Source organism: Pseudoduganella sp. R-34 (genome assembly GCF_049904655.1).
Taxonomy (GTDB): Bacteria; Pseudomonadota; Gammaproteobacteria; order Burkholderiales; family Burkholderiaceae_D; genus Rugamonas.
Map to the genome: position 1 here is coordinate 2,648,613 of NZ_CP184572.1, position 54,466 is coordinate 2,703,078.

The 54,466-nt window shown below is 63.2% G+C and carries 55 protein-coding genes and 1 pseudogene (2 of these 56 only partly in view); 35 read left to right on the top strand and 21 right to left on the bottom strand.

What is annotated here, in order from left to right; all coding sequences use genetic code 11:
• The 4 genes from ACN9MW_RS12245 to ACN9MW_RS12260 all read left to right on the top strand — a co-directional run.
• Nucleotides 1-1,434, top strand: partial view of a GMC family oxidoreductase N-terminal domain-containing protein gene (locus tag ACN9MW_RS12245; RefSeq protein WP_426171033.1) — the 3' portion only. The gene continues 174 nt to the left of window position 1, outside the view; only the last 1,434 of its 1,608 coding nucleotides appear in the window; its start codon lies off the left edge, out of view; it ends in the stop codon at nucleotides 1,432-1,434.
• A gap of 3 nt (nucleotides 1,435-1,437) precedes the next feature.
• Nucleotides 1,438-2,325: an esterase/lipase family protein gene (locus ACN9MW_RS12250; RefSeq protein ID WP_426171034.1), complete on the top strand. Its 888-nt coding sequence runs from the start codon at nucleotides 1,438-1,440 to the stop codon at nucleotides 2,323-2,325.
• A gap of 69 nt (nucleotides 2,326-2,394) precedes the next feature.
• A complete protein-coding gene (locus ACN9MW_RS12255; protein ID WP_426171036.1) occupies nucleotides 2,395-3,363 on the top strand; it encodes a PAS domain-containing sensor histidine kinase in 969 nt (322 codons plus the stop codon).
• A gap of 35 nt (nucleotides 3,364-3,398) precedes the next feature.
• Nucleotides 3,399-7,022 (top strand): EAL domain-containing protein, encoded by a 3,624-nt coding sequence (locus tag ACN9MW_RS12260; protein ID WP_426171038.1) that lies wholly within the window; start codon nucleotides 3,399-3,401, stop codon nucleotides 7,020-7,022.
• Here ACN9MW_RS12260 and ACN9MW_RS12265 read toward each other — a convergent pair.
• Nucleotides 7,019-8,374: a SagB/ThcOx family dehydrogenase gene (locus ACN9MW_RS12265; RefSeq protein ID WP_426172181.1), complete on the bottom strand. Its 1,356-nt coding sequence runs from the start codon at nucleotides 8,372-8,374 to the stop codon at nucleotides 7,019-7,021. The genes ACN9MW_RS12260 and ACN9MW_RS12265 overlap by 4 nt on opposite strands.
• 606 nt (nucleotides 8,375-8,980) lie before the next feature.
• Between ACN9MW_RS12265 and ACN9MW_RS12270 the strand changes: the two genes are divergently transcribed.
• Genes ACN9MW_RS12270 through ACN9MW_RS12280 form a run of 3 tightly spaced genes read left to right on the top strand, consistent with a single transcriptional unit; the run spans nucleotide 8,981 to nucleotide 10,587 of the window.
• Nucleotides 8,981-9,328 carry a phasin family protein gene (locus tag ACN9MW_RS12270; protein WP_426171040.1) on the top strand — a complete coding sequence of 116 codons (348 nt, stop codon included), beginning with the start codon at nucleotides 8,981-8,983 and terminating at the stop codon, nucleotides 9,326-9,328.
• A gap of 60 nt (nucleotides 9,329-9,388) precedes the next feature.
• Nucleotides 9,389-10,054, top strand: a complete 666-nt coding sequence (locus tag ACN9MW_RS12275) for a TetR/AcrR family transcriptional regulator (RefSeq protein WP_055934831.1) — start codon at nucleotides 9,389-9,391, stop codon at nucleotides 10,052-10,054.
• Nucleotides 10,051-10,587, top strand: coding sequence for a TIGR00730 family Rossman fold protein (locus ACN9MW_RS12280; protein ID WP_426171042.1), 537 nt, complete (start codon nucleotides 10,051-10,053; stop codon nucleotides 10,585-10,587). Before ACN9MW_RS12275 ends, ACN9MW_RS12280 begins: the two co-directional genes overlap by 4 nt.
• Here ACN9MW_RS12280 and ACN9MW_RS12285 read toward each other — a convergent pair.
• Nucleotides 10,584-11,084: a YgjP-like metallopeptidase domain-containing protein gene (locus ACN9MW_RS12285; protein ID WP_426171044.1), complete on the bottom strand. Its 501-nt coding sequence runs from the start codon at nucleotides 11,082-11,084 to the stop codon at nucleotides 10,584-10,586. The two genes, ACN9MW_RS12280 and ACN9MW_RS12285, sit on opposite strands and share 4 nt — an antisense overlap.
• Nucleotides 11,085-11,110: 26 nt before the next feature.
• Between ACN9MW_RS12285 and ACN9MW_RS12290 the strand changes: the two genes are divergently transcribed.
• Genes ACN9MW_RS12290 through ACN9MW_RS12300 form a run of 3 tightly spaced genes read left to right on the top strand, consistent with a single transcriptional unit; the run spans nucleotide 11,111 to nucleotide 12,173 of the window.
• Nucleotides 11,111-11,608 (top strand): hypothetical protein, encoded by a 498-nt coding sequence (locus ACN9MW_RS12290; RefSeq protein WP_426171045.1) that lies wholly within the window; start codon nucleotides 11,111-11,113, stop codon nucleotides 11,606-11,608.
• A complete protein-coding gene (locus ACN9MW_RS12295; protein WP_426171047.1) occupies nucleotides 11,592-11,957 on the top strand; it encodes a hypothetical protein in 366 nt (121 codons plus the stop codon). Before ACN9MW_RS12290 ends, ACN9MW_RS12295 begins: the two co-directional genes overlap by 17 nt.
• On the top strand, nucleotides 11,958-12,173 hold the full coding sequence (locus tag ACN9MW_RS12300) for a DUF7661 family protein (RefSeq protein ID WP_426171049.1): 216 nt from the start codon (nucleotides 11,958-11,960) through the stop codon (nucleotides 12,171-12,173).
• Here the strand turns inward: ACN9MW_RS12300 and ACN9MW_RS12305 are convergent.
• From ACN9MW_RS12305 to ACN9MW_RS12330, 6 genes are all read right to left on the bottom strand, one after another.
• On the bottom strand, nucleotides 12,160-13,041 hold the full coding sequence (locus ACN9MW_RS12305; protein ID WP_426171051.1) for a PhzF family phenazine biosynthesis protein: 882 nt from the start codon (nucleotides 13,039-13,041) through the stop codon (nucleotides 12,160-12,162). The two genes, ACN9MW_RS12300 and ACN9MW_RS12305, sit on opposite strands and share 14 nt — an antisense overlap.
• An 84-nt stretch (nucleotides 13,042-13,125) precedes the next feature.
• Entirely contained in the window at nucleotides 13,126-13,278 is a 153-nt protein-coding gene (gene cydX, locus ACN9MW_RS12310; protein ID WP_426171053.1) for a cytochrome bd-I oxidase subunit CydX, read from the bottom strand.
• A 12-nt stretch (nucleotides 13,279-13,290) separates the two neighbouring features.
• Nucleotides 13,291-14,433, bottom strand: a complete 1,143-nt coding sequence (gene cydB / locus ACN9MW_RS12315) for a cytochrome d ubiquinol oxidase subunit II (protein ID WP_426171056.1) — start codon at nucleotides 14,431-14,433, stop codon at nucleotides 13,291-13,293.
• Complete coding sequence (locus tag ACN9MW_RS12320) at nucleotides 14,430-15,986, bottom strand: cytochrome ubiquinol oxidase subunit I (protein ID WP_426171058.1); 1,557 nt, start codon at nucleotides 15,984-15,986, stop codon at nucleotides 14,430-14,432. The genes cydB and ACN9MW_RS12320 overlap by 4 nt, the downstream gene beginning before the upstream one ends.
• A complete protein-coding gene (gene cydP, locus ACN9MW_RS12325; RefSeq protein WP_426171059.1) occupies nucleotides 15,970-16,179 on the bottom strand; it encodes a cytochrome oxidase putative small subunit CydP in 210 nt (69 codons plus the stop codon). The genes ACN9MW_RS12320 and cydP overlap by 17 nt, the downstream gene beginning before the upstream one ends.
• Nucleotides 16,176-16,760, bottom strand: a complete 585-nt coding sequence (locus tag ACN9MW_RS12330; RefSeq protein WP_426171061.1) for a GbsR/MarR family transcriptional regulator — start codon at nucleotides 16,758-16,760, stop codon at nucleotides 16,176-16,178. The genes cydP and ACN9MW_RS12330 overlap by 4 nt, the downstream gene beginning before the upstream one ends.
• 116 nt (nucleotides 16,761-16,876) lie before the next feature.
• Here ACN9MW_RS12330 and modA point away from each other — a divergent pair, with 116 nt between their 5' ends.
• The 7 genes from modA (at nucleotide 16,877) to ACN9MW_RS12365 (ending at nucleotide 23,423) form a co-directional block, all read left to right on the top strand.
• Complete coding sequence (gene modA, locus ACN9MW_RS12335) at nucleotides 16,877-17,611, top strand: molybdate ABC transporter substrate-binding protein (protein ID WP_426171063.1); 735 nt, start codon at nucleotides 16,877-16,879, stop codon at nucleotides 17,609-17,611.
• A 3-nt stretch (nucleotides 17,612-17,614) separates the two neighbouring features.
• Nucleotides 17,615-18,289 carry a molybdate ABC transporter permease subunit gene (modB, locus tag ACN9MW_RS12340; protein WP_426171065.1) on the top strand — a complete coding sequence of 225 codons (675 nt, stop codon included), beginning with the start codon at nucleotides 17,615-17,617 and terminating at the stop codon, nucleotides 18,287-18,289.
• Entirely contained in the window at nucleotides 18,286-18,966 is a 681-nt protein-coding gene (locus ACN9MW_RS12345) for an ATP-binding cassette domain-containing protein (protein WP_426171067.1), read from the top strand. The genes modB and ACN9MW_RS12345 overlap by 4 nt, the downstream gene beginning before the upstream one ends.
• On the top strand, nucleotides 18,959-19,759 hold the full coding sequence (locus ACN9MW_RS12350; protein ID WP_426171068.1) for a TOBE domain-containing protein: 801 nt from the start codon (nucleotides 18,959-18,961) through the stop codon (nucleotides 19,757-19,759). The genes ACN9MW_RS12345 and ACN9MW_RS12350 overlap by 8 nt, the downstream gene beginning before the upstream one ends.
• 77 nt (nucleotides 19,760-19,836) lie before the next feature.
• Nucleotides 19,837-20,199: a DUF805 domain-containing protein gene (locus ACN9MW_RS12355; protein WP_426171070.1), complete on the top strand. Its 363-nt coding sequence runs from the start codon at nucleotides 19,837-19,839 to the stop codon at nucleotides 20,197-20,199.
• 4 nt (nucleotides 20,200-20,203) lie between these two features.
• The gene (locus ACN9MW_RS12360; RefSeq protein ID WP_426171071.1) at nucleotides 20,204-22,402 is read left to right on the top strand and encodes an FAD-binding protein; all 2,199 of its coding nucleotides are present in this window, start codon (nucleotides 20,204-20,206) and stop codon (nucleotides 22,400-22,402) included.
• 1 nt (nucleotide 22,403) lies between these two features.
• Nucleotides 22,404-23,423: a hypothetical protein gene (locus tag ACN9MW_RS12365; RefSeq protein ID WP_426171072.1), complete on the top strand. Its 1,020-nt coding sequence runs from the start codon at nucleotides 22,404-22,406 to the stop codon at nucleotides 23,421-23,423.
• Nucleotides 23,424-23,456: 33 nt separating this feature from the next.
• Here the strand turns inward: ACN9MW_RS12365 and ACN9MW_RS12370 are convergent, their stop codons facing one another.
• The 3 genes from ACN9MW_RS12370 to ACN9MW_RS12380 form a co-directional block, all read right to left on the bottom strand.
• The gene (locus ACN9MW_RS12370) at nucleotides 23,457-23,744 is read right to left on the bottom strand and encodes a KGG domain-containing protein (protein WP_426171074.1); all 288 of its coding nucleotides are present in this window, start codon (nucleotides 23,742-23,744) and stop codon (nucleotides 23,457-23,459) included.
• 120 nt (nucleotides 23,745-23,864) lie between these two features.
• Nucleotides 23,865-24,410 carry a hemerythrin domain-containing protein gene (locus tag ACN9MW_RS12375; protein WP_426171075.1) on the bottom strand — a complete coding sequence of 182 codons (546 nt, stop codon included), beginning with the start codon at nucleotides 24,408-24,410 and terminating at the stop codon, nucleotides 23,865-23,867.
• A gap of 57 nt (nucleotides 24,411-24,467) precedes the next feature.
• Nucleotides 24,468-25,478, bottom strand: a complete 1,011-nt coding sequence (locus ACN9MW_RS12380) for an NADP-dependent oxidoreductase (protein ID WP_426171077.1) — start codon at nucleotides 25,476-25,478, stop codon at nucleotides 24,468-24,470.
• A gap of 104 nt (nucleotides 25,479-25,582) precedes the next feature.
• On the opposite strand from ACN9MW_RS12380, the gene purU reads away from it, so the two are divergent.
• From purU to ACN9MW_RS12415, 7 genes are read left to right on the top strand one after another with little or no spacing between them, the layout of a single operon-like run.
• Nucleotides 25,583-26,452, top strand: a complete 870-nt coding sequence (gene purU / locus ACN9MW_RS12385; RefSeq protein ID WP_426171079.1) for a formyltetrahydrofolate deformylase — start codon at nucleotides 25,583-25,585, stop codon at nucleotides 26,450-26,452.
• A 6-nt stretch (nucleotides 26,453-26,458) separates the two neighbouring features.
• Nucleotides 26,459-26,995: a YaeQ family protein gene (locus tag ACN9MW_RS12390; protein ID WP_426171081.1), complete on the top strand. Its 537-nt coding sequence runs from the start codon at nucleotides 26,459-26,461 to the stop codon at nucleotides 26,993-26,995.
• Nucleotides 26,996-27,026: 31 nt separating this feature from the next.
• On the top strand, nucleotides 27,027-27,746 hold the full coding sequence (locus tag ACN9MW_RS12395; RefSeq protein ID WP_426171083.1) for a M48 family metalloprotease: 720 nt from the start codon (nucleotides 27,027-27,029) through the stop codon (nucleotides 27,744-27,746).
• 21 nt (nucleotides 27,747-27,767) lie between these two features.
• Complete coding sequence (locus tag ACN9MW_RS12400) at nucleotides 27,768-28,181, top strand: DUF2946 domain-containing protein (protein WP_426171084.1); 414 nt, start codon at nucleotides 27,768-27,770, stop codon at nucleotides 28,179-28,181.
• 35 nt (nucleotides 28,182-28,216) lie between these two features.
• Complete coding sequence (locus ACN9MW_RS12405) at nucleotides 28,217-28,663, top strand: copper chaperone PCu(A)C (RefSeq protein WP_426171086.1); 447 nt, start codon at nucleotides 28,217-28,219, stop codon at nucleotides 28,661-28,663.
• Nucleotides 28,664-28,673: 10 nt separating this feature from the next.
• Nucleotides 28,674-29,060, top strand: a complete 387-nt coding sequence (locus ACN9MW_RS12410) for a YcnI family protein (RefSeq protein ID WP_426171088.1) — start codon at nucleotides 28,674-28,676, stop codon at nucleotides 29,058-29,060.
• A 9-nt stretch (nucleotides 29,061-29,069) separates the two neighbouring features.
• The gene (locus tag ACN9MW_RS12415; RefSeq protein WP_426171089.1) at nucleotides 29,070-31,304 is read left to right on the top strand and encodes a TonB-dependent receptor; all 2,235 of its coding nucleotides are present in this window, start codon (nucleotides 29,070-29,072) and stop codon (nucleotides 31,302-31,304) included.
• A 141-nt stretch (nucleotides 31,305-31,445) separates the two neighbouring features.
• Here the strand turns inward: ACN9MW_RS12415 and ACN9MW_RS12420 are convergent, their stop codons facing one another.
• A complete protein-coding gene (locus ACN9MW_RS12420; RefSeq protein WP_426171091.1) occupies nucleotides 31,446-32,216 on the bottom strand; it encodes a head GIN domain-containing protein in 771 nt (256 codons plus the stop codon).
• Nucleotides 32,217-32,355: 139 nt separating this feature from the next.
• On the opposite strand from ACN9MW_RS12420, the gene ACN9MW_RS12425 reads away from it, so the two are divergent.
• Entirely contained in the window at nucleotides 32,356-32,991 is a 636-nt protein-coding gene (locus tag ACN9MW_RS12425) for an SAM-dependent methyltransferase (protein WP_426171093.1), read from the top strand.
• A gap of 78 nt (nucleotides 32,992-33,069) precedes the next feature.
• On the top strand, nucleotides 33,070-34,182 hold the full coding sequence (locus tag ACN9MW_RS12430; RefSeq protein WP_426171094.1) for a type IV pilus twitching motility protein PilT: 1,113 nt from the start codon (nucleotides 33,070-33,072) through the stop codon (nucleotides 34,180-34,182).
• A gap of 126 nt (nucleotides 34,183-34,308) precedes the next feature.
• On the opposite strand, the gene ACN9MW_RS12435 is transcribed toward ACN9MW_RS12430, so the two are convergent.
• Nucleotides 34,309-35,592: a c-type cytochrome gene (locus tag ACN9MW_RS12435; protein WP_426171096.1), complete on the bottom strand. Its 1,284-nt coding sequence runs from the start codon at nucleotides 35,590-35,592 to the stop codon at nucleotides 34,309-34,311.
• 12 nt (nucleotides 35,593-35,604) lie between these two features.
• On the bottom strand, nucleotides 35,605-36,288 hold the full coding sequence (locus tag ACN9MW_RS12440) for a c-type cytochrome (RefSeq protein WP_426171099.1): 684 nt from the start codon (nucleotides 36,286-36,288) through the stop codon (nucleotides 35,605-35,607).
• A gap of 91 nt (nucleotides 36,289-36,379) precedes the next feature.
• Between ACN9MW_RS12440 and ACN9MW_RS12445 the strand changes: the two are divergent.
• Nucleotides 36,380-37,811 (top strand): annotated as a pseudogene (locus tag ACN9MW_RS12445) (PLP-dependent aminotransferase family protein).
• Here ACN9MW_RS12445 and ACN9MW_RS12450 read toward each other — a convergent pair.
• Together ACN9MW_RS12450 and ACN9MW_RS12455 are read right to left on the bottom strand one after the other, a co-directional pair.
• Complete coding sequence (locus ACN9MW_RS12450; protein WP_426171100.1) at nucleotides 37,794-38,450, bottom strand: 3'-5' exonuclease; 657 nt, start codon at nucleotides 38,448-38,450, stop codon at nucleotides 37,794-37,796. The pseudogene ACN9MW_RS12445 and the gene ACN9MW_RS12450 sit on opposite strands and share 18 nt — an antisense overlap.
• Entirely contained in the window at nucleotides 38,450-38,926 is a 477-nt protein-coding gene (locus ACN9MW_RS12455; protein WP_426171102.1) for a ProQ/FINO family protein, read from the bottom strand. Before ACN9MW_RS12455 ends, ACN9MW_RS12450 begins: the two co-directional genes overlap by 1 nt.
• A 350-nt stretch (nucleotides 38,927-39,276) precedes the next feature.
• On the opposite strand from ACN9MW_RS12455, the gene rpoD reads away from it, so the two are divergent.
• The gene (gene rpoD / locus ACN9MW_RS12460) at nucleotides 39,277-41,739 is read left to right on the top strand and encodes an RNA polymerase sigma factor RpoD (RefSeq protein WP_426171103.1); all 2,463 of its coding nucleotides are present in this window, start codon (nucleotides 39,277-39,279) and stop codon (nucleotides 41,737-41,739) included.
• Between the two features lie 110 nt (nucleotides 41,740-41,849).
• Here rpoD and ACN9MW_RS12465 read toward each other — a convergent pair whose 3' ends face one another.
• Together ACN9MW_RS12465 and ACN9MW_RS12470 are read right to left on the bottom strand one after the other, a co-directional pair.
• The gene (locus ACN9MW_RS12465) at nucleotides 41,850-42,962 is read right to left on the bottom strand and encodes an HAF repeat-containing protein (protein ID WP_426171105.1); all 1,113 of its coding nucleotides are present in this window, start codon (nucleotides 42,960-42,962) and stop codon (nucleotides 41,850-41,852) included.
• 72 nt (nucleotides 42,963-43,034) lie between these two features.
• Nucleotides 43,035-43,376, bottom strand: a complete 342-nt coding sequence (locus ACN9MW_RS12470) for a zinc ribbon domain-containing protein YjdM (RefSeq protein WP_426171107.1) — start codon at nucleotides 43,374-43,376, stop codon at nucleotides 43,035-43,037.
• A 10-nt stretch (nucleotides 43,377-43,386) separates the two neighbouring features.
• On the opposite strand from ACN9MW_RS12470, the gene ACN9MW_RS12475 reads away from it, so the two are divergent.
• Nucleotides 43,387-44,058 carry a GNAT family N-acetyltransferase gene (locus tag ACN9MW_RS12475; protein ID WP_426171109.1) on the top strand — a complete coding sequence of 224 codons (672 nt, stop codon included), beginning with the start codon at nucleotides 43,387-43,389 and terminating at the stop codon, nucleotides 44,056-44,058.
• Here ACN9MW_RS12475 and ACN9MW_RS12480 read toward each other — a convergent pair.
• Nucleotides 44,042-44,668, bottom strand: a complete 627-nt coding sequence (locus tag ACN9MW_RS12480) for a head GIN domain-containing protein (protein ID WP_426171111.1) — start codon at nucleotides 44,666-44,668, stop codon at nucleotides 44,042-44,044. The two genes, ACN9MW_RS12475 and ACN9MW_RS12480, sit on opposite strands and share 17 nt — an antisense overlap.
• Nucleotides 44,669-44,763: 95 nt before the next feature.
• The gene (gene ppc / locus ACN9MW_RS12485; protein ID WP_426171113.1) at nucleotides 44,764-47,586 is read right to left on the bottom strand and encodes a phosphoenolpyruvate carboxylase; all 2,823 of its coding nucleotides are present in this window, start codon (nucleotides 47,584-47,586) and stop codon (nucleotides 44,764-44,766) included.
• A 166-nt stretch (nucleotides 47,587-47,752) separates the two neighbouring features.
• Between ppc and hemC the strand changes: the two genes are divergently transcribed.
• From hemC to ACN9MW_RS12515, 6 genes are all read left to right on the top strand, one after another.
• Nucleotides 47,753-48,736, top strand: coding sequence for a hydroxymethylbilane synthase (gene hemC, locus ACN9MW_RS12490; RefSeq protein ID WP_426172183.1), 984 nt, complete (start codon nucleotides 47,753-47,755; stop codon nucleotides 48,734-48,736).
• A 100-nt stretch (nucleotides 48,737-48,836) separates the two neighbouring features.
• The gene (locus tag ACN9MW_RS12495) at nucleotides 48,837-49,601 is read left to right on the top strand and encodes a uroporphyrinogen-III synthase (protein WP_426171116.1); all 765 of its coding nucleotides are present in this window, start codon (nucleotides 48,837-48,839) and stop codon (nucleotides 49,599-49,601) included.
• Nucleotides 49,598-50,776, top strand: a complete 1,179-nt coding sequence (locus ACN9MW_RS12500; RefSeq protein WP_426171117.1) for a uroporphyrinogen-III C-methyltransferase — start codon at nucleotides 49,598-49,600, stop codon at nucleotides 50,774-50,776. Before ACN9MW_RS12495 ends, ACN9MW_RS12500 begins: the two co-directional genes overlap by 4 nt.
• A 29-nt stretch (nucleotides 50,777-50,805) precedes the next feature.
• Nucleotides 50,806-51,972, top strand: a complete 1,167-nt coding sequence (locus ACN9MW_RS12505; protein WP_426172184.1) for a heme biosynthesis protein HemY — start codon at nucleotides 50,806-50,808, stop codon at nucleotides 51,970-51,972.
• 83 nt (nucleotides 51,973-52,055) lie between these two features.
• The gene (gene ppa / locus ACN9MW_RS12510) at nucleotides 52,056-52,595 is read left to right on the top strand and encodes an inorganic diphosphatase (RefSeq protein ID WP_426171119.1); all 540 of its coding nucleotides are present in this window, start codon (nucleotides 52,056-52,058) and stop codon (nucleotides 52,593-52,595) included.
• A gap of 77 nt (nucleotides 52,596-52,672) precedes the next feature.
• A complete protein-coding gene (locus ACN9MW_RS12515) occupies nucleotides 52,673-54,250 on the top strand; it encodes an FAD-dependent oxidoreductase (protein WP_426171120.1) in 1,578 nt (525 codons plus the stop codon).
• On the opposite strand, the gene ACN9MW_RS12520 is transcribed toward ACN9MW_RS12515, so the two are convergent.
• On the bottom strand, nucleotides 54,247-54,466 hold the 3' end of the coding sequence (locus ACN9MW_RS12520) for a GNAT family N-acetyltransferase (RefSeq protein ID WP_426171122.1). It continues 902 nt past the right edge of the window; 220 of the gene's 1,122 nt are visible here — the last part of the coding sequence; its start codon lies off the right edge, out of view; its stop codon occupies nucleotides 54,247-54,249. The two genes, ACN9MW_RS12515 and ACN9MW_RS12520, sit on opposite strands and share 4 nt — an antisense overlap.

The window sequence follows — 54,466 nt, forward strand, 5'->3', positions numbered from 1 at the left end:
CTGATGGTGGAAGAGGGCGCGCTGAAATCGTCGAAGGATTTCAAGATGCGCGAGGCCGATGCCTATCCTTCCCTTTACCAGGATTCCGCCGCCCGCAAGACCGCCGACAAGGCGATCAACATCCTGCAGGGCCGCACCGTCGGCGGCACCACGGTGGTCAACTGGACATCCAGCTTCCGCACGCCGGCCGACACGCTGGGCTGGTGGCAGTCGAAATACGGCCTGCGCGACTATAGTGTGGAAGGCATGGCGCCCTGGTTCCAGAAAATGGAAGAGCGCCTGCACATCAGCGACTGGCCGACCCCGCCGAACGCCAACAATGACTTGCTGCGCACCGGCGCCGACAAGCTGGGCATCAAGACCGCCCTGATCCGGCGCAACGTCAACGGCTGCTGGAACCTGGGCTATTGCGGCATGGGCTGCCCGACCAATGCCAAGCAGTCGATGCTGGTGACGACCATTCCGTCCGCGCTGGAAAAAGGCGCCGTGCTGCTGACGCGTGCCCGCGCCGAGCGCTTCACGCTGGCGGGCGGCCATGCCACCTCGCTCGAGTGCGCGGCGCTGACTGCGGATGGCATGGAACCGACGGGCCGCCGCCTGACGCTCAAGGCGCGCCATTTCGTGGTCGCGGGCGGCGCCATCAACTCGCCGGCGCTGCTGCTGCGCTCCGATGCGCCCGATCCGCAGCAGCTGCTTGGCCAGCGCACCTTCCTGCATCCGGTGGTGGTGTCGATGGGGCTGTACCCGCAAGCGGTGGAAGCCTTCAACGGCGCGCCGCAGACCGTCTATTCCGACCATTTCCTGCATACCCAGGCGCTGGACGGCCCCATGGGCTACAAGCTGGAAGTCGCGCCGCTGCATCCGGTGCTGGGCGCGACCACGCTGGCGGGCTACGGCCCGTCCCATGCCAACCTGATGAAGCGCTTTGCCAACGTGCAGGGCATGCTGGCGCTGCTGCGCGACGGCTTCCATCCGGAAGCGGCCGGCGGCCGCGTGACGCTGCACAGCGACGGCTCGCCGCGCCTGGACTATCCGTTGACGCCTTACTTCTGGGAAGGCGCGCGCCGCGCCTTGCTGACCATGGCGGAAATCCAGTTCGCCGCCGGCGCCGACGGGGTAGGCCCGGTGCACGAACTGGTGCGTCAGCCCTACAAGAACTGGGATGAGGCGCGCCAGGCCATTGCCGTGCTGCCGATGCAAAAGCTGCTGACGCGCGTCGTCTCGGCCCACGTCATGGGCGGTTGCGCGATGACGGGCGATGCCGCCACCGGCGTCGTGGCGCCGGACGGGCTGTATCGCGGCATCGGCAACCTGTCGGTGCACGACGGCTCGCTGTTCCCGACCTCGATCGGCGCCAATCCGCAGCTGTCGATCTATGGCGTCGCGGCCCGGCTGGCAAGCGGCCTGGCCGAGCGCCTGGCAAGGAAGGCCTGACCAATGGTAAAACGCATGCTGCTGATGATCATGGCCACGCAAGTGGCCGTTGCGATCGTCATCGCATGGGCGTTATCGCGCCTGGTGCCGGCCGATGTGGCGCTGCTGCTGGCGGTGATTGTTGTGCTATTGGTACGCCTGGCGATCACGGCCAACAATTTCCGCATGACGCTGCGGCCGCTGCCGGAAGAGGCGCACCTGGGCCTGCTGCAACGCTTGCAACTGTTCTTTCACGAGTATGCGTCCACCATGGCCGTGACGTCTTGGCATATGTTGCGCCACCAGCCGAGCATGCATATTGCAAGGACGCCGCGCGGCTTGCCGGTGCTGCTGGTGCACGGCTATGGCGCCAACGGCGGCTTCTGGGTCCACCTGGCCGAGCAGCTGGAAGAGCGCGGCTACAGTCATGCCACCGTGGATCTGGAACCGGTGTTCGGCGATATCGAAGACTTTGCCGTGCAGCTGGAGCAGGGCGTGCAGGCGCTGCTGGCTGCCAGCGGCAGCGGGAAGGTCATCATCGTGGCGCACAGCATGGGCGGGCTGGTGGCGCGCGCCTGGCTGCGCCGCTTCGGCGCCGCGCATGTGGCGCGCATCATCACGCTGGCTACGCCGCACCACGGCACCGACCTGGCGCACCTTGGGCCGGGCCACAACGCGCGCCAGATGCAGCGCAATGCCGAATGGCTGGCGCAGCTGGATGCCGCCGACCGCAACCGGCGCGGCCTGTTCACCTCCATCTACTCCTGGCACGACAACATCATCGCGCCGCAGGATTCCTGCCACCTGCCCGGCGCCCGCAATATCGCACTGCATGGAATCGGCCATGTCGGCATGGGCCGCCATCCAGCGATCGCAAGCCACATTCTTGCGGAGATTTTGGGTATCACTTAGACTGTCTTGAGGCCAAGCAAGAAACGCTGCAATTTTGACCCTGGTTGGTTTCAATAAGAAAGCGGGACGATGGCGACAGACTACGGCAAGCTCGAAGAAACCCTGGAGGCCGAAGAGTGCTTTGGCAGCCTGCTCGAATCCATGCCGGATGCTATCGTGGTGGCCAACGAATCTGGCCGCATCGTGCTGGCCAACTGCCGCGCGGAAGACCTGTTCGACTACCTGCCGGGGGAAATGCGCGGCATGGCCCTGGAAGCCGTGCTGCCCAAGGGGCCGGAAGCCTGGGGGGCGCGCAAGGGCGGGGACAGGTTCGCGGCCGACGTGCGCAGCAGCCAGCTGGGCGCCGGCGCCAGCAGGCTGCAAGTCCATTCCGTACGTGATATCAGCGAACTGGCAAAGGCCAGCCAGGCCAAGGAGCGCTTCCTGGGCAGCATGTCGCATGAATTGCGCACGCCGCTGAATGCCATCATCGGTTTCACAGGCACGTTGCTGATGCAGCTTCCGGGTCCCTTGAATGCGGATCAGGAGAAGCAGCTGCGTACCGTGCAAGCCAGCGCGCGCCACCTGCTCGCCCTGATCAACGACCTGCTGGACTTTGCCAAGATCGGGTCGGGCAAGGTGGAGTTGAACGCCGAGCCGCTGAACTGCCGTGCCGTTGTCGAAGAGCTGGCGATGGCGTTCCGCCCGCAGGCAAAGCAGAAAGGGCTGGTGCTGCATTTCCGCGCGCCGGCGCAAGCCGTGATGCTGCGCACCGACCGCCGCGCCTTGCAGCAGATCCTGGGCAGCCTGTTGACTAACGCGATCAAATTTACCGAACGTGGCGAAGTCAGTATCGCCCTGGAACGCAGCGTGGCCGGGGGCAAGCCCGTGGTGCAGGTCAGTGTCAGCGACACCGGTACCGGCGTCACGGAAGACATCATGCAACAACTGGGCATTCGCCTGAGCCAGAAACTGGCGGCACTGTTGAACGGCTCGGTCCGGCATTTCGACAAACCTGGCAATGGCAGCATATTTGTGCTCACATTGCCGCTGGAATAGCGGATACTAGAGGCGATACATTGACAGGAGTACCAATGTCAGCACGCATCCTGATTATCGAAGACAACCCTACGAATATGGAGCTGATGGTGTACCTGCTCCGTGCCTTCGGCTATCAGCCGCTCCTGGCCCACAACGGAGAGGAAGGCGTGGAAGTGGCGCGCCGCGAAGTGCCCGACCTGATCATCTGCGATGTGCACCTGCCCAAGCTCGATGGCTACGGCGTGGTGGCGCAACTGAAACAAGACCCGGAACTGAAAGACATTCCCGCGCTGGCCGTGACCGCGCTGGCCATGGTCGGCGACCGCGAAAAGCTGCTCGCTGCCGGCTTTGACGGCTATATCGGCAAGCCGATCGAACCTGACACCTTCGTCTCGCAAATCGAGTCTTTTTTGCCGGGGGAGATGTCGCCCCGGGATGAGAACGACATCGCGACGATCCTGATCGTCGACGATCATGTACTGAACCGCGAATTCCTGATGACGCTGCTGGGCTACAGCGGCCACCGCCTGCTGGAAGCGTCCAGCGGCATGGAAGGCTTGAAGGTGATGGAAGCGGAGCGGCCGGACCTGGTCATTTCCGACATCCTGATGCCGAACATGGATGGCTATGAGTTCGTCAACCGCATCCGCAGCAAGCCGGAACTGGCTGACGTGCCGATCATTTTCTATACCGCGACCTACCGCGAGCGCGAGGCGATGGCGGTGGCGGAAGCGTGCGGCGTGCGCTGGGTGCTGCCCAAGCCGTCCGACCCGGACGTGATCCTGAAGACGGTGCACCAGGCCCTGGGCATGGCGGAGCAGGGCGAGGCGCTGCCGGCATTTGCACCGGAGCCGCCCAGCCAGGGCCGCCTGTTCGATATCGAGCACAAGGTGGCGGAATACATCGACGAACTGGAGTCGAGCAGCCAGGGCATTACGCGCATCGCCAACAACGGCGAGACGCATGAAGGCGAGCCGGAACACCTGAACCAGATGACCGAGCGCCTGTCGCGTTCCCTCTCCAGCCTGCAGGCTGTCAGCTTGCGCCTGACGGCCCTGATCGAGCTGGGGATCGAGCTCGGCGCCGAGCGCGATGCGCAAGGCCTGATTGAAATCGGCGTGCGCGTGGCCCAGAATATTTGCGTGTCGCGCTTCGCCTGCATCGGCGTGCTGGAACAGGATGCGCAGGAGACCAGCTATTTTGCATCCTGCGGCGTAGGCGAACAGGCCCAGGTCGTGGCGGGCCAGCCGCGCGCCGGCATCCTTGACAGCCTGCTGCAGCAACGCCAGCCGGTGCGCATGAGCCGCCTGGGCGGCGATCCGCGTGAGATCGGGCTGCCGGCCGGGCACCCGCAGGTGCATTCCTTCCTTGGCGTGCCGATTGCCTCGCGCGAACGCGTGCACGGCTGGCTTTACCTGGTGGACAAGCTGGGCGCCGACGAATTCAACGAAGTCGATGAACGGGTGGCGGTGACGGTGGCGGCGCAGATTTCAGTCGCCTACGAAAACCTGCTGCTGTACGAGGAAATCAGCCGCCACCACGCCCAGCTCCAGCTGGACATGAACGCGCGCATCCGGCTTGACGAAGACCTGCGCCGCTTCCGGCTTGCCATGGACGCGACGGCCGATGCGATCTTCCTGGTCGACCGCGCCAATTCCTGTTTCATCGACGTCAATGTGACAGCCTGCCGCATGCTGGGTTTCGCGCGCGAGGAATTCCTGAAGGTTGGGCCGGATCGTGAGCTGGTTCCCGGCTTGCAGCCTTTGCAGGACCTGTACGACAAGCTGCTGGCGGGCGACCAGAGCGGGGCGATGGCCGAGTTGCTGCTTGAATGCAAGGATGGTTCGCCGCTGTCCGTGGAAGTGCAGCGCCGCACGCTGCGCTCGGGCCAGAACTGGATCCTGGTGGCCGTTGCGCGCGACATCACGGAGCGCAAGGAGGCGGAGCGCCGCCTGCTCAAGCTGGCCCATTTCGATACCCTGACCGGCCTGCCGAACCGCAGCCAGTTCTACGATTCCCTGACGCTGTCGCTGAAACAGGCGGCCGAGCATAACTGGGCGCTGGCGGTACTGTTCCTCGACATGGACCGCTTCAAGAACATCAACGACACGCTGGGCCACACCATCGGCGACGAGCTGCTGCGGCAGTTCTCCAGCCGACTGGTGGAGTGCCTGCGCGTGCGCGACACCATCGGGCGTTTCGGGGGCGACGAGTTCGCGGCGATCCTGATGCTGCCGGAAGGTGCGCAGAACGCCATCGCGGTAGTCGACAAGATCCGCGAGGCGATGCGCCAGCCCTTCGACCTGAAGGGCCACGAGGTGACGGTCACCGCCAGCATCGGCATTTCCGTTTTCCCGGAAGATGGCAGCGATCCCGATACCTTGATCCAGTACGCCGATACGGCGATGTACCGCGCCAAGGAGGCGGGCCGAGACGCCTTCCGCTTCTTCACCGCGGAGATGAATGCGCAATCGCTGGCGCGGCTGGACATGGAAAATGCGCTGCGGCGCGCCATCGACAACAATGAATTCAGGCTGTACTACCAGCCCAAGGTGCATATTGCCTCTGGCCGCATCAGCGGCGCCGAAGTGCTGCTGCGCTGGGAGCGGCCAGGCCACGGGCTGGTGTCGCCGGCGCTGTTCATCCCGCTGCTGGAGGAAACCGGCCTGATCGTGCGAGTCGGGAGCTGGGTGATGCATGAATCCTGCCGCAAGATTGCCGAGTGGGCGAAAGGAGATGTCGGCCCCGTGCATTTGTCGGTCAACGTATCCGGGATACAGTTCTTCGTCGGCGGCCTGGAAGAAGAGGTGATGCGGGCGATCAAGGAGAACGATATCTCGCCGGAACTGCTGGAGCTGGAGCTGACCGAAAGCTCGCTGATGTCCAATGCCGAGGAAACCATCACGGTCCTGCAAAACCTGAAGGCGCTGGGCGTGAAGATTTCGATCGACGATTTCGGCACCGGCTACTCGTCGCTGGCTTACCTGAAACGCTTCCCGATCGACAAGCTGAAGATCGACATCGCTTTCGTGCGCGAGGTAACCAGCAATCCGGACGATGCGGCGATCGTGCTGGCCATCATCAATATGGCCCACAGCCTGAAATTGAAAGTGATTGCGGAGGGCGTGGAGAAGGATGCGCAACTGTCCTACCTGCGGCGCCACGACTGCGACGAAATGCAGGGCTATTACTTCAGCCGCCCCTTGCCCGAGGCCGACTTCGTGCAGATGCTGCGCGAAGGGCGCCACCTGCAGACGCCAACCGACGAAAGCATCGTCGACCAGCAAACCTTGCTGATTGTCGATGACGATGCCTTCATGCTCGATGTGCTGAGTGACTTCCTGGCACAGGACGGCTACCGGATCCTGACCGCCCAGACCGCGGCGGAAGGCTTCGACGTGCTGGCGCGGCACCGCGTGCAGGTGATCCTGTGCGACCAGTGCATGCCGATGATGACCGGGACCGAGTTCATGGAGCGGGTCAAGAACCTGGCGCCGGATACGTTCCGCATCATGCTGTCGGCCTATGCAGACCTGACGCCGATCATGGCTGCCATCAACCACGGGGCGATTGACCGCTTCTACACCAAGCCGTGGAAGGGGGCGGTGTTGCGCGAGAATATCCGCGAAGGCTTCCGGCTGCATTCGCAAGTCAGGGCGCCGCAATACCTCAATTAATCGGCCGCCTGGCCGAGGGCGGCGAAGTGCAGGACCCAGCGGCCTTTCTCCGCCTTGACCAGCGCCGCCGCCTCGTCGTCGTAGAACGGGCCGACGGGGCAGGCGCCCAGTCCCCTGGCGACGGCCCCCAGCAGCCAGCGCTCGCTCATCAGGCCTGCTTCCAGTAAGGCCATGCGGTAGCCGCGGGCGCCGTTTTCCAGCGCCCGGGCGCTTTCGGCGGAGAGGATGAGGACGACGGCGGCGTCGCCGATGACGTCCTGGTCCAGCGCTGCATTGCGGGCCTGTGCCGCGAAGTCGCCAAGCTGCACTGGCTGCAGCGCATGCCGCGTTGGCAGGTAGCGATAGACGCCGGGCCTTAGTCCAGCTACGCGATTCACCACCAGGTCTGCATGCAAGGCGCCTGACAAGAGCGGTGCCTGCGCCATGTCTGCCAATATCGATGCCAGTTGCTGGAGCTGGACCGGCTGTTCCGAGAAGCGGCGCTGGCTGCGGCGTTGTAGGATTGTCCGGGCCAGGTCCATTGGCGCCGCATCGCCTGGCGGCAGTGCGACCAGTCCGTCCGCACGCAGTTCGCGCGCGGGCGTGCCGCTGTTGGCCGCCGAGGTGGCGGCATGGATTTCGCCGGTCATGCCGAGGCTGGCCCCTGGAGCAGAATCGGCACTGCCGGGAGGCAGCAGTTGGGCCACCGGCCTGCCCGGCGCGGCCGCAGCCGGACGTGAAAAAGCCGCCATCGCAATCACGCCTTCCTGCACGCCATCCAATCCGAACAGCGACGCCAGGGCCGTTTCGTCGAATTGTTCGAGAAGGACTGCGTGCACGCCAACATAATGTCCCGCCAGCCGGGCATTTTCCAGCAGGTGCCCCAGGTCGGCTGCGACATAGCGGTAAGCGCGATCGCGATACTTGTAACCGGTCCTCTGGAAGACAGCCGACACCACCATCAGCAAATCCGCCTCGACTGCAAGCAGCCCGGAACGAAGTCCGCCAAGCCACGCCAGCCGATGCTGGTCGGGATCAAAATGGTAAAGCCCCGGTTGCAAGCCATTGACACGCCTGGCAACCAGGTAAAGCTCGGCAGGGAACAGGGCGCCGGAAGAGGGCGCGGCGCGCAATGCAAGTCCTCCGCGCCTGGCGGTGACGCCTGCAGTCAGGTGCAGTAACTGCCCAACGGCCGCAAGGTCGAGAGCCTGCCCTGGGTGCGGCGCTGCCGGGCCGCGCAGCATGGCGCCCAGACTGCGAGAGTCGGCATCGTCCGGTACGGCGCGAGGCAAGGCGATATGTGGCGAGGCCGGATAGCTTTTGAAGGGAGGCCGTTGTGCGCCCCAATCGACCGCGGGAGCGCGGCGCAACATGCCGCTGCGCGAAGACGATGACGCTTCGTGATAGCGCAGCACCGTCGCAATGGCAGCCGCGAGAGTGTCGCCGCGCGCATCCGTCACGCCAACCGGGGGCGGTACGCCGCGCGCGCCCCAATGCGCACCAAGCGCAAAGGCCAGCACCAAAGCCCCCGCGATACCGGCGATCAGCACGCTGCCGCGCCACGCCCTGGCGCCGGCAGGCCGGTGCGGCGCTGGCGGCGAGCCATGCCGCTGCCGCAGCCAGCGCAGGGCCGTCGGCAAATTGAAGAACAGATGCAGCGACACCAGGAGCAGCGTCGCATAGCCGAACAGGTAATGCCAATCGAACACGGGAAGCTGCTGGTTGGCGACCCAGAACAATCCCAGGCCGGCAGTGCAGAGAAGGTAGGCCATTAGCAGCAGGCTGCTATGCATATTGAGCGCAAGGCGCGACGGTGCTTTCCCGCGCCATGCCAGCGCGAGCAGGGCGGCGTACACCGCCAACGGCAGCAGCACCCACAGGATTTTCGGCCCCATGCGGGCATTGTAGACCGCATTAGAAGCCCCGTTCTAGAGAGCGCGACTTACAATGGCAGCAGAATAAATACAGGAGCCGCCGCCATGGGTAAAAAGACGAAATCGTTTGAGGAAAGCGAAGAACGGCTGACCAAGGCAGTACGCGAATCGGCACAGGAGATCTGGAAGGCGGGGCTGGGGGCCTTCACCGACCTGCAAAAACGTGCCCGAGCCGTCGAAGGCGACCGCGCCGTCCATGTGCGCGAAACCGTCAATTCGCTGGAAAGAGTGTTCGAGGAGCGGGTGACGCGGGCGCTGGACTCGATTGGCGTGCCAATGCGGCAGGACATCAACGCCCTGATCGACCGGATGGATGAACTGAGCCGGCAGGTCGAAGAATTGAAGGCTTTGGTGAAAAAGCCCGTCAAAAAGGCCACAACGAAAAAAGCGTAACTTCTGGAAAACTTCTAATAGTGATATCCTTGCAGGGGAAACAATAGAGCCCCCCCTGTTATGCTACAAAAAGCGCCAAGACGAACCCGCGAACGCATCCTGGAACTCTCGCTGCGCTTGTTTAACGAGTTCGGCGAGCCCAATATCACGACCACCGTCATTGCCGAGGAGATGAATATCTCCCCGGGGAACCTCTATTACCATTTCAGGAACAAGGACGACATCGTCAACTCCATCTTCGTCCAGTTCAAGGCTGAAGCGGAGCGCATGCTGCAGGTGCCTAGCGGCCGCCGCTCAAACGTGGAGGACGTGTGGCTGTACCTGCACTTGATGTTCGAGCTGATCTGGCGTTACCGCTTCTTCTACCGCGACCTGAACGACCTGCTGTCGCGCAACCGCAAGCTGGAGCTGGAGTTCAAGGAACTGCTGGCCCACAAGATCAAGGTGGCGCGCAATCTGTGCCTGGACCTGCGCAGCGAAGGCTCGCTGGAAGCCAGCGACATGGCGATCGACGCGATGTCGGTGAATATGGTGGTAGTGGCGACGTATTGGCTATCCTACGAATACGTGCGCAACCCGCGCAAATACTCCGAACAGCAATCGATGGCGGATGCACTGGCGCGCGGCTGCTACCAGGTGCTGTCCCAGATCGGCCCTTACCTGCGCGGCGAAACCAGCCTGCTGTTCCAGAAACTGTCCGAAGAATACCTGAAGAAGCTCAAATGAAATCGATTTGCGTATATTGCGGCGCCAATGCCGGCGCCTCCCCTCGTTACGCCGAACAGGCGCGTGCGCTGGCCGCAGCCCTGGTGGAGCAGAACCTGGCGCTGGTGTATGGCGGCGGCAATGTGGGCTTGATGGGCGTGATTGCCGACGAAGTGCTGCGCCTTGGCGGCGAAGTGACCGGCGTGATCCCGACCGCCCTGGTCGAGCGCGAAGTAGGCCATAACGGCCTGACGCGCCAGTTCATCGTCAAGGATATGCACGAGCGCAAAGCCATGATGGCGCAGTTGTCGGATGGCTTTATCGCCATGCCGGGCGGCATGGGCACGCTGGAAGAACTGTTCGAGATGCTGACCTGGTCGCAGCTCGGCATCCACAGCAAGCCGGTTGGCCTGCTGAACGTCGATGGTTTCTACGACAAGCTGGTCGGCTTCATCGAGCACGCCCGCGACCAGGGATTCATCAAGCCCCAGCACGCGGCCATGGTGCGTGTGAACGCCTCGCCGACGGCCCTGGTGCAAAGCCTGCGCGGCTAAGGCCAGAGCTTCTTGCCGGACGCATCGAGGTGGGTCAGGTACAGGCGGGTGTCGAACTCGTATTGGTGGTAGTTCGGCTCCATATACGTGCACAGCTTGTAGAACGCCTTGTCGTGTTGCTTTTCTTTTACGTGGGCCAGTTCGTGCACTGCGATCATGCGCAGGAATTCCAGCGGCACTTCCCTGAACATCGTCGCGACGCGGATTTCGTGCTTGGCTTTCAGCTTGCCGCCCTGGACGCGTGACACGGAGGTGTGCAGGCCGAGCGCGTGGTTGATCACGTGGATCTTGCTGTCGAAAGCCACTTTGTCAATCGGGGCCGCATTGCGCAGGAATTCGTTGCGAAGATCCTGGACGTAGTCGTACAGCGCACGGTCATTGCGGATATCGTGGGCTTTCGGATAACGTTGCAGCAGTACTTCGCCAAGGCGGCCCTGGTCCATTACCTGGCGGACCTGCGAAAGTGTCTGTTCTGAGTAAGCGCTGAGGTATTTCATGGCGGGGCGAATGGTATCATGGCCGCATGCGCACCCACGTCAATTCGGTGGGACTGCTGGTGGTCAGCGACCCCGTATTGAACTTCAGCTATCCCGCCCACATCCCCAGAGAATGCATCGATGCCTTGCCGTCGCTGCCGGGTATTTACATCTTTCGCGATGCGGCCGGCAAGCCGGTCTACATCGGCAAGAGCGTCAATATCCGCACACGGGTGCTGTCGCACATGCGAACGACGGAGGAAATGCAGATGCTGGCGCGCGCCGCCACGATCGACTTCGAGCGCACCGGCGGCGAGATTGGCGCTTTGCTGCGCGAATCGGAACTGGTCAAACGGCACCAGCCGGTCTTCAATTCCAAGCTGCGCAGGCTGCGCGAAATGTGCTCGATCAGCATGGGGGGGCGACCATCCCGAGATCGTCTTTGCACGGGAAGTGGACTTTGCGCTGGCCGGCCAGCTATATGGACTGTTTGGCAGCAAAAAGGCGGCCATCGAAACGCTGCGCGACGTGGTTCATGCACGTAGCCTGTGCCCGGTGGCGACGGGGCTTGAGAAGGGCGTTCCGGGGCGGCCGTGTTTTGCGCGGCAGGTGGCGCGCTGCAAGGGCGCTTGCACTGGCGAAGAGCCTGCAGCCGATCACGCGGCACGGGTACGCCAGGCGCTGGAACCGTTGCGCGTGACACGCTGGCCGTTCGCTGGCGCGGTGGCAATCGTCGAAGAATCGGCGGGACTGCGCCAGCGTGCGATCGTCGATCGCTGGTGCTATCTTGGTGTCGACAAGCCGCGCGCGGCCGCTGTGAGCTTCGATATCGATGTGTACAATATCCTCGTGCGCCCGCTGCAGTCGGGCACTTTACGCATCGAGGAGCTTTGAATGTCGTTGAAGTTCAATGTATTCGGCACGCGCATCCATATTGAGCGCCAGGGCGGCCAGTGGGCTGCTTTCTATCCCGGTTCGGACGGCAAGCGGCGCGCGGCCGACTTCGTCATCCCGCACGATGTCGAGGAGGCCGACCTGGCCTTTTACCTCGGCGATCTTTTCCATGAAGAGGCGCGGCCTGCCTACCCTGAAGTGATCAGGGTAGCGTAATGGTTCCGTCAACACAGGTGATGGCGTTGCCGCCGACGCGGATTAGCTTGTCGCCGGTCGACAGTTTCAATATTCCCGCACGTCCGACACGCGCGCCTTGCGACGCAAGGAATTCGCGGCCAAAGGCGTCGGCCTGGCCGGTGTGGCGCAGGTAGGCGGCCAGGCTGCCATTGCCGCTGCCGCAAACTGGATCTTCATTGATGCCATGTGCAGGGGCGAAGGCGCGCACTTCGATATGTGTCGCGGCGCCTGCAGCGTGCGGACCGAAGATCACCACGCCAGTGTGGCGGCCTTTGATGTCTTGCGCCTTCATCCGCGCAAAATCCGGAGCGCATTCCAACACGGCTTCTGCGCTCGGCAACTGCGCGACTACCCAGCGCGCGCCGACCTCGACCAGGTGAGGTGAGGCGCCTTGCGCCAGTGGCGTGTTGAGGATAGCGTGCAATTCATCAGCCTGACCGGCGTCGAGCGCGGTACAGGTCGGGGTGGGCAGGTCAAACGCGATCCATTGGGCGCCGTCCGGGGCGCTTTCCACCGTCAAGCGGACCAGTCCAGCGGCGCACTGCTGGACTAGCGCGCCATCGCGGGCGGTCACCATGCCGGCTTCCAACAAGGCGTGTGCCGTGCCAATGGTTGGATGCCCGGCGAAAGGCAGTTCGCCACCGGGAGTGAAAATCCGCACGTGGTAGTCGGCGCCAAGGGCGGTTACTGGTAACACGAAGGTGGTTTCGGACAGGTTGGTCCAATTCGCGATTTGCTGCATCTGCGCCGTGGACAGGCCAGCGGCGTCAAGCATGACAGCGACCGGGTTGCCCTTGAAGGGCGTGCTGGTGAAGACGTCAACAGTTTTGAGCGGAACGGTTTTCATGGCCTCAAGTGTATTTGCCGCTTGCCGCGGGCTGAAGCGACACTTGAGCAATCCAGGGCCAGTACTGTACTGGCCCTGCGACCGTTACACATCGGCGTCGCGTGCGGATTCGAAGCGGGCGCGCGTCAGTTCTTCCTTGCGCTCTCCGAAGGCGTAGTTCGCCTCCAACCACATCACATTGATGATGGCGGCGAAGACGGCGACGCAGATGCCGAGGATCCAGGTGAAGTACCACATGACTGATTCCTTTCAATAAGCGGTGTGTTCGTTTTCGTGAATATGGGCGCTGGTGACCTTGCCGCGCACCACGCGGTACACCCAGCTTGTGTACATCACGATAATCGGCAGCATGATCACCACGACCCAGAACATCACGGCCAGTGTCTTGTGGCTGGAGGTGGCGTCCCATGCAGTCAGGCTGTGCGAGGGCGCCAGCGAAGACGGCAGGACGAAGGGGAACATGGCGCCGCCAACAGTGAGCAGGATGCCGGCGACGCTCACGCCGCTGGCAAGGAAGGCTGCAACGGTGCGGCGTGCGGCGCTGAGCACGATCACCAGCACGGCGCCGAGGATGGCTGCCGCCGGGAAGGCCAGCGTCAGCGGCCAGTGCGAATAATTGTCCATCCATGCGCCGGCGGCAAGTACCACGGTTTTCGCCGGAGGCATGAAGGCGGTGCCGGCATCGGGCATGGCGGTGATGCGGTAGCCGGGCAGGGACGTGGCGACCCATAGTCCGGCGGCGGCGAACAATACGATGGTCAACGCGGCGGCAACCATCGCCATGCGGCGCGCGCGCTCGGCGATGACGCCCTCCGTCTTCTGGTGCAGGAAGGTGGCGCCGTGCATGGCGAGCATGGCGACAGCCAGCACGCCCGACAGCAGGCCGAATGGGTTGAGCAACTGGAAGAAATTGCCGGTGTATTCGAGCCGCAGCAGGTCGTCGTAGCGGAACGGGACGCCTTGCAGCACGTTGCCCATGCCGACGCCGAAGATCAGCGGTGGCACGAAGCCGCCGATGAACAGTCCCCAGTCCCAGCTGTTGCGCCAGCGCGGGTCGGCGATCTTGCTGCGGTAGTCGAAGCCCACCGGCCGGAAGAACAGGGCGAAGAGGGCGACGAGCAGGGCGATGTAAAGGCTGGAGAATGCCGCGGCATACACCAGCGGCCAGGCTGCGAACAGCGTGCCGCCCGCGGCTATGAACCAGGTCTGGTTGCCTTCCCAGGTCGGGCCGATGGTGTTGATGATGACGCGGCGTTCGGTGTCGTCCTTGCCGAGGAAGGGGAGCGCCATGCCGACGCCGAAGTCAAACCCGTCGGTCAGTGCAAAGCCAAGCAGCAGTACGGCGACGAAGCACCACCAGATCACCTTATAGGTTTCGTAGTCGAAGATCATGCTTGCTGCTCCCAATGGTATTTGCCGGTGTGCAGGGCGCTTGGGCCGAGGCGGGCGTACTTGAACACCAGCTTCATTTCAATCACCAGCAGCACGGTATAGAACAAGGCGAAGCCGGCCAGGCTGAAATACAGGTTCGATGGCTGGACGCTGGAGGCCGACAGGTGGGTCGGCAAAATCCCCGCAATCGTCCAGGGCTGGCGGCCGTATTCCGCCACGATCCAGCCCAGTTCCGCGGCAATCCACGGCAGCGGGATCGCCAACACGGCCAGCTTGAGCAGCCAGCGCTGCGGCGCCAGGCGCTGGCGGATCAGGAAGTAGAACGAGGCGCTGAAGATGAACAGGAAGGCCAGGCCAAGGCCTACCATGCCGCGGAAGGCCCAGAACAGCGGGGCTACTTTGGGGATGGTGTCGTCCACCGCCATCTTTACCTGGGCGTCGGTGGCGTCGATCACGTTTGGCGTGTACTTCTTGAGCAGCAGGCCATAGCCCAAGTCTTCCTGCAGCGCTTTGAAGCTTGCCAGCGCCTCGGGCGACTTATCGCCGGCCTTGATGCGCGTCAGTGCGGCATAAGCTTTCATGCCATTGCGGATGCGGACTTCATGGTTCGCCTTCAGCTCGGAAATGCCAGTGACCGGCTTGTCGATCGAGCGAGTGGCAATGAGGCCCATGACGTAAGGGATCTTGATGGCATAGTCGGTGCGTTGATGCTCGTCGTTGGGCAGTCCGAATACGGTGATGCCGGCAGGAGCGGGTTCCGTGTGCCATTCGGCTTCGATGGCGGCCAGCTTGACTTTGTTCACTTCACCCACGGTGTAGCCGGATTCGTCCCCCAGCACGATCACGGACAGGGTCGAGGCCAAGCCAAAGCCTGCGGCAATCGCGAACGAGCGCAAGGCAAACGCCACGTCGCGCGCCTTTAGTAAATACCAGGCGGAGACCCCGAGCACGAACATGGAGGCGGTGACATAGCCTGCCGCCACGGTATGCACGAACTTCACTTGGGCGACCGGATTGAAGATCACGTCGGCGATGCTGGTCAGTTCCATGCGCATGGTTTCGACATTGAACTCCGCGCCGACCGGATGGTTCATCCAGCCGTTGGCGATCAGGATCCACAGCGCGGAGAGGCTGGAGCCGAAGGCCACCAGGAAGGTGACGAGCAGGTGCTGGCGCCTGGATAGCTTGTTCCAGCCGAAGAAGAACAGGCCGACGAAGGTCGATTCGAGGAAAAAGGCCATCATGCCCTCGATCGCCAGCGGCGTGCCGAAGATATCGCCCACATAGTGCGAGTAATACGCCCAGTTAGTGCCGAACTGGAATTCCAGCGTGATGCCGGTGGTAACACCCATGGCAAAGTTAATGCCGAACAGCTTGCCCCAGAACCTGGTCATGTCGCGATAGATTTCGCGGCCGGTCATCACATAGACCGACTCCATGATGACCAGGATCCAGGACAGGCCCAGCGTCAGCGGGACGAACAGGAAATGGTATAGGGCGGTGAGCCCGAACTGCAGCCGGGACAGGGCAACAACTTCATCGACGGGTGCCATCTTTGACCTTTTCGGTAAGGGTTGGCGCGGGCGCCGCCAGCAGGTGTTTTTCCACCTGCCCGGTCGGCAGCCGCATTTTCTTGGTTTGCGGATGCGAGAAGAAGGCGTACCACAGGCCGTACAGCAGCAAGGCCTTGACGGCCAGTGCGATCGTGATGGTCAGGGCCAGGCTGTGGCGGCCGGGGGGCTTCATTTGCTGTCCTCTTCAGCCTCGCTGCGGCTCGAGCGGAACTTGCCGCGCACGACGTCGCCGACATCAAGCAGTTTCTTGACGGTGGAGCCCATTTTCATCAGGGAAGCCAGGGTGTCCGGTGACAGGCGCTGCACGTCGTCGAACCAGGAGCTGGAAAGCTCGATCAGTTCATACATCTCGCGCATGCGTTCCTGGGCATAGCGGTCTTCCGCCGTGGAGGCGGATTCAAGCATCGCGTCGCGCAGCATGGACAGGGTCGGCTCGACTTCGCGGCGGCGCCGTTCTTCCAGCAAGGCCTTGAAAATGTCCCACACGTCTTTCGGCGGTTCGAAATATTCGCGGCGGTCGTTTGGCTGGTGCAGCAGCTTGACCAGGCGCCAGGACTGCAGTTCCTTCAAGCCCATGGAAACGTTGGAACGCGAAAATTCCAGGTGTTCTGCAATTTCATCGGCATTCAGCGGGCGGTTGCTGACGTAGAGCAGGGCATAGATTTGCCCGACAGTGCGGTTGATCCCCCAGCGGCTGCCCATTTCGCCAAAGTGGAGGATGAATTTCTGTGCGAGGGGGCTCAGGTTTACCATTTCTTGATCTGCTTCCTTGAGTTTTTGAATTTTCAGGATTTCCTGAAATTATAGGACGATTCAAAAAACTTTGCGCTGTATAATCGTGTATATTGCGCTTTTGCAAAGGAATGCTGATGAAACGTATCACTGCTGTCTTGCTGTTGGGCGCCGCTGGCGCCGCCTCTGCTGCAGATATCACTGTATCCGCCGCAGCCAGTCTCAACAACGCTTTCCGTGAGGCAGCAGCGGCCTACGAAGCAGCCCATCCGGGCGACAAGGTCCTGCTGAACTTTGCAGCATCCGATGCGCTGGTGGCCCAGATTGCCAAGGGGGCGCCAGTGGATGTCTTTGCCTCCGCCGACCAGGACGCCATGGACAAGGCCCAGCCGCACCTGGCGCCGGGCAGTCGCCGCAACTTCGCCAGCAATCGCCTGGTGGTGGCCGTGCCGTTCAGCAGCAATCTGGAACTGCGCACATTGGCCGACTTGCGCCAGCCGGCGCTGCAGCGCCTGACCACGGGCAATCCGGCCAGCGTGCCTGTTGGCCGCTACACCAAGGGCGCGCTGGAAAAAATAGGGCTGTGGGGCGAACTGGAGCCGAAATTCGTGTTCGGAACGAATGTGCGCCAGAGCCTTGACTATATCGCCCGTGGCGAAGTCGAGGCAGGCCTGGTGTACCAGACCGACGTCGCTTCGCAAGCGGAGAAGGTGCGCACAGCGATGGTGGTGCCGACCACGACGCCGATCACCTATCCGCTGGCCGTCATCAAGGACGCGCCAAATCCGGCGGGTGCGCGCGGTTTTGCCGATTTCATCATGTCCGCCGGCGGCCAGGCCATCCTGGCGCGCCACGGATTCGGAAAACCATAAGCAATGGATGCTGCGCTGATCGCCCTTGGCCTGTCACTGAAGGTGGCGTTGTGGGCCACCTTGATTGACCTGGTCCTGGGTGTCGGCTTCGGCTACCTGCTGGCGCGCGGCCGCTTCCCCGGCCGCGATGTGCTGGATGCCTTGCTCACGCTGCCGATGGTGATGCCGCCGACGGTGCTGGGTTATTACCTCCTTGTGCTGATCGGCCGCAATGGCCCGTTAGGTCATTGGCTGCAGCAGCACTTCGGCATCAACCTGATCTTCACTTGGCAAGGTGCAGTCATCGCGGCAGCGGTCGTCGCTTTTCCGCTGGTGCTGAAAGGTGCGCGTTCGGCCTTCGAAGCTGTCGACGTGCAGCTGGAGCAAGCCGCCCGCGTGCTGGGCGTGCCGCCGCTTGGCGTATTCCTGCGTGTCAGCCTGCCGCTGGCGTGGCGCGGCGTGCTGGCCGGCACCTTGCTGGCTTTCGCTCGTTCGATGGGCGAGTTTGGCGCCACGCTGATGGTGGCGGGAAGCATTCCCGGCAAGACGCAAACGCTGTCGATTGCCGTCTATGAGGCGGTGCAGGCGGGGCAGGACGATACGGCCAACCTGCTGGTGATCATTACGTCGCTCACCTGCATTATCGTGCTGGTGGCTGCGAACCGGCTGGTACCGAATCGCGCGCAGGGGGCGGCATGACGATCAGTGTGAATATCCGCAAGGCCCTGCGCGCCGGGCCGCGCAGCTTCCTGCTCGATGCGCGGTTCGAATCGGCGAGCAAGCGGGTCGTGATCTACGGCGCATCAGGTGCCGGCAAGAGCCAGATGCTGAAAGCGATTGCCGGCTTGTCGCGTCCTGACAGCGGCGTGATCGAATTGGATGGGCAGAAGCTGTTCGACAGCAGCGCGGGAATCGATGTGCCGACGCGCAAGCGGCGCGTAGGCTACCTGTTCCAGGACTATGCCTTATTCCCGCACCTGAACGTGCGGCAGAATATCGGCTTCGGCCTGCAGCGCGGCTGGTTCAATCCGTCGCATCGCGGCGAGCCGGAAGCAGTGCGCTATTGGCTGGAAGCCTTTGGCCTGGCCGAGGTCGCGCATCAGCGGCCGACGGAATTATCCGGCGGCCAGCGGCAGCGCGTGGCGCTGGCCCGTGCGCTGGTGGCGGAACCGAGTGCGCTGCTGCTGGACGAGCCATTCGCTGCGCTGGACCCGGCGCTGCGCGTGCGCATGCGCGCCGAACTCGATAGCCTGCAGCGCCGGCTCGATATCCCGATGCTGCTGATTACGCATGATCCCGACGACGCCGCCACTTTCGGGGGGCATGTATTGACGATGGCTGACGGCCGCGTGGCCGGGGAGGGCAGCAATGGTTAAAGAGGTTGCACTGCAAGGCGAGGTGTGGATCACGCTTGATGGCAAGGACTTCGGCGGCCACCAGCGCGTCGAACTGCTGGCCAGCATCGCGCAGCATGGCTCGATCACGCAAGGCGCCAAGGCAATCGGCATGAGCTACAAGGCTGCATGGGATGCGATCGATGCGATGAACAACCTGGCCGGCGAACCGTTGCTGGAACGATCCGCCGGCGGCAAGGGCGGCGGCGGTACGCGGCTCACGCATCGCGGCGCGCAGCTGGTGGCGAACTTCCGCCGCATCGAATACGAGCACAGTGTGTTCATGAAACACCTGAGCCGCCAATCGCAAGGGTTGGCAGATGATTACCTCCTGTTGCAATCAATGAAAATGAAAACCAGCGCGCGCAATCAATTCTCCGGAACCGTGGCACGCATCAAGCCGGGCGCGGTCAATGACGAAATCATCCTGCGCATTGTTGGCGGCCAGGAGATTGTTGCAATCATCACACACGAGAGCGCAGAAAGCCTTTGTTTGCAAGAAGGAACGGAAGCTTTCGCTTTAGTTAAGGCTTCTTCGATCATCCTGGCGACCGGCGAAACCGGCAAACTGTCGGCGCGAAATCAGCTGCGCGGCACGGTATGCCGCGTGCAGCCTGGCGCCGTCAATTCCGAGGTGACCATTGCCTTGCCCGGCGGCGGCACCATCGCGGCCACTGTCACGCGCGACAGCGAGCAAGCGATGGAGCTCGAAGTGGGCATCGAAGCGACCGCCTTGTTCAAGGCGTCGAGCGTGATCATCGGTGTTCCGATATGAATTCCGTTTTGCAACGTTATGAGGATTTGCTAAGCTAGTCCACTTTTCGGGCCCGCCCCGTCCTTTGTGGAAAAGAAATGGAACTGCTAGCAAAATATTTCCGATGCCAGGGGCGCATCAATCGCCGCACCTGGCTGACACGTATCATCGCGCTTGGCCTGGTCTGCCTGGCCTTCGGCATGCTCGCCAATGAGCTGCTTGGCGATCCCGGCGCCGCCGCGTTCGCGCTGGCCTTCACCTGGGGCGCGCTGGCCGTCTCCACCCAGCGCCTGCATGACATCGGCCGCTCCGGCCCGAGTCTTCTTTTGCTGTTGATCCCTGTCCTGGGCCCGCTCTGGGTACTGCTCCTGCTTTGCCGCCGCGGCGGAGAAGGCAAGAACCGTTATGGCGACGACCCGCTGTCGCGCCACGATTACCTGCAAGTGAACATCGCAAAGTAAGACTATGCCAACTGTAAACGACGTCACCCAGCTCAACCCGATCAATGTCTACGCGGTAGCGACACCCAGCACCACCGCCGACCTGCAGGATGCATTGCGCAAGACCAGCCTGCCGATTTCCATCGGCGGCGGCCATTTCAGCATGGGCGGCCATACGGCCAGCCCCGGCAGCCTGCACCTTGACCTGCGCGGCATGAACCGCGTGCTCGAATTCTCGCCGGCGGACCGCCTGATCCGCGTGCAGGCCGGCATCCGCTGGTGCGATATCCAGCGCTTCATCGACCCGCACGGGTTGTCGGTGAAGATCATGCAGACCTATGCCAATTTCACCGTCGGCGGCGCGCTGTCGGTCAATGCCCACGGGCGCTATATGGGCCTGGGCCCGGTGGTGCTGTCGGTGCGTTCGATTACGCTGGTGCTGGCCAGCGGGGAAGTGCGCGAAGCGAGCCCGCAGCAGGACAGCGAGCTGTTTTACGCGGCAATTGGCGGCTACGGCGCGATCGGCATCATCGCCGAGGCGGAGCTGGAACTGGTGCCGAATACGCGCGTGCAGCGTGGCAGCGTAAAGCTGGCGACCAGGGATTACCCGGCGTGGTTCGACGTGAATGTGCGCGGCCGCAAGGAGATCACTTTCCATAACGCCGACCTGTATCCGCCGCAGTACAACCGTGCGCGCGCCGTGACCTGGACCGTGACCGACCTGCCGGCCGACAAGCCGCGCCTGCAGCCGCTGAACCGCGCCTACCTGGCGGAGCTGTATTTCCTGTGGTCGGTGTCCGAATCGCCGTTCGGCAAATGGCGCCGCGAGTACCTGCTCGACCCGCTGCTGTACCGGAAGAAGAAGGTCCACTGGCGCAATTACGAGGCCGGCTACGACACGGCGGAACTGGAGCCGCTGGGCCGCACCGAGCGCACCTACGTGCTGCAGGAGTATTTCGTGCCTTGCACGCGCATGGACGAATTCGTGCCGAAGCTGTCGGCCATCCTGGCCAAGCATCGTGTCAACACCATCAATATCTCGATTCGCCATGCACTGTCCGATCCGGGCACCTTGCTGTCGTGGGCGCGCGGCGAGACCTTCGCTTTCGTGCTGTACCACAAGCAGCGCACGCGCGACAATGCGCGCGAACGCGTTGGCGTGTGGACGCGCGAGTTGATCGACGCCGTGCTGGAATGCGGCGGCACCTACTACCTGCCATACCAGCTGCACGGCACGCATGAACAATTCCACCGCGCCTATCCGCGCGCGAAAGAGCTGTTCGCCATGAAGCGCGAGCTCGATCCCGAGTACCGCTTGCGCGGCGCCCTGTGGGACAAATACTATGCGCCGACGCTGGACCTGAACCCGGATGGCGAAGCGGCGCGCCGTTCGCTGTTCCATTCGGTGTACGGCAGCGAGCGCGAAGCGGACAAGTTCTACGCCTTCCTGCAGAACATCTTCAACCTGTTCCCGGAAGACCGCTTCCACACCCTGATCCGCAAGGCGACCACCGAAAACGACGACGAGGAATCGATCTACCGCGCCTTGCAGGCGGGCCTGCCGGGCATTACGCCGCCGCTGTCGCTGCTGCGTTATGCCTTGCCGTCATTGATGGTGCAGAAAGAAGAAATGGGTGTTCAGGCCAAGCGCCTGCTGGGCGACCAGGTGTTGAGGGATTACGTGGAGATCGGCACCACCGGCCGCTACGTCAACGCACTGCGCAAGCACCTCAAGCTGAAGGGCAAAGTGACGCTGGTGCACGACAAGGCGCCAGGCTATTCTCCTGTCGATATCGTGGAGCGGGGCGGCTTGCTGCAGGTCGGCAAGTTCGTGCAGATGAAGGACTTCGCGCCCATCGAACTGCCGGAGCAAAGCGCGGACCTGGTCAGCTGCTTCGTCGGCCTGCATCACATGGAACCGCACAAGCTGGCGCCGTTCCTGGCGTCGGTGGCGAATGTCGTGCGTCCCGGCGGCTATTTCGTGGTGCGCGACCACGACGTGAAAGACCGCGCCATGGACGATTTCGTCAGCCTGGCCCATTGCGTGTTCAATGCCGGCCTGGGCGAGCCGTGGGCGGTCAATTCGTCGGAGCTGCGCTTCTTCGCTTCGGTGGACGAATGGATCAAGCGCGTGGAAGCAGCCGGCTTCGAGCACACGGGCGAGCGCATCGTGCAGGATGGCGATCCGTCCGCGAACGTCCTGATGGCCTTCAAACGGATCTGATATGCGCAAACTCTTGCTGGCTTTGAGCCTGCTGGCCGCTTGCCTGACCAGTTCCGCCGAAAGCCCGATTGCGGCGGAACAACGGCGCAGCGTGGAGCAGACTTTCCTGACCTTCCCTGAATGGTTCCTGGTGCACAGCCCGGCCGAATACGCCCGCTATGTGAAGCAGCATCCGGCCCACAACTTCCCCTTCCTCGGGCATGTAGGCCAGATCTGGACCAGTTATGCAGCCGTGACTGAAGAACAGGTGCGTGCCAGGTATCCGGGCAACGCCGGCTATCACGTGATGATCGGCGTCATCGGCGGCAGTACCTCGGTGGAATATGGCTTGCGCTCGCTGTATGAAAACACGCTGGGCCGCATCAGCTGGGCCACCGCCTCGGCGCTGACGCCGGAAGACGAATACGGCGCGCGCGTGGCGCAGGATTACGTCGACTTCATCCGCAAGGAGCCTTGGTACCTGTACAACTTCAGCACCAAGCTGAAAGGCCTGTGGACGGATACGCCGCTGTTCGGCGCCAATATGCTGCGCAAGCTCGAGCGGCGCTATGCCTTGACCACCGAATACCTGGTGAAGGCGGCCTACGGCAAGTTGATCAAGCTGGCGACCAGTGCCGCCTACGAGCCGGCCCTGATGACGACGCAGGTGGTGGTCGACCACGAGCCTTACGACCTGGCCGACATGCCCAACGTCAAGCTGCTGCGCATGCTGGACGATGGCCGCGCCGTGCTGGAGCTGCCGCGCTATTACGACTTCCGCCTGGCAGCAACGCGCCTTGGGCTGCAGGACGTGCAGTTGCAGGACATTGCCGGCAACAGCGGCGTCATCCTGGTGACGGTGCTGACGCGCGGGCAGGGCACGGCGGCGCCACCGGACACGCGGGTGTTGTTCGAACAGCCGATCCTGACCGAACCGGGGCGCAAGCGGGTGGCGCTGGTGATGCGGGTGTCGGCATTGTCACGCTACCTGGTCGACGCGCCGCGCCAGGGCGTCGAGGTGGAGCACGTGTACGACTATTAATGCCGGCCGCGGCCAGCGCTCGCCAGGCAGGCCTCAGCCTGCTTCGCCTTTTTCGCCTTGCCGGTTGCCGCCGCGCGCAGTCTGTCGACTCTCGCCGCCTTTGCGCCCGATTTCCGCCATGTGCTCGCGGTTGCGGCTCACCACTTCGCCGCCTTTCTGGCCGGCGCGGCGCGCTTCTTCCGGGGTGAATTCATGCGCCGTGCCCTTCTGGTGCGCGGCCTGGCCGCCCTTGCTGGCAATCATGCGCTGGGTTTCCTTATCCATCGCTGCGAAGCCGCGCTTGCCATTGCCGATTCTGACCTGCTCGTCCTGTGTAGCCATGATCCACCTCCCTCAATGTGCCCAGAAAGCCGGGCGTGTGCCCGGGCCGGAAGCAGCGTCGCGGCTGCTTCTTGGGCTTGGAGGGAAGGTCTGCAATAAAGTTCAAACTTTTTTTTCGGTTCAGGAACCAGCCTGCCCGGTGGCGGAACGTTCGCCCTCCGCTTCGGCGGTGTTGTTGCCGCGCACCGGGGTGGCGCCGAAGTCATGCTCCAGTTCTTCCTTGCGGTCCTTGAGCTGTTCGCACAGTTCGGCCAGGTTGGCATCGCTCTGGCGGACTTTGGGGAACATTTGCTGTTCTTCTTCGGTAACGTGGTGTTCCACGCATTCGTGCAGTTTTTGCACGGTGGCATCCAGCTCGCCGTTCCCGGTGGCCATGCCGCGAATGTGCTCGACCAGCTCCTTGATCGAGCCATGCTCCTCGAGGGCTTCATCGACTTGCTGCTGGTGGCCGGTCTCGGCGCGCACAGCGGGATAGAAAATCTCTTCTTCGATGGTGGCGTGAATGGTCAGGTCCATGCAGATTTGCTGCGCCAGGTCGTGCTTCAATCCCTGGTGCGAGGCATCGCATTTCTCGAATTCACGGAACAGTTTCTTGACCTTGTCGTGGTCGGCGGTGAGTAGCGCCACGGCATCTTTTGCCGTGGCGCCCTGGTTTTGCTGGCTCATGCTGGCTCCTTCGCTGCGTCGGTTAAGCCGCGCAGAAGAAGCCGCAGCGGAAGGGGCTCAGGCGACTTGCAGCACCAGCTTGCCGAAGTTCTTGCCTTCGAACAGCATGGTCAGCGCCTGCGGGAATTTCTCGATGCCTTGCACGACATCTTCCCGGCTTTTGATTTTGCCTTCCTGCAGCCATTTGCCGAGCGCGGCAACGGCTACGTGGTAGCGGTCGGCATAGTCGAACACGACCATGCCTTCCATGCGCGCGCGGTTCACCAGCAAGGACAGGTAGTTGGCCGGTCCTTTGACCGCCGTCGTGTTGTTGTACTGCGAAATTGCGCCGCAGATCACGATGCGGGCCTTCAGGTTGATGCGCGTGAGAACGATGTCGAGGATGTCGCCACCAACGTTGTCAAAGTATACGTCAACGCCATTTGGGCAGTGTTCCTTCAGGCCGGCTCGCACATCGCCGCCCTTGTAGTCGATGCAGGCGTCGAAGCCGAGCTCATGGACCACGAAATCGCATTTTTCCTTGCCGCCGGCAATGCCGACCACGCGGCAGCCAAGCTGTTTGGCCACCTGGCCGACGGTCTGGCCGACGGCGCCGGCCGCGCCGGACACCACCACGGTTTCGCCGGCTTTCGGCTGGCCCACTTCGAGCAGGCCGAAGTAGGCGGTCATGCCCGGCATGCCGAGGGTGTTGAGCCAGGTGGTCGCGGGAGCCAGGCGGGTGTCGATCTTGTGCAGGCCGGCATGACGGTCGTCGGCGGCGCCGACCCAGTACTGCTGCACGCCGAAGCCGCCGCCGACCTGGTCGCCCACGGCAAAGCGCGGCGATTTGGAAGCGAGCACCTCACCCAGGCCGCCGGCGCGCATGACTTCGCCGATGCCGACCGGGCGGATATAGGATTTGGCGTCGTTCATCCAGCCGCGCATGGCGGGGTCGAGCGACAGGTAGAGCGTCTTGACCAGCACTTCACCGTCGGCCAGCTCGCGCACCGGCTCCTTGGTGATTTGCCAGTCGCTGTCCTTGGGCAGGCCGACCGGACGGGCGGCGAGGCGGAACTGGGTGTTCTCCATTTTTGCTCCTCTTTTATAAAAAAGTACGGTCATTCTATTCCGGAATTTGCCAGACGTGGCAATGTTCATGCGACAATACCGTCCCGCCCATGACTTGAAATGCCATGAATCACCCAGAATACATCCTTACGCTCTCTTGCCACGACCAGCGCGGCATCGTCCATCGTGTATCGGGATTCCTGGCTGAACATGGTTGCAACATCATCGATTCCGCCCAGTTTGGTGACGCGGAAACGCAACGTTTCTTCATGCGCGTGCACTTTGCGCGCGAGGATGCCGCCTTCACCGATGCCGTGCTGCGCGCGGATTTCGCCAAGGTGGCGGAAGCCATGGGCATGGAATGGGCGCTGCACGATGCGCACGCCAAGCCGCGGGTGATGCTGATGGTGTCCAAGATCGGCCACTGCCTGAACGACCTGCTGTTCCGCTACAAGAGCGGGCTGCTGCCGGTCGAAATTCCAGCCATCGTGTCCAACCATATGGACTTCTACCAGCTGGCGGCCAGCTACAACATTCCGTTCCACCACCTGCCGCTGGCAACCGGCGCGCCGGAGGAAGCCAAGCTGGCGCAGGAAGCCCGCATCGCGGAACTGATGGAAAACCACAAGGTGGACCTGGTGGTGCTGGCGCGCTACATGCAAATCCTGTCGCCGTCGATGTGTGAACGCCTGAAAGGGAAGGCGATCAACATCCATCATTCCTTCCTGCCCAGTTTCAAGGGCGCCAAGCCTTATGCGCAGGCGCACAAGCGCGGCGTGAAGCTGATCGGCGCCACCGCCCACTTCGTGACCGGCGACCTGGATGAAGGCCCGATCATCGAGCAGGACGTGGAGCGCGTCGACCACGCCATGGATTCGGATGCGCTGACCGCGATCGGCCGCGACGTCGAGTGCGTGGTGCTGGCGCGCGCCGTGAAATGGTTCGTCGAACATCGCATCCTGCTGAACGGCGACCGAACTGTAATCTTCAAATAATTAGTAATGGCACTGAAATCTACGATCTACAAGGCGGAACTGTCCATCGCGGACATGGACCGTAATTACTACGCAACCCATATGCTGACCCTGGCGCGCCATCCGTCCGAAACGGATGAACGCCTGATGGTGCGCATCGTCGCCTTCGCGATCCACGCCGACGAGGCGCTGGTGAATGCAAAAGGCATTTCCGATACCGAAGAACCTGACCTGTGGCAGATGGACCTGACCGGCGCCATCCAGTTGTGGATCGAAGTCGGCCAGCCGGACGAGCGCCGCATCCTGAAGGCCGCCGGGCGTTCCGAGAAGGTGATGGTGTATTCCTATAGCTCCGCCTCGCACGTGTGGTGGAAGCAGCTCGCCAGCAAGATCGACCGCGCCAGGAACGTCAGCGTGGTGAATATCGATGCCGAGGCCAGCGCCGCGCTGGAAAAGATGGCGCAGCGCTCCATGCAGCTGCAGTGCACGATCCAGGACGGCCAGATCTGGCTGACCGACGGCGCCACCACCGTGGAAGTCACGCGCGAGGTCTGGAAGTCCTGATCCGGCGAATCGGTGGCAGAATGTGCTCATCATGTTGCGCTACCTGATTGCCTTTCTATTCCTCGTCCAGGGGGCCACGGCCCAGGCGGTGACGCAGGCTGAAGTCATGGCCGGTTCCGCAAAGCTGTATCGCGGGCAGATCGATGAGCTTCGCAAAGGCTATCGCCTTGACGACGATGAGCATTTTGGCGCGCGCGTGGCAGTGCTGGCGCGCCCCTTGATCGAGCAGGCGAAGCGCGAGTTTCCGGAAACCACCGCATGGGACTGGGAGTTGCACACCACGACCGACGGCGATGCCAATGCCTTTGCCATGGCGGGCGGCAAGCTCCTGGTCAGCCGCGCCTATATCGATGAGCTGGCGCTCTCCGATGCGGAACTGGCAATGCTGCTGGCGCACGAAATCATGCACGCGGTACTGCGCCACAACCTGAAGGAATTCGAAGAGGCGCTGCGGCTCGAACCGGGGCGGGCGACGCAGCCCTTCGCCGAATTCGAACACGATATCGACAACGATAGTGCCCTGATGCGCAAACTGGCGAGTTTCAATCAGCAGCAGGAATTGGAAGCCGACCGCGAAGGCCTGCTGTTTGCGGCGCGCGCCGGATGGCCGCCGCAGGCGCTGGCGGCCTATTTCCGCAAGCTGGCAAAGCACAGCCACTCCCCCAATTTCGCACGCTTCGACCATCCTTCACCCGCCAGCCGCTGGCGCGCCGCGCGCGAGCTGGCTGCGCAAATGGAAGCGTCCCGCTAGGCTATAATGCCCGCCATGCATATGAAATCGTCAACCCGCTTGCGCTGGATCTGGATCGCGTGCTTCGCCATCCTGATGAACGCACTTGCGCCGGCAATTTCGCATGCGATGAACGGCAAGCCGCGCACATGGGAGATCTGCCTGAACGACGGCACGCGCGTGACCGGTGTCGGCGATCTCGATTACGCCACCTTCGTGGCCGTGATCGACCGCAGCAAAGCGCAGTCCCCGGCGCAACCAATGGCGCAAATGGACATGGAAGACTGTTCCTACTGCTTGCCGCATGCCGGCTGGTTTGGCCTCCCGCCAACCGACCTTGCCTTGCCGTTGCCCCTCGACGGTGCGACCATGTGCCCAACCCTGTTCTACCAGTCGCCACAACCACTGCCGGTGTGGTCTGCGTCCAATCCGCGAGGACCGCCTGCACACGCCTGATTTCGTCCCCCATTTAACGAATCAAGGAGTGAAAAATGAAAAAGCAGTTCTTCGCGTTCGCAATGTCGATCGCCTTCGCCGCCTCCGCCGCGGCACAAGTTACCGTGCGCGAGCCATGGATTCGCGCCACCGTGCCGGCCGCACAGGCCACCGGCGCCTTCATGGAGCTCGTTTCCAAACAGGACGCGCGCCTGGTGGAAGTGCGTTCGCCTGCCGCCGGCATTATTGAAATCCACCAGATGTCGATGCAGGGCGACCGCATGATGATGTCGGCCGTCGAAGGCATCGACCTCCCGGCCGGCAAGCCGGTGGCGCTGGCATCGGGCGGCTACCACATCATGATGATGGACCTGAAGCGCCAGATGAAGGCGGGCGAAACGGTGCCCATGACGCTGGTGATCCAGGGCAAGGGCAAGAAGCAGGAGACGGTGCAAGTGCAAGTGCCGGTCAAGCCGCTGTCGTACACCGCTCCCAAGCACTAAGGAGCCGACCATGAAAAAATACCTGATGGCCGCAGCACTGCTCGCGGCAGCGTCCGCGCACGCCCATATCTCGCTGGAGCAGCGTGAATTTGCGGCGGGCAGCTACCAGAAGCTGGTGTTCCGTGTCGGCCATGGTTGCAATGGCAGCCCCACGGTGGCGGTCAGCATCCGGCTGCCGGAAGGCTTTGCGCCGATGAAGCCCATGCTGAAGAATGGCTGGAGCATCGAACGCACGCCCGACAGCCTGGCCTGGCGCGGCGGTCCCTTGCCTGACGAGTTCTACGACGAATTTGTCATGTTCGGCAAAATGCCGGCGGCGGGCAGCCACACCTTCAAGATCGTCCAGTCCTGCCAGTTCGGCAGCGCGAACTGGGAAGCCACCCTCGAAACGCGCTAGGGGCTGATCATGAAATGCCAATACAAACCGCTGGCCGCAATGCTGGCGGCGATGGGCCTGGCTTGCCCGGCGCAAGCGGACCACGTGGTGACGATCAACGGTGGCCGCCCGACGTCGCTGCCTACGCAGATACCGACTACGATCGAAGGGATCACCGGGGCGCTGGTGGAAGACCGCATCAACGCCTTCGATAGCGAGGATGCGCTGAAATACCTGCCAAGCCTGAATGTGCGCAAGCGTTTTATCGGCGATTACGACCATGCTGTGCTGGCCAGCCGCGCTTCCGGCACTGGCAACAGTGCACGTTCACTGGTGTATGCGGACGGCATCCTGCTCTCCAACCTGCTTGGAAATGGCGCAAGCTACACCCCGCGCTGGGGATTGGTAACGCCGGAGGAAATCGAACGCGTCGACGTGCTGTACGGTCCGTTTTCAGCCGCCTATGCAGGCAACTCGGTGGGCGCGGTGGTGGATTTCCAGACCCGCATGCCAAGCAAGCTGGAGGCGCACGCCAAACTGTCGTGGGTGAGCCAGGATTTCGAGCAATACGGAACTGATTCTCGCCATGCCGGCAGGCAGTACAGCGCCTCGCTGGGTAATCGGACGGGCGCCTTGGCGTGGTGGCTGAACCTGTCGCGCCTTGACAGCGACGGCCAGCCGATCGCCTTTGCCAACAAGCTTTTGTCGGCAGGCGTCGCGCCAAAACCGGGCGAGCCGGCCGGCGTGGCCGTGACGGGCGCTGTTGGGGATCGCAATCCCGCCGGCAAGGATTGGTACATCCTTGGCAGCACGGGCCAGGTGAACACGGTGCAGGATCACGCCAAGCTGAAGCTGGCATATGATTTGTCGCCAACGCTGCGTGCCAGCTACACGCTGGGCTGGTGGCAGAACGACGTGGTGCGCAGTGCCGAATCGTATTTGCGCGATGGCGCAGGCAATGCCGTGACCAGCGGCGCAATCAATATCGGCGGCAAGCGTTTTACGCTGCTGCCTTCCGACTTTGCTGGTGCGCGTGCGGACCTTGAACATCTGATGCACGGATTGTCGTTGAAAACGCATGGGCGCGGCAGCTTCAATTGGGAAATCGCCGGCAGTGCTTACGACTATTCGCGCGACCTCGCACGAGTGCCGACAGGAGGCGGGCAGGGCAACCTGACCGATATGGGAGGCAGTGGGTGGAACACTTTGGCGTTACGCGGTAGCTGGCGCGCTGGCACTATGCACCAAGCGGAGTTTGGCGTGCAGCGCGAGAATGCCAGGTTGCGCACGCATGTGACCAGCGTGCCGGACTGGATCGCAGGAGCAGGCGGCAAGCATGTGTCGACCTTCAATGGCAATACGCGGCTTGAGAGCCTGTATGCGCAGGATACCTGGCGGCTGTCGCCGGATTGGAAGGCAACGCTTGGCCTGAGGCAGGAAAGCTGGCGCGCATATGGTGGACAAATCTCGGGAGCGACTGGAAAGCTGCTGCCTTTCACCGGCCGCCGCGAGCAGGCCTGGTCGCCCAAGGCTGCGCTGGCGTGGCGTACGGGCGAGTCCTGGCGCCTGAAGGCATCCATCGGCCGTGCGGTACGTAATCCGACCGCGGCGGAGTTGTTCCAGGGTTCCATCGTGGACGACAGGATCGTCAACACGGATCCGAACCTGCGTGCCGAGAAATCGTGGACCAGCGAGCTGACAGCGGAGCGCATGACAGCGCAAGGTAGTATGCGCGCCACGCTGTTTGGCGAAGCCACGCGCGATGCCTTGTATTCGCAGCCGCTGACTGCGACTGTGAATACGGTACAGAACGTGGGCAAGATCCGTACACGTGGGTTGGAGTTGTCGCAACAGGCTGACGACGTCCTGACGCATGGGCTGACGCTGCAAAGCAGTCTTACCTATGCGGATTCCGAGATCGTCTCGAACGATGCCATGCCTTCCAGCGTCGGCAAGCGGCAACCGCGCGTGCCGAAGTGGCGCGCGAATGCCTTGGCGTCTTACCATGTGGGCCAGCACTGGACCGGCACAATCGGTGTGCGTTATAGCGGCAAGCAGTTCGGCACGCTGGATAACAGCGATCCGAATGGGGCAACGTATATGGGCGTGTCGGACTACCTGGTCGCCGACGTGCGCTTGCGCTACCGCTTCAATCGCCAGTGGACGGCATCGGTCGGCATCGACAACCTGAACGGCGAAAAGTACTGGGCTTTCCACCCATATGCCCAGCGCACGTTCAGCGCTGACCTCAAGTTCGACCTCTAGGCCCCCAGTGAACAACGCCCCGCCGGGGCGTTCTCCTTTGCGCGGCTTGACAAGCTGATCGCAGGTGAAAAATTAGAAGAATTTCTGAGGGACGATGGCCCGTGAACTTTGTGGCGACACGGGCCGGGACAGAGGCATTGATCAGTTCGGGTTGCCAGTCAGGCGCTTCACGCTGCCGGAGCCCATCACGCTCTTGGTGAGCTGCGGCTCACCGTAGTAGCTGACATCGCCCGAGCCAGCCACGCTGACCGACAGCGATTGCTTGGCCCACACCACAGCGCGGCCTGAACCGCCAATGCTGACCGCAGCTTCGCGCGTTGCCAGTTGCCCGGTACTGACCTTGCCCGAACCGCCAATCGACACCTTCAGTTTGTCGGCCGAACCGCTTGCCTTCAGGTTGCCGCTGCCGCCGAGGGAAACGGTGACGGACTCGCCTTCGATATTGCGCAAGTTCATGGAACCGGAGCCGCCGACATTGAAGGACAGTTTGCCGCCACGCAGGCCTTCCGCATCGACCGAGCCGGAACCGCCAACCGAAATGCGTTCCAGATTCTTTGCAGTGATCACAACCTTCAGGTTGCGGGTATCGAACTGCAGGTTGGGACGGACAGGACGAATCTGCAGGGTGCCATCTTCGACCACGGTTTCGATCAGCGGCAGGATGTTGTCATCCGATTCGATGCTCACGCTCTCGGTACTGCCGATGCGGACTTCGACGCTGCCAGGCAAGCCCAGGCCAAGGCCGGTGAAGTTGGCCGCTTCCCGCGCCTGCCTGGAGATTTTGCCATTGCCCTGCACGCGTTCGCCGGCAAACCAGCCCAGCGGGGCGGCTGAGACCACGGCAAGCGGAGCGGCGACAGCAAAAACGGATGCGGCGACCAGGGCATTGCGCATTGCAGCAGACATCTTCATCTTGTTTCTCCTCAATTTGAATAAGAAACATCGTATCGAAGCCTGCGCCCTGATGCCTGCGCAATGCGACAGGACGCCGCCTTGCGGGAACAGAATGCAAATGCCGCGGGCAGGGCGTCGCTCCTGTATCATTTCGCCCATGCTTACCATCATCATCAAACAGGGCAAGGAGAAATCCATCCTTGCCGGCGATCCCTATATTTACCTGTCCGCCATTGAGCGCGTCGACGGCCGTCCCGCAGAGAAAAACAAGCCAGGCGCCACGGCCACGGTCGTGTCCTCATCGCGCCAATTCCTGGCCCGCGCCGCCTATAACGCCAAGTCGCAGATCGCAGCCCGCGTCTGGACCCTGCGTGAAGACGAGCCGGTCGACCACGCCATGGTGAAGCGGCGCGTGCGTGCCGCCATCGCGCGCCGCATCCATTCCCTGCAAGCGGCGCGGCCAGATGAACTGGTGCCGATCGTGCTCGGCGATGAAGATGGCTTGTCCGGCCTGCTGGTGCAGAGTTATGGCGGCAAGGATGGCTATCTGGTGTGCCAGTTCCAGTCTGCCGCTGTGGAAGCGTGGAAGATTGCCATCGTGCAGGCCCTGATTGCCGAAACTGGTTGTCAAAATGTTTACGAGCGCGCGGACAAGCTGATCCGGGAAGGCGAGGGCCTGCATGTGAAGTCGCGTGCGCTGGCCGGCGAGGAACCGCCGCAACGGCTGACTGTGAGCGAGCGCGGCCGCAGTTTTGCCTTCGATATCCGTACCGGATTTGAATATCCGAAATAAATGTTGTTCACCAGCCACTTACATTCTACAAAGCAAATGCAATAGAATCTTGCGTAACAATTGGAGAACACAGGCACAATGGAAACCTCGCAAATTCGCACCCTGACGTATATCGAGAACGAAGACCACCCGGTCTTTGGCACCCTCGTCGAGCAAATCCTGCACCTGCTGAATTCCAAACTGGTTTTTTCGGACATCCTGATCCACCAGAACAGCCCTTTGCTGCTGCGCCAGCCGAAGGGCCTGGTGGCCGTGACCGATTCGCCGATCACGCGCGAAGAGCTGGAAGAATTCTTTGAAGTGGTGGAGCCGAACTGGCGCGAACGCATCCAGGACCGCGCTTTCGACCGCGCCATCGACCTGCACACCGCGCGCATCCGCGCCAACTGCTTCAGTTTCCAGGGAAAGAAGCGCCTCGGCTGCGTGATTCGCCGCTTCCCGAAAGAACCGCTGCTGTTGTCCGGCCTGGGCCTGCGCCCGACGGAAGAAAAGTTCGCGCAGCTCTCGAGCGGTTTGGTGCTGATTATTGGCGACACCTGCCAGGGCAAGTCGACCACCATCGCCTCGATGCTGGACGACATCAACAAGAACCGTTCCGGCCATATCATCACCATCGAAGACCCGGTCGAGACCCTGATCCCGCAACGCAAGTGCGTGATCACCCAGCGCGAAGTCGGCTTTGACGGCGACGTTGAAACCTTCGACCTGGGCGCCAAGGATGCGCTGCGCGAACGTCCCGACGTGATCGTAATCGGCGAGATCCGCGATGCGGAGACCGCACACGAAGCGCTGGCGCTGGCCGAATCCGGTCCGCTGGTGCTGGCCTCGCTGCATGCACGCTCGACCGAGCTCGGCCTGCAAAAGATGATCCGCCTGCTGGGCAACACCGAACCGCAACGCCAGGCACTGGCGCACGCCCTGCGCGGCGTGCTGTGCCAGGCGCTGATGCCGGCGATGGATGGCGATCGCTACTACTTGGGTACGGAAAGCCTGACCGTCAATCCCGACGTGGCGGCGGTGATCGAAAACGGCAATGTGGCCGACCTGCGCAATGTCATGGAGCGCAAGTCCGCCCCCGGTTGCTACACGATGAACGAATGCCTGCGCAAGCTGCTGGCCGAAAAGAAAGTCAGCATCGAAGACGCCCGCCACGCAACCACCGACCGCCTCGGCTTCGCCGACATGCTCTAAGATCAGCCGAGCCCGTGTCACACCTTGGGGTCACACCCCGAGTGTGACACGGGCTCATCCGATACCAGTTGAGGCCGTGTCACACTTCGGGTGTGACCCCAGGGTGTGACACGGACTGGGCTGTAGTTATTCCAGCGGTACGTTGCGGTAGCGGTTGACGGTGGTGCTTTCGACCGGTGAGGCGTTGTTGCCCCATGCGGCGCGCAGGTAGGATACTACTTGTGCTACTTCCACATCATTCAAGGAATGGCTGAACGGCGGCATGCCGTAGGGACGCGGGTTGCCTGCCGTGCCGGGGGCGAAGCCGCCATTCAGCACAATGCGGATCGGGTTTACCGCTTCGTCCATCGTCAGCGCGCGGTTGCCGGCCAATGGCGGGTAGTGCGGCGCGATGCCTTCGCCTTTTTCACCGTGGCAGTCTACGCACGCCTTGCTGTAGATCTTTTCGCCCGCTGCGAGAAAGGCGGCGGCTTCAGGTTCCTTTGAACGTTCGTACGGCTCGCGGCTGCCGCTTTCGTTCGGCAGCGATTTGAGGTACACGGCCATGGCGCGTGCGTCTTCATCGCTCAGGTGCTGCAGGCTTTCGCGCACGACTTCCGCCATCGGGCCGAACACGGTGGCGCGCTGCGAGACGCCGGTCTTCAGCAGGTCGGTGATGTCTTTTACTTCCCAGTCGCCCAGGCCGGCTTCCCGGTCGGAGGTGAGCGAGGGCGCGTACCATCCCAGCACGGGAATCAGGCCGCCTGACAGGCCTTTGTCGCTGGCGCCCAGGGCGTTGCGTTCGCTGTGGCAGGCAATGCAGTGGCCGGGGCCTTGCACCAGGTAGGCGCCGCGGTTCCATTCGGCGGACTTGCCGGCGTCTGGCGTGTACACGGCGGGCTTGAAGTACAGGGCGCGCCATACCGCCAGCATGGCTTGCTGGTTGTAGGGGAAGCGCAGGCTATGCGGCTGGCTGGCCTGCTTCACCGGTGTGATGGACTGGAAGTAGGCGTACAGCGCGTCCGAGTCGTCGCGCGTCATTGCGGTGTAGTTGGTGTATGGGAAGGCTGGGTACAGCAGGCGGCCATCCTTTGCCTTGCCGTTGTGCAGCGCGTTCCAGAAATCGTCGGCGCTCCAGTTGCCGATGCCGGTTTCCTTGTCTGGCGTGATGTTGGGCGACATCACGTTGCCGAACGGCGTTTGCAGGGCGCGGCCGCCGGCAAAGGCGGCGCCGCCGCGCGTGGTATGGCAGGCCATGCAATCGGCGGCCTTGGCCAGGTAGGCGCCGCGCGCCGCCTTTTCCCCGATCGGCAGGGTCTTCGAGGCGGCGCTTGGCGCCGGGCCGGTGTCGTGCTTGGGCCAGAGGAAGCCGACCGCTGCGACGACGAGCAGCAGCGGTACGGCGATGGCGATTTTCGTATTGCGCTTCATGGTCGGTTCTGTTTATTTGCGGATGCCGCCGCATTCCAACGGCAATTGTCCGGGCAGGGCGGGCGCTGGACGCGCGTTCGGGTCGGCCGGTTGCGCGGCCAGCCAGCCGGAGACGGCGGCAACGTCGGATTCGCTCAGGCGATTGGCCACTTCGGCCATGCAGTCCGGCACGTGCGCCTTGCGCTTCTGGTTGCGCCAGGCGCCGAACTGGGCGTTGATGTAGTCGCGCGGCAGGCCAATCAGGCCGGGAATCGCGGGTGCCACCCCGGTCATCGCCTCGCCGTGGCAGGCTACGCAGGCCGGCACTTTGCGCGAAGGGTCGCCCTGGTGCACCAGCACGCGGCCACGCTCGATCATTTGCGGCGTGGCGCTGGTGGCCGCGGGCGGCGGGTAGGGGGCGTGCTGTTCGGAGAAGTATTGGGCGATCTCCCTCAGGTAGGCATCCGGCAGCTGTTCGACCATATACGTCATCATCGGGTACTGGCGGCGGCCCTGCTTGAAGTTCAGGAGCTGGTTGTACAGGTAGCCGGCGGGCTTGCCGGCGATGCGCGGGAAGAAGGCGTCTCCTTGCTCGTTGGCCTTGTGGCAGGCAATGCAGGCGGCGACGCGCTGCTCGACGGTGTCCGGCAGGCTGGCCGGTGCGGCCAGCGCGGAGGTGACCACAACTGCGGCGCCAAATGAGAGAATGCGGAGCATGATGAATCCGTTTTTCTTGTGATGGGTCAAGGATACGCCTGCGAGGCGGAGAATAACAGGCTCAGAATGGCCACGGAATGAGGGTATCAGTTTGAAGCTTTACGAGGCGCTAGCCGATGAACTGGCGGGCTTGATGGCGTCCGGCGTGCTGCGGCCGGGCGAGAAGCTGCCTTCGGTGCGGCAGCAGCAGGAGCGGCGCGGCGTCAGCCCGTCCACCGTGTTCCAGGCTTATTACCAGCTCGAGGCGCGTGGCCTGATCGAGTCGCGTCCGCGCTCGGGGTATTACGTGGCTTCGCGGCGCTTTGCTGCCGCGCCGGAACCGGAGGTGTCGCGGCCCGATGCGGCTTCCACCCTGGTTGACGTCAGTGAGCTGGTGTTCCAGGTGCTGGAGGCCAGCCGGGCGCCGGGCAACGTGCCTTTCGGTTCCGCCTTTCCCAGTCCCTTGCTGTTCCCCGCTCGATAAGCTGGGGCGCGCGGTCGCGGCCAGCATGCGCCATATCGATCCGTGGAGCACGATTGCCGACCTGCCGCCGGGGAATGCGGAGTTGCGGCGCCAGATCGCTTTGCGCTACCAGCTCGATGGCTTGCAGGTGGCGCCGGACGACATCGTGGTCACCAATGGCGCGCTGGAAGCGCTGAATCTCTGCCTGCAGGCGGTGGCGCGGCCGGGCGACACGGTGCTGGTGGAGTCGCCGAGTTTCTACGCGGCCTTGCAGGCGCTTGAACGCATCGGCTTGAAAGCGCTTGAGGTGGCGACGCATCCGCGCGAAGGGATCGAACTCGGGGCGCTGGCTGCGGCGCTGGAGCAGCACAGGCCGAGCGCCTGTTGGCTGATGACCAGTTTCCAGAATCCGCTTGGCAGCCTGATGCCGCCGGAGAAGAAGCGGGCCCTGGTCGAATTGCTGGCGGCGCATGACGTGCCGCTGATCGAGGATGATGTGTACGGCGAGCTGTATTTCGGCGCGCAGCGGCCGGCGCTGGCGAAGCGTTTCGACAGCAAGGGACTTGTGATGCATTGCAGCTCGTTTTCAAAATGTCTGGCGCCGGGATTCCGGGTTGGCTGGGCTGCGGCGGGGCGTTTTGCGCGGCAGGTCGAGCGTCTTAAACTGACTACCTCGCTGTCGGCGGCGATGCCTTCGCAGCTGGCGCTGGCGGAATACCTGGGGCAGGGTGGATATGAGCGGCATCTGCGACAGTTGCGTGGTGCGCTGGCGGGACAGCAGCAGATGTTGGCGGCGATCGCGTCGCACTTCCCGGCGGGGACGCGGGTGACGCAGCCGCAGGGCGGGTATTTCCTGTGGGTGGTGTTGCCGGAGTCAGTGGATGCGCTGGAGCTGCATCGGCTGGCTTTGGCGCACGGGATCAGCATTGCGCCGGGGCCGATGTTCAGCGCGAAGCGGGCGTTTCGCAATTGCATTCGCCTCAACTACGGGCATATTTGGGATGAACGGCAGGCGGCGGCGATTGCGAAGCTTGGGGTGCTGGCGAAAACCGTGAAGCCAGTGTCAGACCCTTGGGCCTGACACTGGCTTCCCGGTTTTAGGTCGCTTGGGCGGCTTGATCGGCGGCAGCACGTTGCCGATGCCGATCCAGTGCCGGTACACGCGCAGCGCCACTTGCGCATCGTCGGCAGCGTACAGGATCTGCTTTTCATTGAGCCGCGGCGTGGCCCAGTTGGTGGTGGAGATCTTCTTGGACTTGGTCAGCGCCTGGCCGAAATACTTGGCGACAGCGCTCTTGGCGCCCAGGTCATTCTTCTGTCCCGGCACGCGCAGCACCACGCCCAGGTCCACCACTTTCAGCGGCTCGATGCCCAGCTTGGCGCGCACGCGCTTGATGTCGTCGGACAGGCCGAAGCCGATCTTCAGCGTCAGGTCCGATTCAAGGATAGCCTTGACCACGGCCAGATGGGGAAAGGCAGCGCCAACCTGGAACAGCCAGGCATGGCGGTCGTCGGCAAACTGGATCAGGTGCGGGCCGTCCGAGCTCTCGCCCTTGACAAAGGTCGGCTTGGATTCGGTATCGAAACCGATAGCATCCGCCGCCAGCAGGGCCGCTTGCGCTGCCTCCGCGTCGGCGGCGGTCTTCACGAGCCTGACGTCGGCCAGCCGGATGCCTTCATAAGGAGGCAGCTCGGGGACCGCTTCTGGCGCGTCGCTCATTACTTCCTGGAGAACTTGGCGGTCAGCGCCTGCAGCTTCTCTGCGCGGCGGCGCTCGGCTTCCTGGGCGGCTGCAGCTTCGCGTTCGGCAGCGCGTTCAGCCTTGCGACGCTCCACTTCTTTCTTGTAGCGTTCAGCCAGGGTTTCCTTGGCGTGCTTGCGGTGTTCGTCGGTGACTTCAGCGCCGGTGCTGCCATCCAGGTTGTAGCGGACGGTGGCTTTTTCCATGGCGCGCAGGTAGCGCTGCGAGGAGGTGTGGATGCCCAGGGCGGCGCGCATCAGCTTGCGGTTAAGCTCCGGCATCGCGGCGATGAGCTGTTTGTCGATGCCGATCGACAGCGGCAGGCTGTCGCGGAACGGGGCATACTGTTGCTGCAATTGCTTGAGCAGGGCGCGTGCGGAATTGGGGGCGGCAGGTGCGGCGGCTTGGCCTTCGGCCGGCTGCTGAGGGGTAGTGCTAGTGTTCATCGACTTCATAGGTTAATCAAGAGCCGCCAGCATACCACGACGCAAGCGCCCGGCGCATTGTGTTTTCGCTCATGATGTGGTTTTGATATCGAATTAATGGGTGCGGTGCGAGCCAAAACCTTGTATAATGACAGACGCACCAAATGCAGGACGGTGCGAATTCAGATTGGTAAAGAGTTTTCGGCCGGGGCCGCGCCGCCCTGTGAAGTCCAGTTCCAGGGCATGTGCCCTCTCTAATCACTGAATCATCGGAATCGAGCCCGGTCATGCGGGCTTTTTCTTTTCCCGATTATCCCTGAAACCGGGCCATCGCGAGCCTTCGATAAGTGCACCTTCGGGTGTGCTGAGAGAGATATTGAATGACGAAACCTAAGACCCTGACGTTGTCCGCCAAGAAGTCCACTGGCTCCTCCACTACCAGCGCTCCGTTGGCTGTGCCAAAGACCAGCCTTTCGTATGTGATCGACAACGCTCAAGAGGAAGCAGGAAAAGTCACCGTAGTCAAGAAATCGCGCCGCCTGGCTGCCGTGCCGCCAGTGGAAGCGCCGGCGGAAGCCGTGGCCGACGAAGCGGTCGTCAAGACCCGCGCCCGCAAGACCGCTGCTGCCAAGCCGGTGTCGCTGGCTGTCGTCGCTGAAGAAGCGCCGGCGGCGCCTGCAAAGCGCGGCCGCAAGCCCAAGGCCGCCGAACCTGCGCCCGTGATCGTGACGAGCGGCCCGGCTGCCGTGACTGAAGTGCGCGACGCAGCCGTGCTGGCATCGATCGACACTTCCGGCTACCTGCTGCCGCAAGTGAAGGTGCCGGGCCGTCGCGGCCGCAAGCCAAGCGAATTCACCCCGGAAAACGATGAAGTGGCGGCACTGAACGCCGTGGAACGCGCCGAACTGAAGGCAGCGTCCAAGGCGCGCGAGCGCAAGGCCAAGGGCATCGACGCCTTCGGCATGGCCGACGGCGCCAACGCGGAGGAGCTGGAAAAGCGCCGCACCCAGTTCAAGAACCTGATCAACCTGGGCAAGGACCGCGGCTACCTGACTTACGCCGAAATCAACGACCACCTGCCGGAAAACATCGTCGATCCGGAAGCGATCGAAGGCATCATCGCGACTTTCAACGACATGGGCATCGCCGTGTACGAGCGCGCGCCGGATGCGGAAGCACTGCTGCTGTCCGATAACGTGCCGACCGCCGCCAGCGACGATGAAGTGGAAGCCGCAGCTGCCACCGCGCTGTCGACCGTCGATTCCGATTTCGGCCGCACCACCGATCCGGTCCGCATGTACATGCGTGAAATGGGCGCCGTGGCGCTGCTGACCCGCGAGGGCGAGATCGAGATCGCCAAGCGTATCGAAGGCGGCTTGCGCGACATGATCCAGGCGATTTCCGCCTGCCCGACCACCATCGACGAGATCCTGCTGCTGGCGGAGAAGATCGCGAAGGACGAGATGAAGGTGGACGACGTGGTGGACGGCTTTGTCGACTTGAACGAAGACGCGCCGGTTCCTGCGCCCGCCAAGGTCGTTGCCGCGGCTGACGAAGACGAGGAAGAGGAAGAGCTGGACGACGAGGAAGAAGACGGCGACGTCAACGGCGGCGCTGCCGGCTACTCGACCGAACAACTGGCGCAGCTGAAGGATGACGCGCTGGCCAAGTTCGCCCTGATCTCGAGCCAGTACGACAAGATGCGCAAGGCCGCCTACGGCAATGCCGCCTACGTGAAAGCGCAGGACATCATCTCCAACGAGCTGCTGGGCATCCGCTTCACCGCGAAAGTGGTGGAAAAGCTGTGCGACACACTGCGCGGCCAGATGGAGCAGGTGCGTTCGATCGAGCGCGCCGTGCTGGAACTGTGCGTGAACCGCTGCGGCATGCCGCGCGCTCACTTCATCAAGGTCTTCCCGGGCAATGAAACCAACCTGGATTGGGTGGACGGCGAAGTGGCGGCAGGGTATCCATACAGCGCGGTGCTGGGCCGTAACGTTCCCGCCATCAAGGAACTGCAGAACAAGATGATCGACCTGCAGGAGCGCGTGGCGCTGCCGCTGGCCGACCTGCGCAAGATCAACAAGCAGATGGCTGCCGGCGAAAAGCGTGCGCGCACCGCCAAGCGCGAAATGACCGTAGCCAACCTGCGCCTGGTGATCTCGATCGCGAAGAAGTACATCAACCGCGGCCTGCAGTTCCTGGACCTGATCCAGGAGGGCAATATCGGCCTGCTGAAGGCGGTCGACAAGTTCGAATACCGCCGCGGCTACAAGTTCTCGACCTACGCTACCTGGTGGATCCGCCAGGCGATCACGCGTTCGATTGCGGACATGGCCCGCACCATCCGCGTGCCGGTGCACATGATCGAGACCATCAACAAGATGAACCGCATCTCGCGCCAGATCATGCAGGAAACCGGTTCCGAGCCGGATATGGCAACCCTGGCGCTGAAGATGGAAATGCCGGAGTCCAAGGTGCGCGAGATCATGAAGATCGCCAAGGAGCCGATTTCCATGGAAACCCCGATGGGCGAGGACGGCGATTCCCAGCTGGGCGACTTCATCGAAGACAACACCACGCTGGCGCCGCTGGACGCCGCGCTGCACGCATCGATGCGCAACGTGATCAAGGAAGTGCTGGATTCCCTGACCCCGCGCGAAGCCAAGGTGCTGCGCATGCGCTACGGTGTCGAGATGTCCAACGACCACACGCTGGAAGAAGTGGGCAAGCAGTTCGACGTGACCCGCGAACGTATCCGCCAGATCGAAGCCAAGGCGATGAGCAAGCTGCGCCAGCCTTCGCGTTCGGACAAGCTGAAAACGTTCCTGACGGAGAAGTAATGAAGACGGAGGCCTCGGCCTCCGTTTTTTTTTGCCTTGCGCGTCGCCGATTGCCTGAACAACTGCGATTAAGCGAGGATGGGAGCCGCTGCTCCCTCCTCAAGCAAGTTCTATGCGATAGAAAGCATCAGGCGTTTGCCGAAATCAAAGCCTTTGCGGAGGTGTTCGCGGACCTTGAAGCCTGCTATTGCGGCGATAATGGCCAGGAAGCCGAGCGTGAGCCAGTCGACCGGCTTCAGGCCATGGTCGGGGCGGGCCGAATCCACCGCGCCGGACTTCAGCACGTGGCCGGTGTAGCTGGAGCCAATCACCGTGCCGTCTTCCGTGATGTCGCGCGTCAGGTACAGGCTCTCATAACCGGAGCGCACCTGCATCCGGCCGCCCTTGTAGATGAAGGTATGCGGCGCGTCGTGGTCTTTCATGCGCACGGTGCCGACGATGTCGCCGTGGTTGTTGATGCCGTTGGCGAAGCTGGAGCCGTGCGCGATCATCGCGCCCAGGTCGATCATGCGGCCGTTTTCGTACATGAAGGCGTGCCAGTTGCGATCCTCCATTTCGGAGGCGCCGACCACCACGCCGTGGTCGTTGACGCCGGTTGCCACGCTGACGCGGCCGCCCAGCGTCGGCAGCTCGATCATGCCGCTGCCCGGCTTGTACAGGAAGGCGCGGCGGTAGCCGTTCGGCAGCTGCGCGGCGCCGACCACATAGCCATTGATGTTGATGCCGGTGGCGTAGCTGTTCTTGCCTCCGAAGGTGCCCAGGTCCAGCATGGCAATGCCGGAATCGACAAAGGCGTGGTAGTTGCCGTCGGCGGTGTCGGCGTAGCCGACGATGTGGCCGGATTCATTGAGTGCGGTGCCGACGCTGCTGCTGCCGCCCAAGGTGCCGAGGTCGCGCATGCCCAGCGACTCCTCGTAGCGGAAGGCATGCCAGGCATTGTTGGCGGTCAGGGCGCCGCCGGTGACCACGCCCTGGTTGTTGATGGCGTTGGCGGTGCTGTCGGTGCCGCCGAGGGTGCCGATCTCGATATGACGGCCTTGCGACATCAGCACTGCGCGGCGGCGGCCGTCTTCGTCCTTGATTTCGCCAACCCATTCGCCTGCTGCGTTAATGCCTGTCATGGTGCTGGACTCTGCTTTTCGTTCCCCCATCGGGCCGGCGGCGTGGGTAGTGGTGAAGGGCAGGGCCAGTGCAATGGCCAGGGCAAGCGTGGCAGGCTTCATAGGCAGTCTCCGGTGAATGGGAATTATTCCGGAGACTATACGGGAATCTTGCGAATAAATATTCGCAAATTGTCACACTTTGCGAACGAACTCCGATTTCAGGCTCATGGCGCCGAAGCCGTCGATCTTGCAGTCGATATCGTGGTCGCTGTCGACCAGGCGGATGTTCTTTACCTTGGTGCCTTGCTTGATCACGCCGCCGGAGCCTTTTGGCTTCAGGTCCTTGATGACAGTGACAGTGTCGCCATCTTGCAGGAGATTGCCGGCGGCATCCTTGTAGACACGTGCGGATTCGCCGGCTGCTTCGGCGGCCTGCATTGGCCACTCGTGGGCGCATTCAGGGCAAACATAGTTATCGCCGTCTTCGTAGGTATACTCGGACTGGCATTTTGGGCAGGCTGGGAAATTGGACATTGGAACTCACATGCAGGAATTGGAAAACCCGATCTGGGCTGCGCTGTATGGCGCACAGCAACATTTTAGCATTCCGGCAGGCGTGGCCCGCCGCTATCCGGCCGAGGTGGCGCCGTTCATGGCGGTGCCCGAGGCCGGCGTGGCCTTGCCTGCGGCCGACCTGGAAGGCGTGGGCGCCGGCTACTACTTCCTCGGCGCCATGCCGGAACTGCCGCGGGGCTGGTCGCTGCAGCCGCTATCGGGCGTGCTGCAAATGGTGTACCAAGGCGGGCCGGTCGCGGCACCGGATGCCGGGGCGATCCGCGTGTTGGCGGCAGACGATCCCGCGATGGTGGAGCTGACCAATCTCGCCTTCCCTGGCTACTTCCGGCCGCGCACCGGCGAAATGGGCAGGTACGCCGGCATCCACGACGATGGCGGCCGGCTGGTGGCGCTCAGCGGCGAGCGCATGGACCTTGGCCACCTGCGCGAAGTGAGCGCCGTCTGCACCCACCCTGAATTCACGGGGCGCGGCTACGCGCGCAAGCTGGTGGAATTCATCATGCACGGCATGCAGCAGCAGGGCGTGCGCCCCATGCTGCACGTGGGAGCGGCCAATGCCCGCGCCCAGGCCTTGTACCGCTCAATGGGATACGTGCCAACCCGCGAGCTGGCGCACGCACGGCTTATTTGCCCGGACTGACGTTGCCGATGCCCTTGGCCGACTTGTTGATGTGTTTCGGGTTGCCGTAATAGGTGAAGTTGCCCATGCCTTCCACAATCAGGTTCAGGGTGTCGCTGGCGTAGAGGCTGATGTCTCCCATGCCGGTGAAGTTCACGTCGGCGCGTTCGGCTTTCAGGTCCTTGAGGTTGGCCTGGCCAACCCCCTGGCCTTTCATGCGCAGCAGCTTGACCTTGCCGCTGGCGTAGAGCGCGCCGGCGCCTTCGAAGCTGATGTCGATCCGTTCGCCGTTGATGTTGGTGACGCGCGATTCGCCGGCGCCCAGCACGCGATAGCTGGTCAGCGCCGGCACGGTGACGGTGATCTTGTCGCCTTCTTTGACGTCGACCGGGGCCTTGTTGGTATTTTCGTAGACGACGCGCAGCACGCCGCCTTCCACGACGATGCTGACCTTGTCGATGTATTCCTTGCGGCCGCTGATCTTGACCGACTGTTCCTTGCCGACGTCAACGTAGACGCTGATCGGGCCTTTGACATTGATGCCGTAGAAGGCGTCGAACTTGCGGACCTGGTCGTCGGCCAGGGCGAGGGAGGGTAAAAGCAGTGCAGCCAACAGCGTCAAACGGAACATACGTTCTCCTCATATCAGAGCGCATGATTATGACTCAGTTGTGGCTTTTTTGCTAAGCGGGCCCGGATTTCCCCGGGCCCGATTGCTATTGCGGCTTAGCCTGTGTTGCGCAGGCCGGCGGCGACGCCGTTGATGGACAGGTGGATGCCGCGGTTGACGCGCGGATCGGCCCTGTCCTCTTCATTACCCAGCGCGCGGCGGCGCTTGATCAGCTCCACCTGCAGGTGGTTCAGCGGATCGAGGTAAGGGAAGCGGTTGGTGATGGAACGCGCCAGCAGCGGGTTGCCTGCCAGGCGGTCGCGGGTGCCGGTGATCGACTCCAGGCAGTCGAGGGTCTGGTGGTATTCCTCGGTGATGCGCTTGAAGATGCGTTCACGCAGCTCCTTGTCCGCCACCAGCTCGGCGTAGCGCGAGGCGATTGCCAGGTCGGTCTTGGCCAGCACCATGTCCATGTTCGACAGCAGGGTGGCGAAGAACGGCCAGTGCTGGAACATGTCGCGCAGTTGCGCCTTGCGTTGTTCCGCGTTGCCGGCGGCGATCCAGGCGCCGATGGCGGAGCCGAAACCGTACCAGCCCGGCAGCAGCAGGCGGCACTGGCCCCAGCTGAAGCCCCACGGGATGGCGCGCAAGTCTTCGATGCGGCGCGTCGATTTGCGGGAAGCCGGTCGCGAACCGAGGTTCAGTTCCGCGATTTCCGCAATCGGGGTGGCTGAGAAGAAGTAGTCGGTGAAGCCCGGGGTTTCGTACACCAGGTTGCGGTAAGCCTTGTAGGCCAGCTCCGAGATTTCCGCCATCGCGGTCTCGAACCCGGCCAGGCGCGGGCCGTGGCAGGCGTCGGCCGGCGGCGGCATCAGGCTCGCTTCCAGGGTCGAGCACACCAGCAGTTCCAGGTTGCGGCGGCCGATTTCGGCGTTGGAGAACTTGGAGGCGATGATCTCGCCCTGTTCGGTCAGGCGCAACTGGCCGTTGACGGTGCCTTTGGGCTGCGCCAGGATGGCCTCGTAGCTTGGACCGCCGCCGCGGCCGACAGTGCCGCCGCGGCCATGGAACAGGCGCAGCTTGACGCCGGCCTTGGCGAAGATTTCCACCAGCGCCAGTTCCGCCTTGTACAGCTCCCAGTTGGAGGTCATGAAGCCGCCGTCCTTGTTGGAGTCGGAGTAGCCCAGCATGACTTCCTGGATCTGGCCCTGCTTGGCGATCAGCTTTTGCACCATCGGCACGGCCATCAGCGCTTCCATGATGCCGGCGGCGCGCTGCAGGTCGGGGATGGTTTCGAACAGCGGGATCACCATCAGGTCCGAGGTGCGTTCGCCGTCGGCGCCCTGGCGCAGCAGGCCGGTCTCCTGCTGCAGCACGAACACTTCCAGCAGGTCGGACACGGTCTCGGTGTGCGAGATGATGTAGTTGCGGATGGCGCGCTTGCCGTAGCGCTGGCGGATGTCGCGCGCGGTGCGCAGGATGGTCAGCTCGGAGCTGGTCTCGTCCGAATACTCGATGTAAGGCGAATACAGCAGCCGTGGTTGCGCTAACTCCGCCAGCAGCAGCTTGACCTTGGCATCTTCATCCAGCGACGGGTAGTCGGCCTGCATGCCGGCCTTGGCGAACAGCTCCGCCAGCACGCGTTCGTGGATGTCGGACGACTGGCGCATGTCCAGCGACGCCAGGTGGAAGCCGAAGATGTCGGCGGCGCGTTTCAGGGTGGTCAGGCGCGGCCGGGCCAGCACGGAACCGTGGTTGGCGTCCAGCGACTCGATCAGCACCTGCAGGTCGGCCGAGAAGTCGGCCGGACACGGGTAGGGGGCGGCGTGGCCGACTTCCTTGCGCAGGATATTGGTCGCGCCCAGTGCGCGGGCGGTCGCTGCCAGGCGGGCGTACATGCCGATCAGGGCGCGGCGATAAGGCTCGTCGCTGCGGTGGTCGGATGTGTCGGTGGAGGCGTCCGACAGGGCCTGCAGTGCGGGCGAGCAGCCGATCATCAGGGTCGACACCGACAGCTCGGCGCCCAGCGCGTGGGTTTCGTCGAGGTAGAAGTCGAGGATGGTGGTGGCCTGGCGCTCCAGCGCATGCTGCATGGTGCCGGCGTTGACGTTCGGGTTGCCGTCGCGGTCACCGCCGATCCAGCTGCCCATCTGGACGTAGGAACCGTCGATGGCGGCCGGCGCGGCCTGGCCGTAATGCTCGGCGATCTCGGATTCGATGTCGTCGTACAGGGCCGGCAGTTCGCGCAGGAAGGTAATGCGGTAGTAGGACAGGGCGTTGTCGATTTCATCGGCCACGGTCAGCTTGGAGTAGCGCAGCATGCGGGTCTGCCACAGCGTCGCGATACGGGCGCGCAGCATGTGCAGGTTGGCGGTGCGCTCCTTCGGCGTCAGCGGCAGGTCGCGCTGGGCCAGCAGGCGGGCGATATCGTGTTCCGCGTCCAGGATGGACTTGCGCTGCACCTCGGTCGGGTGGGCGGTCAGGACGGGGCTGATCAGGGCTTCCTTGAAGAAGCTGGTGACGGTGTCCAGTTCGACGCCGGATTCTTTCAGCTTGTCGAGAGCAAAGCTGATGCTGCCTTTTTGCGGCGCCGAGCCGGCCAGCAAGTGGGCGCGGCGGCGGCGGATGTGGTGCTGGTCTTCCGCAATATTGGCAAGGTGGGAGAAGTAGGAGAAGGCGCGCACCACCGTGATGGTCTGTTCGCGTGTCAGGATCTTCAGCATGCCGTCCAGTTCCTTGGCGGCGCCGGCGTCGGCTTCACGGCGGAAGCGGACAGCGGTCTGGCGAATGGTTTCTACGACGGCGAATACTTCCTCTCCCTCCTGTTCCCGCAGGACGTCGCCCAACAGGCGGCCCAGCAGGCGGATGTCTTCTTTCAATGGCGCGTCTTTATCGGCGCTCTGGTTTGCTTCGTCTGTTGCACTTACTTGATTTGCCATAGTTAATCAGTCAAAAGATAAGAATGGTCGTGCAATAGGCTTGTGGCCCGCTCTCTGCATAGGGGCGCGCATGCTAGAATTTGTGGTCCCAATCATGCGCAATAAACTGGTGAACGCCGGTTTGGCGCTAGCAACAGCGAAAGAACTGGTCTTGAATACTCCTGAAATGGCCCAACAGCTCCCTTCCAAATTGGTGATCGCTTCGCGCGAGAGCCGCCTTGCCATGTGGCAGGCCGAACACGTCCGCGCTCGCTTGTCTCAATTATATCCGCAGTGCAGCATTGAGATCCTGGGCATGACAACCCGCGGCGACCAGATCCTCGATCGCGCCCTGTCCAAGGTGGGCGGCAAGGGGCTGTTCGTGAAGGAGCTGGAAGTGGCGATGGAAGAAGGCCGTGCCGACCTGGCCGTCCATTCGCTGAAGGATGTGCCGATGGAACTGCCGGAAGGCTTCGCGCTGGCGGCGGTGCTGGAGCGCGAAGATCCGCGCGACGCCTTCGTTTCGAACGACTATTCCTCGCTGGCCGAACTGCCTGCCGGCGCCATTGTCGGCACCAGCAGCCTGCGCCGCCAGGCCCTGATTTCGGCGCGTTACCCGCACCTGGTGATCAAGCCTTTGCGCGGCAACCTGGATACCCGCCTGGGCAAGCTCGATCGCGGCGATTACGCGGCCATCATCCTGGCCGCCGCCGGCCTGAAACGCCTCGGCCTGCCGCAGCGCATCAAATCGCTGCTGGCGCCGGAAGATTCGCTGCCGGCCGCAGGGCAGGGCGCGATGGCAATCGAAATCGCCGAGCGTAACGATGGCCTGGACCTGAAAGCCATCCTGGCGCCGCTGAACGACCTGCCGACCGCGCAGGCCGTGACGGCGGAACGCAAGGTGTCGAAAGTGTTCGGCGGCTCCTGCCAAGTACCGTTGGCAGCCTTCGCCACCGTTGACGGCGGCCAGATGCACCTGCGCGCCATGGTCGCTACGCCCGACGGCACCCGCGTCGCCCGCGCCGAGATCAATGGCGCCGCCGCCGATGCCGAATCGCTTGGCGCCCAGGTTGCGGAACAACTGCGCGCACAGGACGCCGAAGCCATCCTCGCCGTCTGCGCCGCCGAGCAAGCCGACGCCATGAACCCCAACGCCGCCCCATCGGTATAAAAGCGCCGCCCGGATGTCCGCCGATCCCGCGAGCCCAGCAAACCAGGGACAGCCCCTTGCCGGATGGCCGTCCCGTCTGACCCAGATTTACCGGGTTTAAATGCCACGCCCAGTCATACTCACCCGCCCGATAGCCCAGGCCGAGCCCCTGGCCAGCCGCATCCGCGCCCTCGGCCGCGAGGTCGAAGTGCTGCCGCTGCTGGAAATCAGCCCGCTGCCAGACCAAACGCCATTGCAGGACGCCCTGGCCAGCCTGGCGAGCTACCAGCTGGTGACCTTCGTGTCCCCGAACGCCATTGACGCGGCCTTCGCCCACATCCCCGCATGGCCGCCAGGCCTGCAAGCCGCAGTAGTGGGCGAGGCCAGCCGCCTGGCGCTGATCGCCCAAGGTGTCCCCGCCAGCCAGATCTCCAGCCCCGCCGACCCAGCCCACAGCGACACCGAGCACCTGCTGCAAGCCCTCGACCTGCCAGCCCTGCGCGGCGCCAGGGTCCTGATCGTGCGCGGCGAATCCGGCCGCGAACTGATGGCCGATTCCTTCCGCGCAGCCGGCGCCGAGGTCACCGTGCTGCCGGCCTACAGGCGCGCCGTGCCGCAGCTGACGCCAGCACTGGCCGGGCGATTGACAGAACTGGCCGCCACGCCAGCCGACTGGATCATCACCAGTTCCGAAGCCTTGCGCGGCCTTGTCGGGCTGCTAAAGGAATTAAACAAGTTGACAATCGTTGCATCTTTGCAACATCATCGCCTGATCGTCCCCCATCCCCGCATTGCCGAAACGGCAAGAGATTTGGGCTTCCCGAATGTGACTCTCACAGGATCAGGCGACGAACGGGTACTCGCCGCGTTACAATCACGTCCATGAACGATTTGCCTAACCAAACTGACAACTTGCCAACGACGCCAACTGCGCCGGCCGTCGACACTCCCAACACCGCCCAGGCTGCGCCCGCGACCCCGCCGGCACAGGAGCGCGATGCCTTGCGCCAGCCGCTGACCATTGCCGTAGTGGTGCTCGGTATCCTGCTGGCAGCGCAAGCCTTCTACTCGAAGAACCAGGTGTTCCGCCTGCGTGAAGAGATGGCGCGCCGCCTGCAGCAGGGCGACTCGCTGAATGGCCAGACCAGCCAGCTGGCGAAAAACGTCCAGGAGACGACCAAGGAAATCCAGCTCAAGGTAGGTGTGCTGGAAAACCGCCAGCAGGAAGCGCAGGCGCAGCAGCTCGCGCTGGAACAGCTTTACCAGGACATGTCGAAAAACCGCGACGAGTGGGCGCTGGCTGAAATCGAGCAAGTGCTGTCCACTGCCAGCCAGCAGCTGCAATTGGCCGGCAACGTGCCAGGCGCGCTGATCGCGCTGCAGAACGCCGACCGCAGCCTGTCCCGTTCCGACAAGCCGCAATTCATCACCATCCGCCGCGCCATCGCCAAGGACATTGAACGCCTGAAGGCGCTGCCGAACGTCGATAACGTCGGCCTGGCCGTGCGCCTGGATAACGTCATCGCCCAGGTCGACGGCCTGCCGATGCTGTCGGACGCCAAGCCAACGCCGCCGGCGCCTGCGGAGCGCAAGCCGCACACCCCAGCGCCGGCCAAGGCCAAAGGGAAGGGCGCAGCCGGCAAGGAAGCTGCTTCCGCACCGGCAGAAGATGAAGATAGCTGGGGCAACCGCCTGAAGACCGTGTGGCAGGACTGGAGCAGCGACATGTGGTCGGAAGTGTCGACCCTGATCCGCGTGCGCCGCGTCGAAACACCGGACGCCATCATGCTGGCGCCGGAAGAAGCCTATTTCCTGCGCGAGAACCTGAAACTGCGCCTGTTGAACGCGCGCATGGCCCTGCTGTCCCGTAACGAAGCCGCCTTCCGCGCCGACCTGCTGGCCGCGCAAGAAGTGCTGGCGCGCTACTTCGACACCAAGACCGCCCAGACCAAGACTGCGCAGCAGCTCCTGCGCCAACTGCAGGGCAGCAACCTGCAGATCGAAATGCCGACGCTGGCCGATAGCCTGAACGCGGTGCGCAACTACAAGGCGAAGCCATAATGCGTCTCTTTATCTGGCTCGTTGTAATGATGGCTGCGGCCATCGGTATCGCCGTGACGGCGCGCTTCAATCCCGGCAATGTGGTGCTGTTCTACCCGCCGTACCGCGTGGACCTGTCGCTCAACTTCTTCATGGTGCTGCTGGTTGCAGCTTTCCTGCTGGTGCATTTCCTGGTGCGCGCCTTCAACGCCACCGTCGACATGCCGCGCAAGGTGGCTGCCTACCGCCAGAACAAGCGTGAACGCGACGGCAACAAGGGCCTGCGCGACGCACTGAAAGCCCTGTTCGAAGGCCGCTTCGGCCATGCCGAAAAGGCCGCGCTGCGCGCTGCTGAATTGCCGGAAAACGCCGGCGTGGCTGCCCTGATCGGCGCCCGCGCCGCGCACCGCATGCGCCAGCAAGCCCGCCGCGACCAGTGGCTGGCCCGCATCGCCAGCGACAACGGCATGAAAACCGCGCGCCTGATGACCGTGACCGAACTGCTGGTCGACGACCACCAGCCGGAAGCGGCGCTGGAAGCCGTGCGCGAACTGAATGCCAGCGGCACCCGCCATATCCATGCCCTGCAATGGTCGCTGAAGGCCGAGCAGCAGGCCAAGAACTGGCCCGAAGTGCTGCGCCTGGTGCGCCTGCTGGACAAGCACAAGGCCCTGCATCCGGCCCTGTCGGCGCGCCTGCGCGAACTGGCATATGACGACCTGCTGTCCGATAACTCGCACGATGCGGAATCGCTGCAGCGTGTCTGGAGCACCATCCCGAACGCCGATCGCTTGAAGCCCTACGTCGCCTGCCGCGCAGCCACCGCCCTGAATGCGCGCGGCCTGCACGACGAAGCGCGCGTGGTGTGCGAAGAATCGCTGGCCGCCAACTGGGACGAGCGCGTGCTGCGCGCCTACCGCGACGCCGCGGCGCCGGTCGGTTCCGCTGCGCTGCTGGTGCAGATCGAGCACTGCGAAGGCTGGGTGCGCGAGCGCCCCAACGATGCCGAGCTGGCGCTGACCCTCGGCTCCCTGTGCCTGAAGCAGAAACTGTGGGGTAAGGCCCAGCGCTATCTGGAGCAGGCCCTGTCCGATGCCTCCGAATCGCGCATGGTACGCGAGTCCCACCTCAAGCTGGCGCAGTTGCACGAAGCGCTGTCCCAGCCCGAAGAGGCGGCGAACCACTATCGCCAGTGCGCCTTGGCAACTATTTTGTGAGACTGCTGCGCCGCACAAGCGGCGCGCAGTTCGCTATAATTGCAAGGTTAGACTGTCCAAAAATGCATTAATCCGAGGAAAACATGAGCCTGAACAAAGTACCGGCCGGCAAAGACCTGCCGAACGATTTCAACGTGATTATCGAGATCCCGATGAACGCGGATCCGATCAAGTACGAAGTGGACAAGGAATCCGGCGCCATCTTCGTCGACCGTTTCATGGGCACCGCCATGCACTATCCGTGCAACTACGGCTACATCCCTAACACCCTGTCCAACGACGGCGACCCGGTCGACGTGCTGGTGATCACCCCGTTCCCGCTGATCCCTGGCGTGGTGGTACGTTGCCGCGCTATCGGCGTGCTGAAGATGACCGACGAATCCGGCGAAGATGCGAAAGTGCTGGCCGTTCCGGTCGATAAGATCCTGCCGATCTACAAGCACTGGCAGAAGCCTGAAGACCTGCAGGACCTGCGCCTGCAGCAGATCCAGCACTTCTTCGAGCACTACAAAGACCTGGAGCCAGGTAAGTGGGTCAAGGTTGAGGGCTGGTACGGTCCTGAAGAAGCCAAGAAGGAAATCATGCACGGCGTTGCACAAGCCGCCAAGCAGGAAGGCAAATAAGCCTGATCGAAGAAAGCGCCCCGCGGGGCGCTTTTTTTGTATAGTCGTTGCGTGCACCCTTGCAGGGAGGACGCAACATGGAAGGATCATTGTCGATCTGGGCGAAGACCGCCCCCGTCGCCGCGATGCCGGAACTGAGCGGCGAACTGCAGGCCGATGCCTGCATCATTGGAGGCGGCATTGCCGGCCTCACCACCGCCTACCTGTTGACGCTGGAAGGGCGGCGGGTGGTGCTGCTGGAAGCGCGGCAGCTCGGCAGCGGCGAAACCGGCCGCACCACCGCCCACCTGATGCCGCCGGACGAGTGGTACTACTGCATCGAGCAAAATTTCGGCTCAGTCAACGCGAGGCTGGTTGCCGCAGGCCAGATGGCGGCCATCGAACAGGTGGCGTCCATCGTGGGCAGCGAAGGACTGGACTGCGAATTCGAGCGGCTCGACGGCTACCTGTACTCCGCAACTGGCGACCCCAATGAAATCCGGCGCGAGTGCGAAGCTGCAACGCGCGCCGGCCTGGAGGCTGAGCTGCTGCCCCAGGTGCCTGGCCTGCCGTTTGAAAGCGGCAGCTGCGTGCGTTACGCCCGGCTGGCGCAATTTCATCCGCTGAAATACCTGGACGGGCTTGCCGACTGCATCCGCCGCCGCGATGGACGCATTTTCTGCGGCAGCCGCGCCACCGGCATCGACCGGGTTGGCGACAAGCTGCACGTGAACACGGCCAGCGGGCGCGTGGTGGCAAACGCCGTGGTGGTGGCCACCAACACCCCGTTCAACAACCGCGTCGTATTGCATACCAAGCAGAATGGCTACCGTACCTACGTGATCGGGGTCGAGGTGCCGCGCGGGTCCTTGCCGCGCATGCTGCTATGGGACAGTGGCGACCCCTATTACTACGTCCGGCTGGAATCGGGCGGGGCCAGCCCGGGCCACGACGTGCTGATTGTCGGCGGCTGCGATCATAAGGTCGGGCAGGACGGCGACCCGCGCCACCGGCATGAGCAGCTCGAGGCATGGACGCGGCAGCACTTCCCGATGGCAGGCGCGGTAACCCTGCGCTGGTCCGGGGAAGTCATGGAGCCAGCAGACGGCTTGCCCTTCCTGGGCCGCAATCCGGCCGACGACAGCCAGGTGTACGTGATAAGTGGGGACTCGGGCACCGGCATGACCAACTGCACGCTTGGGGCGATGATCGTGCGCGACCTTGTGGCCGGGCGGGAAAATCCCTGGACCGAACTGTATGACCCGGCGCGCAAGCCTTTCCACGGCATGAAGGAATTCATGCAGGAGCAGGTGAATACGCTGGCGCAGTATGGCGGCTGGCTGCGCGGCGGCGACGTGGAGTCGGCGGTGGAAATTGCGCCGGGGCAGGGCGCCATCCTGAATCGCGGCGCCAGGAAACTGGCGGTCTATCGCGACGACGATGGCGGGCTGCATGCCATGTCGGCCGCCTGCACCCACCTGGGCTGTGCAGTGAGCTGGAACCCGGCCGAGAGGTCCTGGGATTGCCCTTGCCACGGTTCGCGCTTTTCAGCTGAGGGGGCGGTGCTGCACGGGCCGGCCAACACGGCGCTGGCGGCGGAAGAACTGGACGATGACGAAGCCGGCATCCAGCCTGTGCCCGGCCAGCACGGCAGCAGCCACCGCGCGCCGCGCTAGCGCCGGAAAGGCGTGTGCTCGTTCAGTTCATCGAGGTAGGCATCGATACCGCCTGCCTCGCGCTCCAGGAAGCGCTCCACCGCGTCGCTGAAAGCGGGGTGGGCCAGCCAGTGGGCAGAGTAGGTTTTCTGCGGCAGGAAGCCGCGCGCCATCTTGTGCTCGCCCTGCGCGCCGCCTTCGAAGGTCCTGATGCCGTTGGCGATGCAGAATTCGAGC

Bases quoted from the DNA above. Each gene is read 5' to 3' on its own strand.
- ACN9MW_RS12250 (WP_426171034.1), top strand. From the start codon at position 1,438: ATGGTAAAACGCATGCTGCTGATGATCATGGCCACGCAAGTGGCCGTT.
- ACN9MW_RS12255 (WP_426171036.1), top strand. From the start codon at position 2,395: ATGGCGACAGACTACGGCAAGCTCGAAGAAACCCTGGAGGCCGAAGAG.
- ACN9MW_RS12260 (WP_426171038.1), top strand. From the start codon at position 3,399: ATGTCAGCACGCATCCTGATTATCGAAGACAACCCTACGAATATGGAG.
- ACN9MW_RS12265 (WP_426172181.1), bottom strand. From the start codon at position 8,374: ATGTTGCGCCGCGCTCCCGCGGTCGATTGGGGCGCACAACGGCCTCCC.
- ACN9MW_RS12270 (WP_426171040.1), top strand. From the start codon at position 8,981: ATGGGTAAAAAGACGAAATCGTTTGAGGAAAGCGAAGAACGGCTGACC.
- ACN9MW_RS12275 (WP_055934831.1), top strand. From the start codon at position 9,389: ATGCTACAAAAAGCGCCAAGACGAACCCGCGAACGCATCCTGGAACTC.
- ACN9MW_RS12280 (WP_426171042.1), top strand. From the start codon at position 10,051: ATGAAATCGATTTGCGTATATTGCGGCGCCAATGCCGGCGCCTCCCCT.
- ACN9MW_RS12285 (WP_426171044.1), bottom strand. From the start codon at position 11,084: ATGAAATACCTCAGCGCTTACTCAGAACAGACACTTTCGCAGGTCCGC.
- ACN9MW_RS12290 (WP_426171045.1), top strand. From the start codon at position 11,111: ATGCGCACCCACGTCAATTCGGTGGGACTGCTGGTGGTCAGCGACCCC.
- ACN9MW_RS12300 (WP_426171049.1), top strand. From the start codon at position 11,958: ATGTCGTTGAAGTTCAATGTATTCGGCACGCGCATCCATATTGAGCGC.
- ACN9MW_RS12305 (WP_426171051.1), bottom strand. From the start codon at position 13,041: ATGAAAACCGTTCCGCTCAAAACTGTTGACGTCTTCACCAGCACGCCC.
- cydX (WP_426171053.1), bottom strand. From the start codon at position 13,278: ATGTGGTACTTCACCTGGATCCTCGGCATCTGCGTCGCCGTCTTCGCC.
- cydB (WP_426171056.1), bottom strand. From the start codon at position 14,433: ATGATCTTCGACTACGAAACCTATAAGGTGATCTGGTGGTGCTTCGTC.
- ACN9MW_RS12320 (WP_426171058.1), bottom strand. From the start codon at position 15,986: ATGGCACCCGTCGATGAAGTTGTTGCCCTGTCCCGGCTGCAGTTCGGG.
- cydP (WP_426171059.1), bottom strand. From the start codon at position 16,179: ATGAAGCCCCCCGGCCGCCACAGCCTGGCCCTGACCATCACGATCGCA.
- ACN9MW_RS12330 (WP_426171061.1), bottom strand. From the start codon at position 16,760: ATGGTAAACCTGAGCCCCCTCGCACAGAAATTCATCCTCCACTTTGGC.
- modA (WP_426171063.1), top strand. From the start codon at position 16,877: ATGAAACGTATCACTGCTGTCTTGCTGTTGGGCGCCGCTGGCGCCGCC.
- modB (WP_426171065.1), top strand. From the start codon at position 17,615: ATGGATGCTGCGCTGATCGCCCTTGGCCTGTCACTGAAGGTGGCGTTG.
- ACN9MW_RS12345 (WP_426171067.1), top strand. From the start codon at position 18,286: ATGACGATCAGTGTGAATATCCGCAAGGCCCTGCGCGCCGGGCCGCGC.
- ACN9MW_RS12350 (WP_426171068.1), top strand. From the start codon at position 18,959: ATGGTTAAAGAGGTTGCACTGCAAGGCGAGGTGTGGATCACGCTTGAT.
- ACN9MW_RS12355 (WP_426171070.1), top strand. From the start codon at position 19,837: ATGGAACTGCTAGCAAAATATTTCCGATGCCAGGGGCGCATCAATCGC.
- ACN9MW_RS12360 (WP_426171071.1), top strand. From the start codon at position 20,204: ATGCCAACTGTAAACGACGTCACCCAGCTCAACCCGATCAATGTCTAC.
- ACN9MW_RS12365 (WP_426171072.1), top strand. From the start codon at position 22,404: ATGCGCAAACTCTTGCTGGCTTTGAGCCTGCTGGCCGCTTGCCTGACC.
- ACN9MW_RS12370 (WP_426171074.1), bottom strand. From the start codon at position 23,744: ATGGCTACACAGGACGAGCAGGTCAGAATCGGCAATGGCAAGCGCGGC.
- ACN9MW_RS12375 (WP_426171075.1), bottom strand. From the start codon at position 24,410: ATGAGCCAGCAAAACCAGGGCGCCACGGCAAAAGATGCCGTGGCGCTA.
- ACN9MW_RS12380 (WP_426171077.1), bottom strand. From the start codon at position 25,478: ATGGAGAACACCCAGTTCCGCCTCGCCGCCCGTCCGGTCGGCCTGCCC.
- purU (WP_426171079.1), top strand. From the start codon at position 25,583: ATGAATCACCCAGAATACATCCTTACGCTCTCTTGCCACGACCAGCGC.
- ACN9MW_RS12390 (WP_426171081.1), top strand. From the start codon at position 26,459: ATGGCACTGAAATCTACGATCTACAAGGCGGAACTGTCCATCGCGGAC.
- ACN9MW_RS12395 (WP_426171083.1), top strand. From the start codon at position 27,027: ATGTTGCGCTACCTGATTGCCTTTCTATTCCTCGTCCAGGGGGCCACG.
- ACN9MW_RS12400 (WP_426171084.1), top strand. From the start codon at position 27,768: ATGAAATCGTCAACCCGCTTGCGCTGGATCTGGATCGCGTGCTTCGCC.
- ACN9MW_RS12405 (WP_426171086.1), top strand. From the start codon at position 28,217: ATGAAAAAGCAGTTCTTCGCGTTCGCAATGTCGATCGCCTTCGCCGCC.
- ACN9MW_RS12410 (WP_426171088.1), top strand. From the start codon at position 28,674: ATGAAAAAATACCTGATGGCCGCAGCACTGCTCGCGGCAGCGTCCGCG.
- ACN9MW_RS12415 (WP_426171089.1), top strand. From the start codon at position 29,070: ATGAAATGCCAATACAAACCGCTGGCCGCAATGCTGGCGGCGATGGGC.
- ACN9MW_RS12420 (WP_426171091.1), bottom strand. From the start codon at position 32,216: ATGAAGATGTCTGCTGCAATGCGCAATGCCCTGGTCGCCGCATCCGTT.
- ACN9MW_RS12425 (WP_426171093.1), top strand. From the start codon at position 32,356: ATGCTTACCATCATCATCAAACAGGGCAAGGAGAAATCCATCCTTGCC.
- ACN9MW_RS12430 (WP_426171094.1), top strand. From the start codon at position 33,070: ATGGAAACCTCGCAAATTCGCACCCTGACGTATATCGAGAACGAAGAC.
- ACN9MW_RS12435 (WP_426171096.1), bottom strand. From the start codon at position 35,592: ATGAAGCGCAATACGAAAATCGCCATCGCCGTACCGCTGCTGCTCGTC.
- ACN9MW_RS12440 (WP_426171099.1), bottom strand. From the start codon at position 36,288: ATGCTCCGCATTCTCTCATTTGGCGCCGCAGTTGTGGTCACCTCCGCG.
- ACN9MW_RS12450 (WP_426171100.1), bottom strand. From the start codon at position 38,450: ATGAGCGACGCGCCAGAAGCGGTCCCCGAGCTGCCTCCTTATGAAGGC.
- ACN9MW_RS12455 (WP_426171102.1), bottom strand. From the start codon at position 38,926: ATGAAGTCGATGAACACTAGCACTACCCCTCAGCAGCCGGCCGAAGGC.
- rpoD (WP_426171103.1), top strand. From the start codon at position 39,277: ATGACGAAACCTAAGACCCTGACGTTGTCCGCCAAGAAGTCCACTGGC.
- ACN9MW_RS12465 (WP_426171105.1), bottom strand. From the start codon at position 42,962: ATGAAGCCTGCCACGCTTGCCCTGGCCATTGCACTGGCCCTGCCCTTC.
- ACN9MW_RS12470 (WP_426171107.1), bottom strand. From the start codon at position 43,376: ATGTCCAATTTCCCAGCCTGCCCAAAATGCCAGTCCGAGTATACCTAC.
- ACN9MW_RS12475 (WP_426171109.1), top strand. From the start codon at position 43,387: ATGCAGGAATTGGAAAACCCGATCTGGGCTGCGCTGTATGGCGCACAG.
- ACN9MW_RS12480 (WP_426171111.1), bottom strand. From the start codon at position 44,668: ATGTTCCGTTTGACGCTGTTGGCTGCACTGCTTTTACCCTCCCTCGCC.
- ppc (WP_426171113.1), bottom strand. From the start codon at position 47,586: ATGGCAAATCAAGTAAGTGCAACAGACGAAGCAAACCAGAGCGCCGAT.
- hemC (WP_426172183.1), top strand. From the start codon at position 47,753: ATGGCCCAACAGCTCCCTTCCAAATTGGTGATCGCTTCGCGCGAGAGC.
- ACN9MW_RS12495 (WP_426171116.1), top strand. From the start codon at position 48,837: ATGCCACGCCCAGTCATACTCACCCGCCCGATAGCCCAGGCCGAGCCC.
- ACN9MW_RS12500 (WP_426171117.1), top strand. From the start codon at position 49,598: ATGAACGATTTGCCTAACCAAACTGACAACTTGCCAACGACGCCAACT.
- ACN9MW_RS12505 (WP_426172184.1), top strand. From the start codon at position 50,806: ATGGCTGCGGCCATCGGTATCGCCGTGACGGCGCGCTTCAATCCCGGC.
- ppa (WP_426171119.1), top strand. From the start codon at position 52,056: ATGAGCCTGAACAAAGTACCGGCCGGCAAAGACCTGCCGAACGATTTC.
- ACN9MW_RS12515 (WP_426171120.1), top strand. From the start codon at position 52,673: ATGGAAGGATCATTGTCGATCTGGGCGAAGACCGCCCCCGTCGCCGCG.